The sequence below is a fragment of the Anabaena sp. FACHB-83 genome, from assembly GCF_014697485.1.
Taxonomy (GTDB): domain Bacteria; phylum Cyanobacteriota; class Cyanobacteriia; order Cyanobacteriales; family Nostocaceae; genus Nostoc_B.
This window is the reverse complement of sequence record NZ_JACJRY010000002.1, coordinates 1-57671: the sequence shown is the minus strand read 5'-3', so window position 1 is coordinate 57671 and position 57671 is coordinate 1. Positions and strand designations below refer to the sequence as shown.

52 protein-coding genes, 1 tRNA gene and 1 pseudogene are annotated in these 57671 nt (G+C 41.1%); 31 read left to right on the top strand and 23 right to left on the bottom strand.

Features of this window, described 5'->3' with window-relative positions:
* The first annotated feature begins 109 nt into the window (after nucleotides 1–109).
* Nucleotides 110–565, top strand: coding sequence for an MgtC/SapB family protein (locus H6G79_RS02450; RefSeq protein WP_190591831.1), 456 nt, complete (start codon nucleotides 110–112; stop codon nucleotides 563–565).
* A 59-nt stretch (nucleotides 566–624) separates the two neighbouring features.
* Here H6G79_RS02450 and H6G79_RS02445 read toward each other — a convergent pair whose 3' ends face one another.
* The 3 genes from H6G79_RS02445 to H6G79_RS02435 all read right to left on the bottom strand — a co-directional run bounded on the left by H6G79_RS02445 (nucleotide 625) and on the right by H6G79_RS02435 (nucleotide 5255).
* Nucleotides 625–1041 carry a hypothetical protein gene (locus tag H6G79_RS02445; RefSeq protein WP_190591882.1) on the bottom strand — a complete coding sequence of 139 codons (417 nt, stop codon included), beginning with the start codon at nucleotides 1039–1041 and terminating at the stop codon, nucleotides 625–627.
* A 61-nt stretch (nucleotides 1042–1102) separates the two neighbouring features.
* Complete coding sequence (gene recF, locus H6G79_RS02440) at nucleotides 1103–2215, bottom strand: DNA replication/repair protein RecF (RefSeq protein ID WP_190591830.1); 1113 nt, start codon at nucleotides 2213–2215, stop codon at nucleotides 1103–1105.
* Nucleotides 2216–2393: 178 nt separating this feature from the next.
* On the bottom strand, nucleotides 2394–5255 hold the full coding sequence (locus tag H6G79_RS02435; RefSeq protein ID WP_190591829.1) for a cation-translocating P-type ATPase: 2862 nt from the start codon (nucleotides 5253–5255) through the stop codon (nucleotides 2394–2396).
* A gap of 419 nt (nucleotides 5256–5674) precedes the next feature.
* On the opposite strand from H6G79_RS02435, the gene H6G79_RS02430 reads away from it, so the two are divergent.
* Together H6G79_RS02430 and H6G79_RS02425 are read left to right on the top strand one after the other, a co-directional pair.
* Nucleotides 5675–7306 (top strand): transglutaminase domain-containing protein, encoded by a 1632-nt coding sequence (locus H6G79_RS02430; RefSeq protein WP_190591828.1) that lies wholly within the window; start codon nucleotides 5675–5677, stop codon nucleotides 7304–7306.
* Nucleotides 7307–7887: 581 nt separating this feature from the next.
* Nucleotides 7888–9267 carry a hypothetical protein gene (locus H6G79_RS02425; protein WP_313933871.1) on the top strand — a complete coding sequence of 460 codons (1380 nt, stop codon included), beginning with the start codon at nucleotides 7888–7890 and terminating at the stop codon, nucleotides 9265–9267.
* 113 nt (nucleotides 9268–9380) lie between these two features.
* Here the strand turns inward: H6G79_RS02425 and H6G79_RS02420 are convergent, their stop codons facing one another.
* Nucleotides 9381–10220, bottom strand: a complete 840-nt coding sequence (locus H6G79_RS02420) for a PD-(D/E)XK nuclease family protein (RefSeq protein ID WP_190591827.1) — start codon at nucleotides 10218–10220, stop codon at nucleotides 9381–9383.
* A gap of 147 nt (nucleotides 10221–10367) precedes the next feature.
* Here H6G79_RS02420 and H6G79_RS02415 point away from each other — a divergent pair, with 147 nt between their 5' ends.
* The 3 genes from H6G79_RS02415 to H6G79_RS02405 all read left to right on the top strand — a co-directional run bounded on the left by H6G79_RS02415 (nucleotide 10368) and on the right by H6G79_RS02405 (nucleotide 12518).
* Nucleotides 10368–11795: a phosphoglucomutase/phosphomannomutase family protein gene (locus tag H6G79_RS02415; RefSeq protein ID WP_190591826.1), complete on the top strand. Its 1428-nt coding sequence runs from the start codon at nucleotides 10368–10370 to the stop codon at nucleotides 11793–11795.
* A gap of 75 nt (nucleotides 11796–11870) precedes the next feature.
* On the top strand, nucleotides 11871–12143 hold the full coding sequence (locus H6G79_RS02410) for a LapA family protein (protein ID WP_190591825.1): 273 nt from the start codon (nucleotides 11871–11873) through the stop codon (nucleotides 12141–12143).
* A 117-nt stretch (nucleotides 12144–12260) separates the two neighbouring features.
* Complete coding sequence (locus H6G79_RS02405) at nucleotides 12261–12518, top strand: BrnA antitoxin family protein (protein WP_190591824.1); 258 nt, start codon at nucleotides 12261–12263, stop codon at nucleotides 12516–12518.
* Between the two features lie 196 nt (nucleotides 12519–12714).
* Here the strand turns inward: H6G79_RS02405 and H6G79_RS02400 are convergent, their stop codons facing one another.
* The 7 genes from H6G79_RS02400 to H6G79_RS02370 all read right to left on the bottom strand — a co-directional run bounded on the left by H6G79_RS02400 (nucleotide 12715) and on the right by H6G79_RS02370 (nucleotide 21647).
* On the bottom strand, nucleotides 12715–13836 hold the full coding sequence (locus H6G79_RS02400) for a hypothetical protein (RefSeq protein ID WP_190591823.1): 1122 nt from the start codon (nucleotides 13834–13836) through the stop codon (nucleotides 12715–12717).
* A gap of 396 nt (nucleotides 13837–14232) precedes the next feature.
* The gene (locus H6G79_RS02395; protein WP_190591822.1) at nucleotides 14233–15087 is read right to left on the bottom strand and encodes a dienelactone hydrolase family protein; all 855 of its coding nucleotides are present in this window, start codon (nucleotides 15085–15087) and stop codon (nucleotides 14233–14235) included.
* Nucleotides 15088–15244: 157 nt separating this feature from the next.
* On the bottom strand, nucleotides 15245–15808 hold the full coding sequence (locus tag H6G79_RS02390; protein WP_190591821.1) for a Uma2 family endonuclease: 564 nt from the start codon (nucleotides 15806–15808) through the stop codon (nucleotides 15245–15247).
* 81 nt (nucleotides 15809–15889) lie between these two features.
* Entirely contained in the window at nucleotides 15890–17500 is a 1611-nt protein-coding gene (locus H6G79_RS02385; protein WP_190591820.1) for an alkaline phosphatase, read from the bottom strand.
* Nucleotides 17501–17696: 196 nt separating this feature from the next.
* Nucleotides 17697–18812, bottom strand: coding sequence for an AI-2E family transporter (locus H6G79_RS02380; protein WP_190591819.1), 1116 nt, complete (start codon nucleotides 18810–18812; stop codon nucleotides 17697–17699).
* A gap of 302 nt (nucleotides 18813–19114) precedes the next feature.
* Nucleotides 19115–19510: a rhodanese-like domain-containing protein gene (locus H6G79_RS02375; protein ID WP_190591818.1), complete on the bottom strand. Its 396-nt coding sequence runs from the start codon at nucleotides 19508–19510 to the stop codon at nucleotides 19115–19117.
* A 13-nt stretch (nucleotides 19511–19523) separates the two neighbouring features.
* The gene (locus H6G79_RS02370; protein WP_190591817.1) at nucleotides 19524–21647 is read right to left on the bottom strand and encodes a serine protease; all 2124 of its coding nucleotides are present in this window, start codon (nucleotides 21645–21647) and stop codon (nucleotides 19524–19526) included.
* Nucleotides 21648–22001: 354 nt separating this feature from the next.
* Here H6G79_RS02370 and H6G79_RS02365 point away from each other — a divergent pair.
* Nucleotides 22002–22196: pseudogene (locus H6G79_RS02365) on the top strand (Uma2 family endonuclease); the annotation flags it as partial.
* Nucleotides 22197–22443: 247 nt separating this feature from the next.
* On the opposite strand, the gene hemB reads toward H6G79_RS02365, so the two are convergent.
* Both hemB and H6G79_RS02355 read right to left on the bottom strand, forming a co-directional pair.
* Nucleotides 22444–23424: a porphobilinogen synthase gene (gene hemB / locus H6G79_RS02360; RefSeq protein ID WP_190591816.1), complete on the bottom strand. Its 981-nt coding sequence runs from the start codon at nucleotides 23422–23424 to the stop codon at nucleotides 22444–22446.
* A gap of 298 nt (nucleotides 23425–23722) precedes the next feature.
* Nucleotides 23723–24064, bottom strand: coding sequence for a DUF4870 domain-containing protein (locus H6G79_RS02355; RefSeq protein ID WP_190591815.1), 342 nt, complete (start codon nucleotides 24062–24064; stop codon nucleotides 23723–23725).
* 239 nt (nucleotides 24065–24303) lie between these two features.
* On the opposite strand from H6G79_RS02355, the gene prfC reads away from it, so the two are divergent.
* The 6 genes from prfC (at nucleotide 24304) to H6G79_RS02325 (ending at nucleotide 32142) form a co-directional block, all read left to right on the top strand.
* Nucleotides 24304–25932 (top strand): peptide chain release factor 3, encoded by a 1629-nt coding sequence (gene prfC, locus H6G79_RS02350; protein ID WP_190591814.1) that lies wholly within the window; start codon nucleotides 24304–24306, stop codon nucleotides 25930–25932.
* A gap of 315 nt (nucleotides 25933–26247) precedes the next feature.
* Complete coding sequence (locus tag H6G79_RS02345) at nucleotides 26248–28458, top strand: M48 family metallopeptidase (protein ID WP_190591813.1); 2211 nt, start codon at nucleotides 26248–26250, stop codon at nucleotides 28456–28458.
* Nucleotides 28459–29083: 625 nt separating this feature from the next.
* Nucleotides 29084–29563: an RNA-binding protein gene (locus H6G79_RS02340; protein WP_190591812.1), complete on the top strand. Its 480-nt coding sequence runs from the start codon at nucleotides 29084–29086 to the stop codon at nucleotides 29561–29563.
* Between the two features lie 584 nt (nucleotides 29564–30147).
* Nucleotides 30148–30768, top strand: a complete 621-nt coding sequence (locus tag H6G79_RS02335; RefSeq protein ID WP_190591811.1) for a TenA family protein — start codon at nucleotides 30148–30150, stop codon at nucleotides 30766–30768.
* 150 nt (nucleotides 30769–30918) lie between these two features.
* Entirely contained in the window at nucleotides 30919–31752 is an 834-nt protein-coding gene (locus tag H6G79_RS02330; protein ID WP_190591810.1) for a sterol desaturase family protein, read from the top strand.
* Nucleotides 31753–31782: 30 nt separating this feature from the next.
* Nucleotides 31783–32142: a helix-turn-helix domain-containing protein gene (locus H6G79_RS02325; RefSeq protein ID WP_190591809.1), complete on the top strand. Its 360-nt coding sequence runs from the start codon at nucleotides 31783–31785 to the stop codon at nucleotides 32140–32142.
* A gap of 530 nt (nucleotides 32143–32672) precedes the next feature.
* On the opposite strand, the gene H6G79_RS02320 is transcribed toward H6G79_RS02325, so the two are convergent.
* Nucleotides 32673–32745 (bottom strand) — tRNA-Arg (locus tag H6G79_RS02320).
* A 46-nt stretch (nucleotides 32746–32791) separates the two neighbouring features.
* On the bottom strand, nucleotides 32792–33970 hold the full coding sequence (locus H6G79_RS02315; protein ID WP_190591808.1) for a murein hydrolase activator EnvC: 1179 nt from the start codon (nucleotides 33968–33970) through the stop codon (nucleotides 32792–32794).
* 152 nt (nucleotides 33971–34122) lie between these two features.
* On the opposite strand from H6G79_RS02315, the gene H6G79_RS02310 reads away from it, so the two are divergent.
* The 11 genes from H6G79_RS02310 to H6G79_RS02260 all read left to right on the top strand — a co-directional run bounded on the left by H6G79_RS02310 (nucleotide 34123) and on the right by H6G79_RS02260 (nucleotide 42642).
* Complete coding sequence (locus H6G79_RS02310) at nucleotides 34123–34416, top strand: hypothetical protein (RefSeq protein WP_190591807.1); 294 nt, start codon at nucleotides 34123–34125, stop codon at nucleotides 34414–34416.
* 81 nt (nucleotides 34417–34497) lie between these two features.
* Nucleotides 34498–35694 (top strand): class I SAM-dependent methyltransferase, encoded by a 1197-nt coding sequence (locus H6G79_RS02305; protein WP_190591806.1) that lies wholly within the window; start codon nucleotides 34498–34500, stop codon nucleotides 35692–35694.
* Between the two features lie 409 nt (nucleotides 35695–36103).
* Nucleotides 36104–36982: an NAD(P)-dependent oxidoreductase gene (locus H6G79_RS02300; protein WP_190591805.1), complete on the top strand. Its 879-nt coding sequence runs from the start codon at nucleotides 36104–36106 to the stop codon at nucleotides 36980–36982.
* 246 nt (nucleotides 36983–37228) lie between these two features.
* Nucleotides 37229–37993, top strand: coding sequence for a serine O-acetyltransferase (gene cysE, locus H6G79_RS02295; protein WP_190591880.1), 765 nt, complete (start codon nucleotides 37229–37231; stop codon nucleotides 37991–37993).
* Nucleotides 37977–38120 (top strand): hypothetical protein, encoded by a 144-nt coding sequence (locus H6G79_RS02290; protein ID WP_190591804.1) that lies wholly within the window; start codon nucleotides 37977–37979, stop codon nucleotides 38118–38120. Before cysE ends, H6G79_RS02290 begins: the two co-directional genes overlap by 17 nt.
* Nucleotides 38121–38194: 74 nt before the next feature.
* Nucleotides 38195–38635 (top strand): cyanase, encoded by a 441-nt coding sequence (cynS, locus tag H6G79_RS02285; RefSeq protein ID WP_190591803.1) that lies wholly within the window; start codon nucleotides 38195–38197, stop codon nucleotides 38633–38635.
* Between the two features lie 177 nt (nucleotides 38636–38812).
* Nucleotides 38813–39412 (top strand): dephospho-CoA kinase, encoded by a 600-nt coding sequence (coaE, locus tag H6G79_RS02280; protein WP_190591802.1) that lies wholly within the window; start codon nucleotides 38813–38815, stop codon nucleotides 39410–39412.
* Between the two features lie 228 nt (nucleotides 39413–39640).
* The gene (locus H6G79_RS02275) at nucleotides 39641–40372 is read left to right on the top strand and encodes a pyridoxine 5'-phosphate synthase (RefSeq protein ID WP_190591801.1); all 732 of its coding nucleotides are present in this window, start codon (nucleotides 39641–39643) and stop codon (nucleotides 40370–40372) included.
* A gap of 238 nt (nucleotides 40373–40610) precedes the next feature.
* Nucleotides 40611–41330, top strand: coding sequence for an ester cyclase (locus tag H6G79_RS02270; RefSeq protein WP_190591800.1), 720 nt, complete (start codon nucleotides 40611–40613; stop codon nucleotides 41328–41330).
* A gap of 62 nt (nucleotides 41331–41392) precedes the next feature.
* Nucleotides 41393–41722 carry an MgPME-cyclase complex family protein gene (locus tag H6G79_RS02265; RefSeq protein ID WP_190591799.1) on the top strand — a complete coding sequence of 110 codons (330 nt, stop codon included), beginning with the start codon at nucleotides 41393–41395 and terminating at the stop codon, nucleotides 41720–41722.
* Between the two features lie 263 nt (nucleotides 41723–41985).
* Nucleotides 41986–42642 (top strand): hypothetical protein, encoded by a 657-nt coding sequence (locus tag H6G79_RS02260; RefSeq protein ID WP_190591798.1) that lies wholly within the window; start codon nucleotides 41986–41988, stop codon nucleotides 42640–42642.
* Between the two features lie 48 nt (nucleotides 42643–42690).
* Here H6G79_RS02260 and H6G79_RS02255 read toward each other — a convergent pair whose 3' ends face one another.
* The 3 genes from H6G79_RS02255 to folD form a co-directional block, all read right to left on the bottom strand.
* Nucleotides 42691–43146 (bottom strand): divergent PAP2 family protein, encoded by a 456-nt coding sequence (locus tag H6G79_RS02255; protein WP_190591797.1) that lies wholly within the window; start codon nucleotides 43144–43146, stop codon nucleotides 42691–42693.
* 337 nt (nucleotides 43147–43483) lie between these two features.
* Nucleotides 43484–44413 carry a geranylgeranyl diphosphate synthase CrtE gene (crtE, locus tag H6G79_RS02250; RefSeq protein ID WP_190591796.1) on the bottom strand — a complete coding sequence of 310 codons (930 nt, stop codon included), beginning with the start codon at nucleotides 44411–44413 and terminating at the stop codon, nucleotides 43484–43486.
* 128 nt (nucleotides 44414–44541) lie between these two features.
* Nucleotides 44542–45417: a bifunctional methylenetetrahydrofolate dehydrogenase/methenyltetrahydrofolate cyclohydrolase FolD gene (folD, locus tag H6G79_RS02245; RefSeq protein WP_190591795.1), complete on the bottom strand. Its 876-nt coding sequence runs from the start codon at nucleotides 45415–45417 to the stop codon at nucleotides 44542–44544.
* 375 nt (nucleotides 45418–45792) lie between these two features.
* Between folD and H6G79_RS02240 the strand changes: the two genes are divergently transcribed.
* Together H6G79_RS02240 and H6G79_RS02235 are read left to right on the top strand one after the other, a co-directional pair.
* Nucleotides 45793–46173, top strand: a complete 381-nt coding sequence (locus tag H6G79_RS02240; RefSeq protein ID WP_190591794.1) for a hypothetical protein — start codon at nucleotides 45793–45795, stop codon at nucleotides 46171–46173.
* A 17-nt stretch (nucleotides 46174–46190) separates the two neighbouring features.
* Nucleotides 46191–46631, top strand: a complete 441-nt coding sequence (locus H6G79_RS02235; RefSeq protein ID WP_190591793.1) for an NUDIX hydrolase — start codon at nucleotides 46191–46193, stop codon at nucleotides 46629–46631.
* 80 nt (nucleotides 46632–46711) lie between these two features.
* Here the strand turns inward: H6G79_RS02235 and H6G79_RS02230 are convergent, their stop codons facing one another.
* The 5 genes from H6G79_RS02230 to H6G79_RS02210 form a co-directional block, all read right to left on the bottom strand.
* On the bottom strand, nucleotides 46712–48445 hold the full coding sequence (locus H6G79_RS02230) for a hypothetical protein (protein WP_190591792.1): 1734 nt from the start codon (nucleotides 48443–48445) through the stop codon (nucleotides 46712–46714).
* A gap of 243 nt (nucleotides 48446–48688) precedes the next feature.
* Nucleotides 48689–50599 carry an ABC transporter permease subunit gene (locus H6G79_RS02225; RefSeq protein ID WP_190591791.1) on the bottom strand — a complete coding sequence of 637 codons (1911 nt, stop codon included), beginning with the start codon at nucleotides 50597–50599 and terminating at the stop codon, nucleotides 48689–48691.
* Between the two features lie 34 nt (nucleotides 50600–50633).
* Nucleotides 50634–51584, bottom strand: coding sequence for an ABC transporter ATP-binding protein (locus H6G79_RS02220; RefSeq protein WP_190591790.1), 951 nt, complete (start codon nucleotides 51582–51584; stop codon nucleotides 50634–50636).
* Nucleotides 51585–51975: 391 nt separating this feature from the next.
* Nucleotides 51976–52842, bottom strand: coding sequence for a mechanosensitive ion channel family protein (locus H6G79_RS02215; protein ID WP_190591789.1), 867 nt, complete (start codon nucleotides 52840–52842; stop codon nucleotides 51976–51978).
* A gap of 150 nt (nucleotides 52843–52992) precedes the next feature.
* Nucleotides 52993–53205: a hypothetical protein gene (locus H6G79_RS02210; RefSeq protein ID WP_190591788.1), complete on the bottom strand. Its 213-nt coding sequence runs from the start codon at nucleotides 53203–53205 to the stop codon at nucleotides 52993–52995.
* A 101-nt stretch (nucleotides 53206–53306) separates the two neighbouring features.
* Between H6G79_RS02210 and leuB the strand changes: the two genes are divergently transcribed.
* From leuB to H6G79_RS02185, 5 genes are all read left to right on the top strand, one after another.
* Complete coding sequence (gene leuB, locus H6G79_RS02205; RefSeq protein WP_190591787.1) at nucleotides 53307–54392, top strand: 3-isopropylmalate dehydrogenase; 1086 nt, start codon at nucleotides 53307–53309, stop codon at nucleotides 54390–54392.
* 93 nt (nucleotides 54393–54485) lie between these two features.
* Nucleotides 54486–54746 carry a hypothetical protein gene (locus tag H6G79_RS02200; protein ID WP_190591786.1) on the top strand — a complete coding sequence of 87 codons (261 nt, stop codon included), beginning with the start codon at nucleotides 54486–54488 and terminating at the stop codon, nucleotides 54744–54746.
* A gap of 89 nt (nucleotides 54747–54835) precedes the next feature.
* Entirely contained in the window at nucleotides 54836–55657 is an 822-nt protein-coding gene (locus tag H6G79_RS02195) for an A24 family peptidase (RefSeq protein WP_190591879.1), read from the top strand.
* Between the two features lie 396 nt (nucleotides 55658–56053).
* Nucleotides 56054–57085 (top strand): hypothetical protein, encoded by a 1032-nt coding sequence (locus H6G79_RS02190; protein WP_190591785.1) that lies wholly within the window; start codon nucleotides 56054–56056, stop codon nucleotides 57083–57085.
* A 90-nt stretch (nucleotides 57086–57175) separates the two neighbouring features.
* Nucleotides 57176–57466 (top strand): hypothetical protein, encoded by a 291-nt coding sequence (locus H6G79_RS02185; RefSeq protein WP_190591784.1) that lies wholly within the window; start codon nucleotides 57176–57178, stop codon nucleotides 57464–57466.
* Nucleotides 57467–57671: the final 205 nt, after the last annotated feature.

The window sequence follows — 57671 nt, the reverse complement described above, 5'->3', positions numbered from 1 at the left end:
AAAAAAATCTCATTAAAATATATTTAACTTAGTTATCTTGAGTAAACTCAATGGATATATTTTTAAGTTAAAGTAGCATATATTACTTTTTATATATTTTAAAACAAAATTGTTAAATACTTACTACTTGTTACCCAATGATTGGTTGAATATTCTGTTTAGACTGTGCCTAGCTTTGTTATTTGGTGCAATTATTGGCATTGAACGTCAAATTAGACGTAAACCAGCAGGCTTAAGAACTCATATACTTGTAAGTTTGGGTTCTGCCTTGTTTACTCTTATTCCTTTGCAAACAGGGATATCAGAACCTAGCGCCGATGCTTTAAGTCGTGTCATTCAAGGTATTGCCGCAGGTGTTGGATTTTTGGGTGCGGGAGAAATTATCCGCGAATCTTCGCAACAATCGCAGCATCTGGAAGTTCACGGACTGACATCAGCCGCAGCGATTTGGGTTTCGGCTGCGCTAGGAATTGCGGCTGGTTGTGGCTTATGGCAATTAGGATTAATAGCAGCTACATTGACAATTTTAGTACTGAATCTATTTAAGAAAATAGAAAAGAATTAATACAGATTATAGCAGGGGACAGATAACAGGATTAAAAGCTTTGTACTGTCTAAATTTTATTATTTATGAAATAATGCCAAGGCTTGAGCAAAAATCTCTTCTTCGGCTCTAGTTTCTAAAATTAATTTAGCTAAATATATAAATTCCCAATCTGTGTGATTGTCATTTTCAATAGTTTTACTAGCGGCGTAAAAACTCACATCATCAGCACATAATTCATTGGTATTACCCGTTTGCAGTTCTGGTTTGCGGATATCCCAAGAAACTGTTTTACCCCGCAAGGTAAATTGGAACCAGATGATTTTGTCATACTCTAATTCAAAAAAAACATCAAAATAAGGTTCTTCACCTTGAAACCAAATTTTTTTATAACCCTCTTGCCGTCTTTGTTTGATGAATTTTTGCTCAATTGCTCTTAATGATGCACCTAAATAGGCAATTTCTTGAGGGTCTAATTTATAATTAGTTTGCTGCATAATTGAAATGTCATGGTTCATTGGTCATTGGTCATTTGTCATGTTGAGCATTGACTATTGACTAATTAATTGATATTTCTCCAGCCTTGACAAACAGAATTTGAGAAGAGTTTAGCCACTGAGCATCAAAAGAACTTAAGTGAGTTGTTGTGATTAAAGTTTGAAAACGGTCTTGAATCGCATCAAGCAATTGATTTTGACGGTATGGATCTAATTCCGCTAAAACATCATCAAGCAACAACAATGGTGGCTCTTTTACGACTTCTTCAATTAACTCTAATTCTGCTAGTTTTAAGGCTAAGACTAAGGTGCGTTGCTGACCCTGAGAACCATATTGCCGAGCAGGCGTTTGATTAATAGTCAATTCTACTTCGTCACGATGAGGGCCGACAAGGGTAGTACCTCGGTAGAGTTCGGCGACAGCGCGTTGTTGAATTTTGTTCAGGAAAGCTTGCTGGACTTGTTCTGGTTGGTGCTGCACCAAAGGAATGTTAGGTGAATATTTAATTTCTAAGATTTCGGTACTACCGCTAATACTAGCGTGCCAAGCCGCAGCAATGGGAGCTAATCTTTGAATCGCCCGATCGCGTCTTCTAATAACTCTTGTACCTGTGGTTGCTAATTGTGCATCCCAGAGGGCAAGTTGTGAGTTGGGGAGTGGGGAGTCTTGGTGTTTTTTTAGAAAGGCATTGCGTTGGCGTAATACTTGGTTATATTGTTGCAAAATATGAGCATAAACTGGTTCAAGTTGAATTAATAAAGTATCCAACCAGTTGCGGCGGACTTCCGGACTACCTCGGACTAATTCTAAATCTAAACTGGAAAACTGTACGGCGTTGAGGACACCTAAAAAATCCATTTGTCGCCGCACAATCTCACCATTAATTGCCACACTGCGGCGACCGTTACGGCGGAGAGTTAAAGTTAAATCACTAATCCCTGTGTCTCGTTCTAAGCTGGCATTGATTTGGGCAAATTCTGTGCCATCTTGAATTAAATCCCGATCGCGTGCCATTCGGTGCGATCGCAATGTGGCTAATAACTCTACCGCCTCTAACAAATTCGACTTACCCTGAGCATTGTTACCCACTAAAATTGTTTTAGCAGCATTAAACTCAACTTTTTGGTCTTGGTAATTGCGAAATTGTCTGAGGTGTAAAGTTTTCAGATACATAATTTAAGTAAAAGGGCAAAAAGTAAAAGGCAAAAGTAAATATAGCAGGAGGCAGAAGGCAGAAGGCAGGAGGTAGCAGTTTTATTATTCCTGACATTCAAACTTTCAAAATGTCCTAACCTATATGACTACCGCTATAGTTTTTCCTTTTTACTTTTACCTTTTACCTTTTACCTTGTTAAACAGTTTTCTTGCCCATAAAACGGAAGAAGATTTTTTCGCCTTCAATCCAGACAAACATTAAGGCACTAAAACCAATACAAATTGCTAACTCAGCCGGAGGTAGCCAATGAGTACCGAAGAAAGCCCGCAGGGGTGGTACGTAAATTAGCATCAGTTGTAATATCGTTGTCACCACAACCGCACCCAGCACATAGGGATTAGACCAAGGATTCACCTCAATAGTTAGCTGGTTGTTGGAACGAATAGCGATCGCATGACCCATCTGGGCAATACACAATGAAGTAAATACCATTGTCTTCCAACGTTCTGGGTCGAGTCCCTCGCCAGTGGCGGTTTGCACATGGAAGTATGACCATTCCATGAGGATGATTGTAATAATCGCAAACACAATCCCAATACGAATCATGTAAGAACCCAATCCTCTAGCAAAAATGCTTTCGCGGGGGCTGAAGGGCGGACGCTGCATCACATCCGGTTCTGGTGGTTCAACTGCCAAGGCTAAGGCTGGTAAACCATCTGTGACCAAGTTCATCCAGAGAATCTGCAAGGGTGTGAGAGGAACACCACCTAAACCTAAAATTGGTGCAGCCGCAATTGTCAGAACTTCACCGATGTTACTGCCCAAAATATATTTAATAAAGCGGCGAATGTTGGTGTAAACTACTCGACCTTCTTTAGTAGCCGCCACAATGGTGGCAAAGTTGTCATCCAGCAGTACCATATCGCTGGCTTCTTTACTCACATCAGTACCAGTGATGCCCATTGCGATGCCGATGTCTGCTTGTTTGAGGGCTGGGGCATCATTGACACCATCGCCAGTCATCGCCACAAATCGACCACGGCGTTGTAATGCTTGGACAATCCGTAGTTTGTGTTCTGGGGCAACTCTGGCATAGATGCTGACTAAATCAACTTGTTGTTCTAGTTCTTGGTCAGTCATCCGTTGCAATTCTTGACCAGTCAGCACACGGTCGTCTTCTTGGGCAATGCCTAAATCAATAGCGATCGCACGGGCTGTTAATTGATGGTCGCCTGTAATCATGACTGGGCGAATACCAGCTTGACGACATTCCGCCACAGCTGCCCTAACTTCCGGTCTGGGTGCATCCAGCATTCCGACTAATCCCAACCACACCAAGCTTGTCTCAGATTCCTCATCTGTGCCTTCTGGGGGAACTTCGGTGAGGGGTTTATAGGAAAAGCCTAATACCCGCAAACCTTTACTGGCCATTTGGTCATTAGCTGCCAAAATTTTGCTGCGTTGTTCTTCTGTTAGTGGTGCGGTACTTGTACCCAAACGAATTTCTGTACAACGTGCCAAAATTAACTCTGGTGAACCTTTGGTAAACATTAGGTATGGTTCAGAGTTGACCAAACCTGCGATCGCTGGGTCTACACTGGTAAAGGATGTTTCCCCAGTTGCAACTTCCTCCACCTGGGTAATCACACTCATCCGTTTGCGTTCGGAAGAGAAGGGAAATTCACTGACACGGGGTAACTTACTATTCCATTGGTCTTTTTCAATCCCAGCTTTACCTGCTAATGTCACCAATGCGCCTTCGGTGGGGTCGCCTAAAATTGCCCATTCACCTTTTTCTTTTTGTAATACTGAGTCATTACAAACGGCGCAGGCGACGGATAAAGCCGGAATTTCCCGAAAATCGCCTACGGAAATTTTTTGACCATCTAATTGAAAGTCGCCTACAGGTGCGTAACCTTCCCCTGTGACCCTAAAAGTATTGTTGTTGGTGAATACTGATTGCACCACCATTTTGTTTTGGGTGAGTGTACCGGTTTTATCCGAACAAATGGTAGTCACAGAACCCAAGGTTTCCACGGCTGGCAGTTTGCGAATCAAGGCATTGCGGCGTACCATGCGCTGGGTTCCTAATGCCAAGGTCACGGTAATTACGGCGGGTAAACCTTCGGGGACTACCGCCACCGCCATACTCAAGGAAACTTCTAGTAGGTCTTGTAAATTGCTAAAACCTCTGGCCTGAATGACACCACCAATGACAACGATCGCTACTAAAATCAAGGAACCAGAAACTAAGACGTTGCCCAGTTGCGTCATACGCTGTTGCAAAGGTGTGGGTTCACTTTCCACCGACTGCAACATGGTGGCAATTTTACCGAGTTCGGTTTTCATCCCGGTGTTTGTTACCAGAACTTTCGCGCGTCCTTGAACAACTTCCGTACCTTGAAAAACTAAGTTGATGCGATCGCCTAAAGATGTATCTTCAGGTAGTTGAAGAGTGGCCTGTTTGTTGACAGCTTCTGCTTCACCTGTGAGTGCAGATTCTCGCACTTGTAAATTAGACTGTTCAACTAAGCGTCCATCTGCGGCTATCTGCACTCCCGCTTCCAGCAGCATGATATCTCCTGGGACGATTTCTTTAGCTGCCACATCTAATAGTTTTTTGTTACGAAGGACGCGCACTAAAGGCGAAGACATCTTTTTAAGTGCAGCTAAAGCTTGTTCGGCGCGACTTTCTTGGACATAACCCAAAATACCATTCAAAATCACAATGGCCATAATTGCCACGGTATCTTTAAACGGTACTTCTCCTGGCTTGAGTTGACCAGCTTGCCAAGCCGTAAAATCCAAAAACCCAGAGATCAAAGCCACAGCAATCAGCATCAACAACATAATGTTCTTGAACTGATCTAGCAGTATGTCCCAAGCACTACGACCACCATGTTCTTCTAACTCGTTGGTGCCGTATTTTTGCAACCGTTGTTCAACTTCTTGGGGTGTTAAGCCACTGTCTGCCTTGCTATCCAGCAGGTCTAGAGCTTTATCAACTTCTAAAGTATGCCAAATCGGGGTACTTTCAGGCAGAGAATTAGCAGACATTGTTTAGGTTACAGAAAAGGTTACAAAATTCGATCATAATTTAGTGATGGCGATAAAACCATCCACCAAAGTCATATTCAAGTTCTTGTTCACACCAATTGGAAAAATGATCACCATAGATGGACTAACCTCAAGGCAGGCTGAGACAGTAATTTCCATCCAAAATCTCAAATTCCTCATGGTATGACTTGTACAAGTTTAAATGTGTTTCTCGACATTTGCTAACTTGGTTTAAGTGATAATTCTATGTATTTTTATGTAGTTTATAGTATTTTAAAAAACATTTTATAAAAACTATTACCCTAAAAAATTTGTTGTTATGTCTGGAGGTTATGGCAAAATTAATGCTCGGCGTGCTAAACCGTGGAATATATATGCTTAATATAAATTTTGCACTCCCTAATTAGACTGCTAGCCAGATGTTTGGGCAAAGGACAATTCGACCGCTTACGGCTGCCTCCCTATGTGGCATTGCTTTCATCAAAGATACACTCATTGCGATTGACAGTACAAAAGGGCATCTACTGGAGATTGATCCTGAGTCTGACAACAGCAAAATCATCAATCCGCACCAGGTTAAGGAATTTAATGATGTCACTGGTTTAGCAGTTTGGGAAGATACCCTCTGGGTAACTCGTGGTAACAGTATTTATTTATCAAAGCTGGGTTCTTGGGGGTTAGAACATTTTGCCACATTGCCATATACGGCTAATGGTGTGGCTGTGTGGGAATCAACGGTGTATGTTAGCTGTCAAAAGCTGGGTTACATTGTGATTTTTGACCGCAGTACACGCAAAGAAATTACGAAATTTTATGCGCCTGGGGTGGGCGTGGAAAATTTGGCAGTCACCCAAGAAACGCTGTGGATTTGCGATCGCACTGAACAAACAGTTTACTCGATGGATCGAGCCACAGGGGAAGTTAATTTTAGTGTACTAACACCTTTTGATTCACCCACAGGCATAGCAGTACACCGAGATGATGAAGGTAAGGAAACTCTGTATGTCGCCTATGCTTCTGAGGAACCTTATATTCGGGATAATCCCAATGCTGACCCGAATCATGAATTAACTTACCGCGATCGGACTTTCATTCACCCACTTTATTACCACTACAACCCAGATAAGCGTTACGCCCTATCAAATGGCTATCTGATTGAAATGTCCTACGCTGAGGAAATTGCACCTTTAGAAGAAGTGTATCTCCCGGATGTAGAATGGCGCATCGCCTTACCCTCCGAAACCGAACGCCAAACAGTTAAACAGGTTGAACCAATTGGTATCCCTTTTACCGAAGAAGTCATTGATGGGCAACGGGTAGCAGTATTTAAATTTGATGCCCTCGCCCCCGGCGAACGCCATGTATTTGGCTGGAAGGCTTTGTTAGAAGTACGAGGAATCAAGTATCGCATTACCCCTAAAGATACCGAAGACTTACCAGAACTCTCCCCAGAGTTTCAAAATCGCTACTTGGTGGATGACGATGATTTGGCAATGGATACTTCCATAGTCCGCAATGCTGCCCGTGATGCCGTTGGTTCCGAAACCAACTTGCTACGGAAAATGTATAGTATCCGTAACTACGTATACGATGAGTTGTCTTACGGCATTAAACCCTACATTGATACCCCAGATATAGTTTTAGAACGGGGCGTTGGTTCTTGCGGTGAGTACGTCGGTGTTTTACTGGCTTTGTGCCGTTTAAATGGTATCCCTTGCCGCACAGTTGGCAGATATAAATGCCCTCCCTATGGCGAACATCAAAAAGTACCATTACAACCCGATTTTAATCACGTCTGGTTAGAATTTTATATCCCCAACTTTGGCTGGTTGCCAATGGAATCTAACCCCGATGATGTCGGATATGGAGGCCCTTACCCCACCCGCTTTTTTATGGGCTTGTGCTGGTATCACATTGAAATTGGCAAAGGTATCTCTTTTGAAACCTTAAGCAGTCAAGGTACTAGATTGACAAAAGAAGATATTCCCATCGGTGATTTAGCCATTAATCATATTCGCTTTACAATTCTTCAAGAATTACCACCTTTTTGATCTGGAAGTACATGCAAAGGGTGAAGGGGTTTAAGGGTGCAGGGTGTAGGGGAGAAATGACAATAATTTCCCCTTGTCTCCCTTGTCCCCCTTCCCTCCCTTGTCCCCCACACCCTCATACCCCCACACCCATTCCTAACAGCCCAATTCATCAATTCTTAAATAAACCAATATTTCCCAGTAACAGTAAGGATATGGTTCTGTAGTCAAACCACATAGCAGAAACCGTATACACCCTCAAGACAGCTATTAATAATTAGGATAGTCTTCCTGTATATATGTAGTTCAGCCGCCAGTTGTCGGAAGGCGGAAGTCGTAAAGCAATCATAAGATTGAGATTTACTTTCCTGAAGTTCCCTAAAGATATTGGTAAATATAAAAACTAGTACAGGTCGGCTTAAATAAACAGACCATAAGGAATTGCTAAAAGGCTTGTGTTATCACTATTATTTCTTTTTCCTTTTGACTTTTTCCTTTAGCCTTTTTACTTTTACCTTGTCGTACTAGCCTTATTGAGTTTTTTCAAATAAAATCTTTATTCCATAGCATTTATCAACCCAATTTAAAATGGTAATAATCCAGTGAATGATTGGATAAATCGCAAGTCTCAAAAAATTCCCAAACAGCAGGGTGCTGGTAGTAATCTTGTCGCCACCAGTCAACAATCTTATGTACCTTCATATTTGACACATAATTCGCAGTCCAATGCTGAAGAAAAACAAATATACCAACATTTATTGCATTTGGTACAAGTTAAATCGCCAAATGAAATGCTAGAACGTTGTCGTGCCTTATTTGTTGAAGGTGCAGATTATCCTGAACCAGAAATATTATTAATCTTAGATAAAATTACAGCATCTAAAACTGCTGTACATGAGTTTAAATTTTTTATTAATCGTTGCTGCCATATTTTAATTAATCGCTGGCACATGCAGCCGCAACTACACTATGCAATTCCTGAATTAATCAAATTATTAGCTACTGAACCTACGAGGTCAAGAACCACAAGTTTTCGTTATCGCAACATTAGGAAGTTGCGGGAATTAATTCAAATGTTTATCGTCAGCGAACAGTATTTAACTTTGCGGCGATTTGTGGAAGTGATGACGAGAACAATTGAGGAAAATACGCCTCCTGAACCTCAAGCTTTAATCTCTTTAATTGGGCGCTACTCATATTTATATGAACATTGTTTGATTAGTGATGATTCTACCTTTGAACATCAGTGGCGCGTTAAGCAAATCCAAGCGCAGGCACAAAAGCAATTTGAAGTTGATTTATCGAAATATGTCACTTATCAAGTGCGACGCAATCAGATACTCAAAAAAGCTTCGGTAGAGGAAGCAGAGAGAAGTTTACGGACTGTGAATAATCCTACATTATTGAGCGATCGCGATCTGCATACAGCACTGCAACATTGGATTGGTAAGGTCGAAGGTAACTATACATACCAAGAGTTAGCCCAAAAATTTTTACAGTCTAATCAAAAGGTAAATTCTATAAGTGACTTTAAAGATAATTTGTATGAATATCTCATATCTTCCATTACTGGCGGTTCGGGAAAACGCCAATGGCAGCAAAAGTTACATACACAATTAAAAAATACATTGCCACAAGCTAATGCTCAAAAACCTGATGAGTTCTTAATTATGAGAATTTGTAGTCAGCTATTGAATTTTTTAATTGTAGACAGTCATTTATCAATTCAACATTTTAATTTTATTGACTTGATTACTAATCAAGGTACGTTAATTACCACGGAATTACTATTGAAAATAGTCTTGATTTGTCCTAAAGTCAAACCTTATTTAGAAAAGCGATTAACAATTTTATTTCAACACTATGAGTCTGCAAATACTACTGATATTAAGTGGCTTGTCAAGATTTTAGAACAAGTTAATATTGCTATGGTTATTTATTTTGGCAATATTGATATATCTTATTTTAAAGAGATTGGTTGATCTCGACAAGGGAGACAAGGTAGACAAGGTAGACAAGGTAGACAAGGTAGGCAAGGTAGAGATATGTTTGTTAACTATTTAATTCTCTAGCCCCTAGCCCCTAGCCCCTAGCCTCAAATCGGCACTACTACATCAGAATAAGCACTGACGGCGGCAAATTCACAAATTGAATTAAAGGGACAAAATCGGCAGTGTTGTCCAGGATTTGGAGGGAATATTTTACTGAAGTTACTGTTTTTTTCGTGATATTTATGTAAATCAGCTTGATGTTGATGAGCAATTATCGCTAACTCAGATTTTAAATTTTCAAACTCATGGTTTGTGATTTTAATTAAATCAGATTTTTTACCGAGTTCTAAATTATAAAATGATGCCACTGCTTGTCTACCAGGATAAAGATAACGCACCGCTAATAAATAAACTAATGCTTGTCGTTGGTCAAAAGCGGATTTACCTGTTTTGAAATCTAAAATATGTAAAGTGCGATCGCCATCAATAAAAATGCAGTCCATAGCTGCATATAAGCGAAAACAATAGTCGCCTTGTTCAATCAAAATCGGCTTGGGAAAACCTTCATCACCTGAAGTTAATTGCAGAATATTTTTGCCTCTCAATAGAGGCGCATTTTGATACTTTTTCAAAATTTGTAGAACGCGCTGCTGCACTTGCGAGCTAGTATTGTTGAGTTTTAACAACTGTGCAACTTTTTCTACACCGTCTGCTTTATTTAACAAATGTCGATTATGATGAAACTCATAAACGCCTTTTTGGGCGAGTATACCAATCCGCTGCGGTGCCGTAGCCTTTGTTAACAGTGCTTTAACTTGGGGTTCATGTTGACGTGCTTTAATAAACCCACGTCGCATCTGACAATGCCAGCGTTCTTGTCCTATTGCTGGGGCAATTAAAGACCAAAGGTGATAACTGACAAAAGGTCGGTCGGGGGTTGACATCGCTAACAAGCAGTGAGAAAAAATACAATGGGCAGAAATTTGAGCATAATTGGCTGCTCATAACTTCTTTTGATACTTGCGGCTAGGCACGCTTTGCGGGAAGCTTCGTAATAGACTACTGAAGATGGACGGGAGAAATTGGCAACAATGAGCGTTACTAGCAATTCCAGCAAAATCAAGTTTGGTACTGATGGTTGGCGAGGGATTATTGCTGATGATTTTACTTTCCCCAATGTGCGGAAAGTCACTAGAGCGATCGCAAGTTACCTCGAAACAGCCTACACAAAAGATAGACCAGTTCTCATTGCTTACGATACGCGGTTTTTAGCTGATCAGTTTGCCCGCACAGCCGCCCAAGTCCTAGCAGATTTGGGTTGGACTGTGAAAATTACTGATCGAGATTGCCCCACACCAGTAATTGCTTATAACGCCCGTCACTTAAATTCGGCGGGGGCGTTAATGTTTACAGCAAGCCATAACCCTGCACCATATTGTGGAATTAAATATATCCCCGATTATGCCGGGCCTGCCACTCCAGAAATCACTGATACTATTGTGGCAAATATTGAAAGTGCTGCGGATGATCTGCCTAGTAACAACCCTAGCGGGTCAATTTCTATTTTTGACCCCAAACCCGATTATTTGCAATTTATCTACACATTGTTGGATGTAGAACGCATCAAAAGCGCCCATTTAAAAGTTAAATATGATGCGCTTTATTCGACATCTCGCGGTTATTTAGATGAAGTTTTGCAACAAAGTGGCGTGGAATTAGAAAGTTTCCACACTTGGCGAGATGTATTATTTGGCGGTGGAATGCCAGAACCCAAAGGCGAACAACTAGAAGAGTTAGTAGAAGCTGTACGCCGCGACCACGCTGATTTAGGTTTGGCAACAGATGGCGATAGCGATCGCTTTGGTATCGTTGATGAACAAGGTAATGTTCTCACCCCTAACACTGTGTTGTTGGTGTTAGCAAGGCATTTAATTAAAAATAAAGGCAAAAGCGGCGCAATTGTTCGCACCGTCGCCACAACTCACCTATTAGATAATTTGGCGGCTAAATATGGTTTGCCAATTTATGAGACAGCCGTAGGCTTTAAATACATCGGTGAAAAAATGCGGGAAACCACCGTTTTGATTGGCGGTGAAGAATCAGGTGGTTTAAGCGTAATTGGTCATATTCCCGAAAAAGATGGTGTTTTGGCAGATATGCTAGTTGCCGAAGCGATCGCCTACGAAGGTAAACCCCTGAGTCAACTTGTCAAAGAAGCGATCGCGGAAGCTGACGGCCCCTTGTATAACAATCGTTTGGACTTACACCTCACCGAAGCCCACAAAACCGCCGTTATCGACTCCTACACCCACAATCCCCCTTCAGACGTGGCGGGAATTAAAGTCAAAGAAGTCGGGCGGAAAGATGGCATTAAACTTTACCTAGAAGAAGGTAGCTGGGTGTTACTGCGTCCTTCGGGAACAGAACCACTGGTGCGCGTTTATATGGAAACCAACAGCCCCGAAAAACTCTCTCACATCGCCCAAGAAATGGAGAGTGCGATTGCTAAATTAGGATAAGAGTTTCCACCGCAGATGAACACAGATAAAGATTTATCAATGTCTGTGTTCATTTGTTTTGATTTGTAATTTTTTATGAAGACAATTTCTAATTTGTTAATATCTGTTGTTGTAGCTGTTTGGATAGTGGCGATCGCAATTCTTTCAGTTCAAAATGCCACACCAGTATCGTTAAAGTTTTTAAGTTTTCAATCAATTCAAATACCAGTCGGTTTAGTTCTGGCTTTTAGTGCTGCGATCGGCGTAATTGGGGTAGCAGTGCTGCAACCTCTGTGGGGGTTGGCTGGTTCCGGCGAAAATCGCTTGGAAGAGGATGCAGAGTTTTTTGTTGATGATGAGGATTTTTGAGGGATAAATTAACCGCCGATGCACGCGGATGCACGCAGATGAATTAGTTTATAGAAATACAAAATTTTCAGCCTCCTGTTAGTATGTACAAATGTGCATACGGAGGAAGGTTAAAAGATGGAATCAGAATATGATTTTAGCCAAGGTAAACGGGGAGCAATTGAGCCGACACCAGCAGGCAAAACTCGAATTACAATTCGTTTAGATGATGAAACATTGGCTTGGTTTCGTGAACAAGTTCACCTAGCAGGTGGTGGAAATTATCAAAGTTTAATCAACGATGCTTTGCGTGAATATATTCAGCAGCGCCGTGAACCTTTAGAAGAAACATTACGGCGAGTTTTGCGCGAAGAACTTGAGCGAATCAAAAAATAAGCATAAAAATATAGAGATACGATGAGTCGCATCTCTACAAAAGCTATGGTATGTAAGCTCTAACTACTTTAGCTGCAAAATTAAAATGTCCATTCGTGGTTAGGGTCATTAAGTGCAGCACGGACGGAAGCTAAATTTGCTAAGTCTTTAAATGGACTAGATTTAGCTATCTCTGTGATTGAATTTAAAGCAAGGGCTAACTGTTCATTGTTACCTGATGCGATCGCGCCATCAACGACAGCAAATAATGAAGTAAATTTTTATTTACTGTAATTTGAGGCTTGGATAAATCTAAATTACACGCTTCTCGTTCTAACTTAATGTTAGTAATTTCTTCTATCCCTATCAGGAAGAAACGCTCACATTCCTCTTGATTTAATGAACTAATACCATTAATACTTAAGTCTGTATTTTTCTTGAAAATCCCCAATGCTCCCCTTTTTAATAAGGGAATTACGCTGTTAATATTACCGGACAATCCTGTTCTATCAATCAATTGTACGCCCGTAACGACCAATGTAGCTAAGTTAGCTATATTTTCGATTGTCTCTTGGATATTATAGTTAGTAATTTGCTGATTGTACTTTTCATTTTCTGCTTGCAAATTTCTCATCGAATCATCAATTTTTTGTTGTACTTCTCTTATTTGCTGCTTTAGAGTATTAATTTGAGTAATCGCAGTATTGACTTCAGTTTCATATTCACTAACCTTTACAAAAGATTTACCTAGCTCACGACTAAGTAATATTCCGCCAATTAATACTGCTGGGCTTACAGTGATATTACCCAACGCAAGAAGAGACCCAATAATTATGCCTCCAGCACGAATGCCTAATGAACGCTGACTTAACCAATTCATTGTGGTTATGGTAGCTTTTTGGATAAATAGGTCTTGACTTATAAGATTTTTTACTGGTGATTTTAGAGGATTGACTAATTGATTTACAGCATAACAAACATCAGAAATATTATTCTTATTTAAGTAAGAACTTATTTCAATTAATATATTTTTTGTTTCTTCAACTTGCAGAATTGGTATATCAATATCCTGCTGATATTTTGTGCTTATTTCCTCAAAAACATGAATGAGTTGATCTATTTTAGCTTTAGTTTCAGTACGCATATCAGCATATATGTTAGCCAGTTTAGATACATAAGCTAAATCATTCTGACATTCGTTAAAAGCATCTTCATAGCTACTTCTAATATTTTTAAGTTTTGCTTCTGGATTCTCTGTATTACCAATTGCCCAAGCAGAGATAAAAGCTCCTGTAGATGCACCACCTAAAGCAATAATACTCAAGATAAGTGAAAGCATGAAATACTCCTAAATACTGATCAGTGGTAGAGGCCTATTCGTATAAACTCCAAGCTTAAAAGAAGACATGGATTTATTTATATATATGCTTCCCTGATTCACAAACTAATCAACATTCAAAGCGTCAAAATCTGAAATTGTTATAAAAATCTATAAAATGTGATGTAACTACTCATTTTTATATTTTAGTAGTAGATGCGTGATGCGGTCGTTAACACATCCTAAATGTCAATATGAGTTCTATTGTTTTTTGTCAGTATTTAGCAGATGCTAAACAGCGAATTTACTGAGGAGTGTAAACTGAAAATAGTTAGCGCGATCGCATCTATAATAAAATGCAGAAAATGAGCGATCGCACTCTGCTAGGCTGATGAATGCGATCGCCTAGCATAAAACTCAGTTTAAATGATTTTGAAACAGTTCTAAAACACGTTGCCAAGCATGAGGAGCCGCTTCGGGATTGTAACTGGGGTGCTGTTCGATTAATGGGTACTTATCTTTAAAGAATCCGTGGAAAAATCCATGTCCTGCATCGTATCGAAATACACGATGATTTATTTGATGTTTCTTTAATTCTGCCTCAATTTGCTCGTTTTCTGTTTGGGAAATGAGGGTATCTCTGTTACCAAAAAATGTATAAATAGTACCTTTAATTGAGGAAGTGCGATTAATAGTGGGAGTTTCTTCACCATAACTAGAAGTGGTAATCCCGCCACCATAAAATGAAGCCGTAGCTTTGATATCAGGTAAAGTTGCAGCCATATAAGCAACATGGCCGCCAAAGCAAAAACCAATAGCGCCAATTTTGCTCCCGCTAACATTGGGTAAAGTTTTAAGATAGGCGATCGTGGCTTGAATATCGCTGAAAATTTCTTGATACTTTACTTGTTGATAGTATTGTAAACCAAGCTGATAAGCTTCTGGGCTATATCCAATATCATTAGGGCTATAGTCAACCTCAAAACCCGGAGCAATTCTTTGATACATTGCAGGTGCTACTGCTACATATCCTTGCGTTGCTATGAGTTCGGTAATATCCCGAATATTACCATTAACTCCAAAAATTTCGGGAAAAACTATAACAGCACCAAAGACTCCTGCTTGTGCTGGTTCAGCTAAATAAGCATCAATTTTTAACTCACCATTAGATATTTTGATTTTTGAAGTTTTAATTTCGATGTTTGTTATTTTTACCATGTTTGTTTCGGCTAAATTTATATTAATTTGTGTATTATGGTTGTTTTTTAACACAGATAGAAGACTGACGCAAAAACCTCTAAAACTCTCATTTCTCTGTGTCTCTGTGGTAGCCTGCGGCAAGCCGCTATCGCGTCTACGTATTTTCGTGGACTGTGCGTAAGTCCTGAGATAATAAAGAGGATTTTCACTCAAAACATCACAATACTCGTTATTCTAATAACCAGTCAAACAAAGTTCCTAGATGCAGGTTTAGCTCATTAGCAAAAGACGGAACTGGAAGTTTTTGTTCTGCTAGGTCAAAAACCTCTGGTTGTTGCTTGGGTAGATAAACAAAGACAGTTTGCTCACCGGGGTCAATTAACCAACCCATTTGAGTGCCAAAGTTGAGGCAATGTAAAATATTTTTGGTGACTTTTGTTTGGTTTTGATCAGGTGACAAAATCTCAATTGTCCAGTCAGGAACTATTAAAAAGGTATTTGCAATTTCGCCTTTTTCGTCGCGGGGAATTCTCTCCCAAGTAAACACAGAAACATCTGGTACTATTGAGCGCCCACCAAATGTACAACGCAATTCTGAAAAGGCTCGTGCAATCTTTCGAGGTTTAAGAACTACGTTGACATTAGTAGAGAACTCGGTTTGAATTGTACTGTGCTTACCTTGTGGCATTGGTTTTTGAATAATTTGCCCATCAATATATTCACTAGCAGGTTCAGTTTCTGGTAGCTTGAGAAACTCCGCCAAAGTCATGGGTTTAGATGGGGTCTGTACCATTGAGACTTTTTGGTAAAAGAAAGTTTGATTGGCTTGATGTCAATTTTAAAATATGGGTGGGCAAGTTTGCCCACCCTAAAGTTAATATTGCTCTGGTGGTAAATCTACACTGTAAACAACTTCGCCAGCCAAATTCCGCAAAGATACTGTCATCACTTTGGTAGAGGCATTAATTTTGACTGCGCCGAAGAATTGCAACCCTTCGCTTGGGGGTCGATTTGCTCTTGTACCCGCAGGTAAGCTTTGAAATACTAACTGTGGGCCGAAGGTATTTTCTAATTGATTAGGCCCAAATGTACCTGCATTCAGTGGCCCGGCGACAAACTCCCAGAAAGGTTTAAAGTCTTGAAACTGGGCTTTATTGGGGTCGTAGTAGTGGGCGGCGGCGTAATGAACATCCGCCGTAAACCACACCACATTCTGAATATTTCTGTTTTTGATAAACCGCAGTAAATCTGCTAGTTCTAATTCTCTGCCTAAAGCGGGGCCGTCGCCATTCGCCCAAGCTTCAAAATCAGTCGCACCATCTCTCACTATCAGCCCTAAAGGCATATCACTGGCAATAACTTTCCAAGTGGCTTTGGATGAAAGTAATTGTCGTTTTAGCCACTGCACTTGTCTTCTGCTTAAAAAATCTGTTGCTGGACTTTGTTCTGGCTGATTATTAGGAGAATTTGGCCCTCGATAGGTGCGTTCATCCAGCATAAAAATATCGAGCAATGACCCATACTCAAAGGAACGGTAAATCCTGGTTCTTTCTGGATTATCGTAATACTCAATCGGCATATATTCCAAAAATGCTTGTCTTGCCCGTTGAGCCAACAAGTTAACATCTTTGACTGTGTAGCGAGCATCACTGCCTACATTACTGAGGATTTCGCCAGGATACCAGTTATTCGTTACTTCGTGGTCGTCCCACTGTGCTAAAAGTGGCACTTCGGCATTGAATCGCTTGATATTTTCATCCATCAAGTTGTATTGATAGTTACCACGAAACTCTGTTAAAGTTTCAGCAACTTTCGATTTTTCTGGTGTGGTGATGTTGCGCCAAATTGTGCCATCATCCAGGGTTACTTGAGATTGAATTGGGCCATCAGCATAGATGTTATCGCCAGAATGAATGAAAAAGTCTGGCTGGAGTTGGCGCATGGTTTCATAAATTCTCATCCCACCAAAGTCAGGATTTATCCCCCATCCTTGACCTGCGGTGTCGCCTCCCCAAACAAAGCAGATATCTCGCCCAGATTTAGGAGGTGTGCGGAAAGAACCGCTAACTGGGGCGCTGAAAACATTGCGATAGTTTAAATCTTGAAAAATTACCCGATAAAATATCTGTTGATTTTGGGGTAAGTTTCTTAAGTTAAGTCGGGCGGTAAAGTCGCTAGTTTCTAAAGCCACAGGCCCAGGGATGCGCCGGACATTGCGAAATGATTCGCTAGTGGAATATTCTACTATCATTCTGGCGGGGCGATCGCTCCGACTCCAAATCACCACATTATTTTCGCTAATATCGCCACTCGCTACACCAAAAGGTATGCCAGGACGCATTTTTTCCGCAGTAATAATAGCAGGTGCTTGACCAAAAACAGGTGATTTAGCAACAATATTCGTCCCAATAATTCCGCCTGCTGTTACTGCTGAACGGACTAAAAATTGGCGACGATTTATCTTTAATGGTTGATTAGATTCCATAAAATTCAGTTTTTTTGCCGAGGTTTGTAGAAAAATCAATTAAACTAGTACATATCGGCAGAAATTTAGCATATTCCCTCTAGCCTATAAGTAAATATTGAGTTATCTAAAAGTTAAGAAACTATTATGGTATAAATTCAAAAATACCCGACTTTTTGAATAAATCGGGTATCTGAACTATCAAGGTAAGTTTTAATTAAATCTTGCTGATGTAATTTTCTTGATTTACTTCCATTGCTGAAGTTTTTACACCATCTTCATTAGTAACAATTTGTTGACTCAATTCTCCGGCTCGCCAACTATCGGCAATATCTTTAATAAAACTAGCAAGCGGAATCGCAATTAACAAACCTAAAACGCCGCCTAATTTTGCACCTATAAGTAAGGAAATCACTACCCACACAGGATTTAAACCAGTTAAATTACCTAAAATTCTGGGTGCGACAATATTAGAATTAATTTGGTCAAGGGCGACGGCGACACCTAACACTTCCACACCTAACCAAAAGTTTTCTAAAGCTACTAATAAGCTAACTAATCCAATTCCTATCCCTGTACCAAAGGGAAATAGTGAGAAAAAGCCGATAGCAATCCCAAACAACAAAGCCAGGGGAATGCGGAGGAGGACAAATGCTAATGTCACCAATACAGCCAACACTGCCCCTAATGTTGCCTGACCGATAAAATAATTTTGAAAATCTTCTCGCAGCAATTGTCTAACTTTAGTGCCGATATGTTCAGGAAACCATTGATAAATTCCATCCCAGAGTTTTTGACCATTTAAGATTAAATAAATAGTCAAAACTGCGGCAATTAAGATATTAAGTACAACTCCGATAGTATCAAAGGCAAAACCCAGGATTTTCCCGGTGAATGATTGAAATTGATTGGATAATCTTTCTAACAGTTGTAAGGCTAAACCCCGCAAATTAATGGGAATTTGTTGGGTAGCTGCCCAACTTTGAAAAGCGTCTAATTGTTCTAAACTAGAATCTATCCATGAGGGCAGAATATTCGCTAGTTCGTTAAGCTGTTGCAGAATTACTGGTACTAAGGTGATACCAACACCTCCCAGAATCACTACGGCTGACAGCAAAACTCCGACAATTGCCAAGTAACGGGGTACACCGCGTTTTTGAAAGAACTGGATGGGGTAGTTTAAGACAAATGCTAACAAGATAGCGATCGCAACTACACTCACCAAGGGTTGAAAATACTTGACAACCTGGATTAATAACCAACCGTTGAGAATGACTAGCGGAAACGCCAAGCCATAACTTAACCATCGTGGTAGTTTGTTTGCTGATTGCATGAGAGTGACTTCACCACAATTCTTTAGTTTATTCTGGCATCAGATGGCTGTTTGTGAAGGGGATAGGGTGCAAGGGTGCAGAGTGAAGAGGAGAAATTACAATCATTTCCTCCTTGTTCCCTTCCCCACTTCCTACTCCTGACAGATGTAGCTCACAGTAATCAAAGATTCCCATTCCTCTAGCCCCTATCAACTTGCGACTAACTTATACAAATTTAAGAAAAGAATGCGACAGATAGAAATCAGGAAAGTCTGACTGGAGCTAGATTTCTTAATTGCGAATTGCGAATTACGAATTGGTATTAGCAGCCACAATTTATCGTCGTACCAAGCTGGGCTTTCTTACCTTCAGTAGCGTAGCCATCACGTTTCCACCAATCAAGGCCACCAATCAGTTCCCGGACTTCAAAACCCAAAGTCAATAATTTAAGTGCTGTTTTAGTCGAGGCGTTACAGCCAATACCGTCGCAATAGCAAACATAAAGTCTTGACTTATCCAGCATCTCAGTTGAATTGAAACAGATTTCTTTGTGTGGTAGGTTCAACGCGCCTGGAATATGTTCTTCAGCAAAAGCATCTGCTGAACGGCCATCAACAACGGTTATCGTCTGTCCTTTGTTGAGGGCAACGTATAGATCCCATGAATCCATCTCATACGCAAGTTTACGCTGATAGTGCGCCATTTGATCTATGCTCATTGTTATTTCCTTGCTAACGCTGATTTTTTCTAATTAGTTCTAATACTTGCTGATAAGCGGCTGTGTTTCCTTGCATTTTATACAAATTCGCTGCCGTTTCCAAATCAGTGATACTTGCTGGTATTTCGCCTAAATCATACCGAGCCAAACCCCGGTTATGGTAAGCTTGGGCATAGTTAGCATCAATATTAATCGCTCTACTATAATCAGCGATCGCACCTTCTAAGTCTCCCAAGTTTCTGTAAACGTTGCCGCGATTGTAGTAAGCAAAGGTATAATTCGGGATAATTTTCAAGGCTTGATTGTAATCGGTCAAAGCTCCCTGCAAATCATTAATATCATACTTAGCATTACCACGATTATTGTAGGCGTAAGCATAATTGGGATTAATTTTAATCGCTTGGGTATAGTCTGCGATCGCGCCTTGCTTATTGCCTAAATCAAAATAAACATTGCCGCGATTATAATAAGCTTCGGAATTATTGGTATCGATTTTGATGGCTTGGCTATAATCTGCAAGTGCCTTTTGCTTTTCACCTAAATAATAAAAGGCGTTACCTCTGCCGTTGTAAGCAGACGAATAATTAGCATTGAGTTTAATTGCTTGGTTATAATCTGCGATCGCTGCTGGTAAATCTTTCAAATCAGAGCGAGCATTTCCCCGATTATAATAAGCTTCAGCATTATTCGGACTAGCTTTTAAAGCTAAAGTGTAATCAGTAATTGCCCCTTGCTTATCACCTAAATAATAACGAGAATTGCCCCTACCGTTGTAAGCTGAGGAATGATTTGGGTTGATTTTCACAGCTTGGGAATAATCTGCGATCGCGCCTTGATAATCACCTAAATCATAGCGAGTATTACCACGGTTATTATAGGCAAAAACATAGTTAGGGTTAATTTTAATCGCTTGATTGTAATCAGTTATTGCCCCTTGCTTATCACCTAAACTCGCGCGAGTATTCCCACGATTGTAATAAGCTTCCGCATTCCCTGGGTCAACTTTAATGGCTTGATTATAATCAGCCAAAGCCTTTTGCTTATCTCCCAAAGCATAGTGGGCATTACCACGATTATTATAAGCAGAAGAATAATTAGGGTTCAGTTTCAACGCTTGGTTATAATCAGCCAGCGCCCCCGGCTTATCATCAAAATCATACAGAATATTGCCACGATTGTAATAAGCAAAAGCATATTCAGGATTAATTTTTAAAGCTTGGTTGTAATCTTTCAGAGCGCCTTGTTTATCACCCAAATAATAACGCGCATTTCCCCGATCATTGTAAGCATAAGAATACTGAGGATTCAGGCGAATAGCTTGATTGTAAGCTTCTATCGCTCCTGGATAATCACCTTTTTTATACTTATCTCCGCCCTGAATATAAAAATCATCTGCCTTTGGTGCGGTGGGCGTAGGCTGACTGACAGCACCCACCTCAGCTTTTGGTAAAGTTCGCAAAAAAGTATTAATTGGAATCCCCAAATTAAACCCAGTTTTGATAATTACATCGGGATTTTTATCAGAAATTTGATAATTTTCGGCGGTGTCACCTCTACCGTGAATCCCCACTAATTCACCTTTGTCATTCAGCACCGGGCCGCCACTCATTCCCGGTAGCGTGTCGTTATTGTAAACTAAAGCATAACCATCCCGCAGGGCTTTGGAAGCATTAGCCGTGATCCGCCCTTCCACAAAATTGTAAATTGAGACAGAAATTGCCGCGCTGGGCTGAGGAAACCCCGCCACATAAGATGTTGCACCTTCACTAATGTCATCAGAGTTGCCTAACTTTGCCACAGGATAAGTTTTACTACTGGTAAACTGCCCAATAGCTAAATCTATTCCTGGTAACTTTTTCACCGTGTCGTACTTTAACTCATAACGGCTATCATCAGGCGTGATAACTGCATATTTATCTGGATTTTCGACGACGTGTTTAGCAGTTAATACCGTGTAAGTATCACCCTCACGGCGAACAATTACCCCAGAACCAGAACCATTTTGATTTTCAATCAGCACCGTCATTGCTTTCGCAATTTTGCTAACTTCCGTTGAAGAAAGGGCTACAGCCTGCGGTTGCACAATAGCAACTGAAACGCCAATCAGTGCGGGTGTTAATAGATAATTAAATTTCATAACGATTTTGCTATGGTTGCGATTAGTAATTGCTTAAAAGTATATTGATAATTTTTTTATACCACCTGGATGATATGGAAATGAGTGATTGTTGATTTCTTCTAATAGAGTTTAATGTTTTTTAATTAGTCATTGCTTTTGAGTCGTATGTGTAGGGTGTGTTAGGCGTAAGCCGTAACGCATCCAAAACTTGGTGCTAGATGCCGTACTCTCGCCGATAACACATCCTATGTACATTTCAAAAATCAAATATTAGTCCTAATATCTATGACTAGCTGCATTTACGCATCACCATTGAGAGTATATTGACAATCATGATGCTCAAATACTCCTGAGACTTTTGAGTTAAGGCTTGATGCTGCAAGTTATTGTAAGAATGATGTTTCTTGGATAGAAAAATCTCGTTGGGATGCACTGACTCAAGAACAAAAAGAAAGATTCATTCCTTTATATCCTGATTTTGTGATTGAGATATTATCCCCCAATGACAGTTTAAAGAAAAGTCAAAATAAAATGCAAGAATATATAGATAATGGCTGTCGTTTAGGTTAGTTAATTAATCGTAAACAACAAGATAGCGGTTCTCGAATCAGTGAAGTACAAGAAAAATAATTAACCGCAGATAGACGCAGATAAACGCGGATGAATTTGTATTCTGCTCAAGTGAAAGTCGCTATATTGAGAATGGAGATTAAATACCCAAAAAATAATCCCACGCCCAAACACCAAAACACAAAGAAATACTTTGCGCCTTTGCATTTTGGCGTGAGATTTCTACATAACTCAGAAAAGACACTTACCGCAACCATCTAGCTGCATCTTTGGCATGGTAAGTTAAAATCAAGTCTGCACCAGCACGCTTAAAGCCAGTTAAAGTTTCCATAACTACACGCTCTTCATCTATCCAGCCATTCAAAGCGGCAGCTTTAATCATGGAATATTCACCGGAAACGTTGTAAGCTGCAACAGGTAAGTTACTTGCTTCCTTCACCCGCCAGATAATATCCATGTAAGCCAATGCAGGCTTAACCATGAGCATATCCGCACCTTCAGCAATATCTAATTCAATTTCTTTAATGGCTTCCCGACTATTTCCAGGGTCCATTTGATAAGTTCTTCTGTCGCCAAATTGGGGTGTGGACTCAGCCGCATCGCGGAAAGGCCCATAATAAGCCGAAGCATACTTAGCAGCATAAGACAAAATGGGTGTATCTTGGAAACCAGCTTCGTCTAATGCAGTCCGAATTGCGTGGACAAAACCATCCATCATCCCTGAAGGCGCGATGATATCTGCACCAGCTTTGGCTTGAGAAACGGCGGTTTTCTTGAGCAATTCCAAGGTGGGGTCGTTGAGGACTCGTCCGGTTAAATCACCCACTTGTAAGTAACCGCAATGACCATGACTGGTGTATTCACACAAGCAGGTATCAACAATGACAATCAGGTCGGGAACTGCCGTTTTTACCGCAGTGGCAGCTTTTTGGACAATTCCGCAATCATGCCAAGCACCAGTAGCATCAACGTCTTTATCTTCGGGAATGCCAAATAAAATAATGGCGGGAATGCCTAAGTCGTAAACTTCTTTGGCTTCTTCCACAATTTTGTCTACCGATAATTGGTAGACTCCCGGCATAGATTTAACTTCCTTGGCAATTCCTTCACCTGGTACAGCAAAGAGGGGGTAAATTAAATCGTTGGTTGTCAGGATGGTTTCACGTACCATCCGACGCAGTTGGGGGTGGCTACGCAAACGACGGGGACGTTGTATGGGAAACATAGTTTTTGTCAAGGAAACGATGTAATGGACACAAGTCAAAGCGGCACAAAAGTAGAGAAAAACTCTACTACTGTCAGACAGACTACAAACAGTGCTTAACTGTCCTTTGCCCTACTCTTGATGAAGCTGTAGGGCAATTTTGTATTCTACAACTTGGTTGCTACTTCATCTAGCTAACAGTTTGGGCAGAAAGATTATTAATTTTTAATTCTGATCTAAAAACATTAAACCGCAGAAAGTTTTGCGAATTTCTTTGTTAACAATGTTCAAGTTTTTATTAGCAATTACCCTGACTGTGTTATAGAACACGGAAAATGAAGGGATAGCGGAAGGGTTTATCTGGCTTGGTAAGCACACTGGCGATCGCCCAAATTGTTAATCCCCAATGCAGCGCATATCCGAGGAATACTAGAGGGAATAACAAACCAAAAGTTAACCAGAGCAATGCTGTAATAATAATTCCATAAATCCAAACATTCAGGTGAAAATTAATAGATTCTTTGGCATTTTCTAGGACTACCGGATCATTAGCAATGAATAGCATAGCGATCGGTATCCCCACAGACATAAAAAGCGTACTGAAGAAAATCGCTGCGTGACACAAGGCAGAAAAAATCTTGCGTTTATCTGGGTCGTACATACTTGTTTCCTTTGAGGGGTTAGAGGTTAGGGGGGCGGGGAGACAAGGGAGACAAGGGGGACAAGGGACGGGAGCAATCTTTCTACCTTGTCTACTCTCACTCAGCACTCAGCACTCAGCACTCAGCACTTTTTGACCCTATCACGAGCCTCGTTGTTTTAAGATTAAAAGACTTACTAAAGTAGAGAAAAATTAAGTTAAGTAAAGTAACAAGGGTAAGTAATACATTTAGGTCAATTATGTCAACTGAAATTCAGTCAGAACTTCATCAAGCCGTAGAACAGCGACGCAATTTTGCGATTATTTCGCACCCTGACGCGGGGAAAACGACGCTGACAGAAAAGCTACTGTTGTACGGAGGTGCAATTCACGAAGCTGGTGCGGTGAAAGCACGACGGGCGCAGCGCAAGGCTACTTCCGACTGGATGGCGATGGAACAGCAACGGGGTATTTCGATTACTTCGACGGTTTTACAGTTTGAGTACCAAAACTGTCAGATTAATTTATTAGATACCCCTGGACACCAAGATTTTAGCGAAGATACTTACCGGACTCTGGCTGCTGCTGATAATGCGGTGATGTTAATTGATGCGGCGAAAGGTTTGGAACCGCAAACCCGTAAATTATTTGAAGTGTGTAAATTGCGGGGTTTGCCGATTTTCACCTTTGTAAATAAACTCGACCGTCCGGGTAGAGAACCTTTAGAACTGTTAGATGAAATTGAACAGGAACTAGGGTTGCAGACTTATGCTGTGAATTGGCCGATTGGAATGGGCGATCGCTTTAAGGGTGTTTTTGATCGTCAGCAACAACAAATTCACTTGTTTGAACGCAGCGCCCACGGTAGCAAAGAAGCCCGTGATACTGTTGTTGATTTGGGTGATGCCAAAATTGAACAGCTGCTAGAAGAAGACTTGTACCACCAACTGAAAAATGATTTGGAACTGTTAGAGGGAGTCGGCCCGGAATTAGATTTGGAATTAGTGCATCAAGGCCAAATGACCCCAGTGTTCTTTGGTAGCGCCATGACCAACTTTGGCGTAGAGTTATTCCTCAAGTCTTTTCTCGACTATGCCTTAAAACCAGGTGTTCACAATAGCAGCGTCGGGGAAGTTCCGCCCACATATCCTGAGTTTTCGGGTTTTGTGTTCAAATTGCAAGCCAACATGGACCCGAAACACCGCGATCGCATCGCATTTGTCCGGGTCTGCACTGGCAGATTTGAAAAAGATATGACAGTCAATCACGCCCGCACAGGCAAAGCCGTACGTTTATCGCGTCCGCAAAAACTCTTTGCCCAAGAACGGGAATCGATTGATGTCGCATATCCAGGTGATGTCATCGGCTTAAACAATCCCGGCGTGTTTGCGATCGGCGATACCATTTACACAGGGCAGAAATTGGAATACGAGGGAATTCCATATTTTTCACCAGAACTGTTTGCCACCCTCAGAAACCCCAACCCCTCAAAGTTTAAGCAATTTCAAAAAGGGATTTCGGAATTGCGCGAAGAAGGTGCTGTGCAGATTATGTACTCAACTGATGAAGCTAAACGCGAACCAATTTTGGCGGCGGTGGGTCAGTTGCAATTTGAAGTGGTGCAGTTTCGCCTACAGAACGAGTATGGCGTAGAAACAATTCTCGATTTATTACCCTACAGCGTCGCCCGTTGGGTAGAAGGTGGTTGGGAAGCTTTGAACAAGGTGGGACGTTTATTTAACACCACCACAGTCAAAGACAGTATGGATCGGCCAGTGTTACTATTCCGCAATGAATGGAATTGCCATCAGTTACTAGAAGACCATCCAGATTTAAAATTAAGCGCGATCGCCCCGGTATTTTATGGTCAATCATCAGTGGAATCTTGAAACAGAATGCAGAAGTCAGAATCCAGAATTCAGAATAAATTCATTCTGACTCCTGACTTCTGACTCCTGAGTTCTAGATTCTGACTCCTGATTCCTATTTATCGGGTATAGTTGATGTCCACGGCATCGCGGGGTCGCGTTGTCATATCACCGTGGATTCAAAGTCAAAAGTGAAAAGTAAAAAGATAATTCACATATCTCAAGCGCAGCAGTCTAGTGACTAGCGAGCAATTTTGTTCTTCTTTCTTTTGCCTTTTGCCTTTTTCCTTTTACCTTATTCTGTCAGTTAGCAGAGATTGGAGTGCCAGAAATTCTATGCCTTCACGCGCTGAATCATCTTTGGAGGCTGGTTTAACTGCCCTCAAGCAGGGAGATTACCAAACAGCGATCGCTCAACTCGAACCTGTGGCTAGTAGTAAAGGCAATAGCACTACTAGCTTACAAGCTCGTGTGGGGTTAGTTATGGCTTATGCCCGGACTGGTGAAGCCCGCAAGGCGATCGCTTTGTGTCAAACTCTCAGAGATAGCCAAAATCCCCAAGTTCAAGAGTGGGCTGAACGCGCTCTGACACATTTAACAAAACGTAAAAAAACAAAAAAAGTATCTTCACAAACATCAAAACAACCAACAAACTCCGGCAATTCATCGGCGGTGTCATCCAGACGAGTCCAACAGCCTGTGCTGGAAAAAACCGCACAATCAGGGAATTATCAAAATACTTTTATCGAAACACCTGTCGGATCACAAAATCAATTTATAGAATCGGCTGAATATACACCAACTCAGCGATTAAATATTTATTGGCGACAAGCAAAACGCGCCAAAGTCTGGCAACCTCTACGTAAACCGAAATTACTGCCCTTACGCTTAAAAGCCCTGGGAAGTCTTGTGGCTTTGTTTTGGGTGATAGACTTCTTTTTCAAGTCAGCAATGGTCTCGGTAAATTTAATTTTAGACAAGTTGCCGTATTTGGAACCATTGCAGTTTTTCTACCGCGACCCCAAGCTAGTAGTAATTGGCATTTTGATGATCGCCAGTGCGGTTTCCCCTTGGTTACTTGATTGGTTACTAGGGCGATTTTGTAGTCAGCAACCCCTATCCAAAGATATCTTACACAGCCGCAGCCGAGAAACAGCCAGAGTCCTGCAACGTTACTGTCAGCAAAAACGTTGGCAATTACCCCATCTGCGAATTATCCCCATCAATACACCCATTGCTTTCACTTATGGCAATCTGCCCCGTAATGCCCGAATTGTCGTCAGTCAAGGGCTGTTAAATCAACTGGCAGATGATGAAATTGCCGTGATTTATGCTACTCAATTGGGACACATTGCCCACGGTGATTATTTAGTGATGTCATTGGTATTGCTGGTGACTTTGCCGATTTATCGTTTATATCAGCAAATATCTCAGTGGGGAAACAATGTTCCTCCTGGTTTTTGGCAGTGGCCGTTTAATATATTTTCCAGTCTGACTTATGGAATCTGGTGTTTATTGACTGGGACAGCTTTATGGTTGTCGCGCTCACGTCATTATTATAGCGATCGCCTCGCAGCCGAAATCACTGGTAATCCTAATGCCTTAATTCGAGCTTTCTTAAAAATTGCGATCGGTACTGCACATGACATTCAACAAGTACAACACACCAATTGTCAGCTCGAAAGTTTGAATCTGCTCATGCCTGTTAGCTATCAACAAAGTTTAACTTTGGGTAGCATTGCTGGCCATATCCCCTTTGAATCAGCCTTGTTCTGGGATTATCTCAATCCCTATCGTCACTGGTTAGCCATTAATAATAGCCATCCACCCATCGGTCAGCGCATTCAATGGCTGTGTCAAATTGCCCGTCACTGGCACATAGAAACCGAACTACATCTCAGCACCGAACAATTTATTAAAACTACACGCCAATCATTCTTACTGCAAATCTCTCCCTTTTTAGGCATTCCCGTAGGTTTTGGCTTTGCGGGTTTGATTTGGATGAGTTGGCAAACAGCTTTTAGCCTCAAATTTTTAAACTTGAAATGGATTTATGAAGATTGGAACTTTGTCAGTGGTTGCTTACTGATTGGTTTTAGCATTGGCTTGGTTATTCGGATGAATAGTTTTTTCCCGAATCTCAAAACTGCAATAGGGCAAACTGATCAAAGTTTACCGAACTTATTAGCTAATCCATCTGCCATCCCCATTGATAGCACTAGTGTCTGTCTGGCTGGCAAATTACTAGGTCGTCCAGGTACAGCCAACGCTCTTGCCCAAGACTTAATCTTACAATCCAGCACAGGTTTAGTGAAGTTACACCACGTTCCTTGGCTATGCTTGGGGCAGAAAACCCAACTGCAAGATTTGATTGGTAGACAAATTACCGTCACAGGCTGGTTCAGACGCGGCGCAACACCTTGGCTGGATATCCACACCGTCCAAACTCAAACAGGAACCACTATTCATAGCCCTCATCCCATTTGGTCTACCATCTTAGCCGTAGCCGCCCAAGCTTGGGGTGCTTATATTTTTCTCATGGGCTAGTCAAAATTGAGGGAGTTGGGAGTCGGGAAAAATCACAAATGACTAATGACAAAACTTGCAACATTTCTTTACAAGTGTTACATTTATTAACAATATATTTAACAACCAACATAACTTAGCATTCCGCCTAAGTAATTGTTGTTAGATGCTTGCGCCAATGCCTCTTTTATCCTCCCAACACAGCAGCAGCTAGACCAGCCATTGGCTGGTTTTTGTTTCTGATATTCGCCCTTGAGAAAAAAATGTATTTTATGTTACTATCGATTCGCAATATAATCGGAAATGTGTGTTCTGAACTAGCTACGTAGAAGATACCGTGATAATGTAAGGAATGGTGTTGAATTCTGCGGGCAAGGACATCAAAAAAAATGTTTACTGTGGCAGACAGTAAGCTAATAAATTTACAAATTTTAGAATTAAGGTGGTATTAACTGAGCGTTGTATGCGCTTTCGTAATATACAAGCTTTATCCAAACGAAAAACTGTATTGTATAAGTTGACAGTTTGGAGTAAAAAAAATTGGTTGATGGCAAATTTAATCAAAAGCATCTATTTAATTAACAGCCAAAACCAAGTGATTGTTCTCTTGCCTTGCTTCGTTCATTAAACTCTGGAGGTATAGTTCATGTCCGTTCGCCTATACATAGGCAATTTGCCAAAAGAAGAAATAGATCGCCAAGACTTGCAAGCGGTTTTTGCCGCCGAGGGTGATGCTGTCACCACGAAATTAATCAAAGACCGGAAAACTGGTAAATGTCGTGGTTTTGGTTTCTTAACCGTCAACAATGACGAACAAGCTGATCAAATTATTGAAAAATATAATGGTCAGTTGTTCAAAGATACCCCCATTAAGCTAGAAAAAGCATTGCCCCGTACCAAGGGTGATGAAGGCGAAGAACCAGCGCCAAAAGCTGCCAGCAACCCCACTCCTAGCAGCAACAAAGAAAGCAATCGTCGTGACAAAGGTTCTAAGAAGTCTAAACGCGGCGGTGGTGGACGTGAAACTACTAGCACAACAGACTCAGATGCAATTCGTCCAGATCCCCGTTGGGCATCTGAACTAGAAAAGCTGAAGCAGATGTTAGCAGCGCAAACCACAAATTAAGACTAGCAATGGAGAAATTAAAAATTAAAAATCCAATTTGTGGTTTTTAATTTTTAATTGTCCACAAGTCCTGACTTTGTGAATCAAATATTATTGGCAACTGTAAATTACAGAGCGTCAAAGCACAACAGCTTGTCCAGAGACACAGCTAGTGCTGGTTGGTAGTAGAGCGACTAAAAAACAAGCTACACAGAGTTCGGTTTGACTAAAGTTTGTCCAAATCTTCCAGAGTTCCGAACCGCTAGTGTGAGGGACATCAATACTCTGAAACTAGGAGAGGCATAGTATTAATTATGTCTCTCCTAGGTTTGTTTACAAAGCAAATCTTTTGGTAAAAGTGTTGTAATTTAGGTCATCCACAGATCATCCATCACCTGTAACCTGTGATGAAATTTAACTCAGTGTTGCATAAGCATTGCAAATTACATACATACGTGTCAAAATCAGTTTTGGAAATATTACTGAACTGCTTAAAGCAGTCTAACCGGAGGCAAAAGATATATCTGCCTCTTTTACTATATGGACTTACTCACAAAGATTTTCTGTGGTAACTGGGTGTAAGGGTGTAGGCTGGAAAATGACCAATGACTTTATCTTATGAATTATGGGTGGCAAATCAAGATTTAGAGCAAGCTTGTCTAGAGCATCCTTTTGTACAAGGTATCGCTGATGGTACACTTGAAGCGTCTAAATTTGCTTACTATGTGGGACAAGATGCTTTTTTCTTAGAAGCTTTCGCCCGTGCTTACAGCATCGCCGCAGCTAAAGCACCAGACTGGAAAGGTTTTAATATATTTCACAATTTAGTCGGTGGAGTTTTAGCCGAGTTAAAACTACATCAAAACTATGCAGCCAAGTGGGGAGTTAATTTACACTCTGTAGAACCAGGCGCTGCTACCCGCCGTTACACAGATTTTTTGTTGGCTACAGCTTGGAGTAGTGACGTTGGGATAACGGCGGCGGCGATGTCACCTTGTATGCGTTTATATGCTTTTTTGGGGGAACAGTTAGCTTGTCATGGTATTCCCCATCATCAATATGCAGATTGGATTCGGACTTACAGTAGTGCAGATTTTCAACCACTAACTCAGCAATTAGAAAGTTTGGTGGATAACTACGCCACAAATCACGCTTTGGTTCATTCAACTTACCGTTACGCTATGCTGTGCGAACGTGATTTTTTTGCAGCTGCGTGGATAATTTAGCAAGTTTATGATGCCAATTGACGAAATGTAAAATTATTTCAAAGAATCCCTGTATAAATCGTTGCTTTGAGCATATAATCCCTAAATTATAGAGGCGAACATATCATAGCTTGTATACAAAATTTGTATCACATTCAATAGGATACAGGGATGAAAAAATTTTTTGATTTCTGTTTTGAGGTCGAATTCTACCTAAAAATTGCTATTAGCTGCACAATTATTCAGCAAATGTTTTATTGGTTATTACACAATATTGAACTTAACTTTATCACCCAGGTACTGTTATACTGGATGACTGCTTCTGTCTCGTTTTATAGTATTGGTTTTTTTATCGAAAAAGTCATTAAACAGAATGGTAGTTTGAGAGATCATTTGACTGTCAGAGCGAAGAAAGTCAAAAAACAATCATTTCCTGTCTTTACAGCAAAAGGTATAATTATTGGAGAACTTAGGAGTTTTATAGCAGCATTAATTATCCTTTATCTAGCGCCAGAGGTGACTAGAGGGAATAGCTGGCTCTTAAACTTTGGATGGTTTTTGATGAGAATAATTGCAGCTGATTTCTGCTTTTACGTTTCTCATTGGCTACTTCACAGAAAATTTTTCCAGAAAATCCATCTTAAACACCATGAGTTTGCTGATTCCTCAAGTTTTGTAGCTGGGCATAAAAGTTTGACTGAATATATAATTGTTACTATTACAGACCTTTTACCTATCTTTATTTTTGGGTATGATATTACTCAACTACTTGCCTGGACTATTATCGGCAATGCTTATAATTTAGAGGGACATAGTTCTTTATCCATATTTTTCGTACCATCAGATTTTCATGATCTTCACCATACTTGTTTCAAGAGGAACTATGGAATTCAAGGATTTTGGGATAGGGTATTCAAAACGTTGAATCCTCCGACAAAAAAAACCGGATTGATTTTTCCTGTCGCTTCTTTAGAACAGATCACGATGAAATATTATAGTGATTGAGTATTCTTCACCTCCACTAATAAAGTTACTATGAAAGCAGAAGCAGAAAGCGATCGCAGGTTAACTTGTGAGGTGGAAGCTACCCTCAAAGTAATTGGTGGACGCTGGAAGGTTTTAATTATTCGAGAATTAATAACTGGTGTCAAACGGTTTGGTGAATTGCAACGCAGTTTACCGGGAATCACACAAAAAATGTTGACTCAGCAACTCAGAGAAATGGAAGAAGATGGGATAGTACATCGACAAGTTTATGCTGAAATCCCTCCCAAAGTAGAATATTCACTCACAACTTTGGGGGAAAGTCTGAAACCGATCCTTTATGCAATGCACGACTGGGCTGTTGAACATTTACAACAGAATTCAGGAGTTAGAATTCAGAATTTGCAATAACTTTCTTGAATCACTCTCGATAGATAAAAGCTAGATTCCGCAGATATTAAGGCGGATTTATAGCGTTTCTTATTCTAGTGAAGTACAAGCAAAAATAATTAACCGCAGATGGACGCAGATAAATTTGTACCTCAGCAAACTAGGAAAGGCTATAATATCTGCGGAATCTGAGTTTAGAAAAATTCTACCAATTCGCAATTCACAATTCGCAATGACGCGACGCTCGTTCCTCGCTAACGCTTCGCTATCGCAGGCTCGCTAACGCTGCGCTAACGCAATTAAGAAATATAGCTCCAGTAAGACTTTCCTAATTTCTATCTGTCGCATTCTTTTCTGAAATTGGTATTATTTGCTTGATTACAAAAGTGAATATGTCTGACTTTGTACCATTTGACTGGAAAAATGATACAGATATGTAAGTAGCGCCTCGACTTTGATCGGTACAAGTCGTTCAGCGAACAGAAGCAGAGGTGTAGTTATGATCTACAATTCTTCAACGCGGACAAATAATTAGTTAATGTACAACACAACGAGCGCGGAGGGATTTGAACCCCCGACCCACAGAACCGGAATCTGTTGCTCTATCCACTGAGCCACGCGCCCTTAGTCTTCTGGATTATAGCATAGTTGTGATTAAGTTGGCAGACCATTAAAGAAAATCAGCCGGATTGATGGGTGTACCACGGCGACGCACTTCAAAATGCAGGTGTGGCCCGGTAGAAAAGCCTGTGGAACCAACAGCCGCGATCGCTTGTCCGCGCTGTACTCCCTGTCCTTCCGAAACAAACAATTCGCTACTATGTCCGTAGAGTGTAGTCAATCCGTTACCGTGGTCAATAATTACGGCTCTACCATAGCCACCATACCATCCGGCAAAAATGACAGTTCCAGAATCGGCGGCGCGAATTGTACTACCATAACTAGCCGCAAAATCCAAACCTGCATGAAAGCGACGATAGCCGAGAATTGGGTGTATCCGCCAGCCAAAGGGACTGCTAGTAGGTGCATTGCTGGGATAGGCAAACACACCTGTACCGCGAATGATCACACTATTGCGGCTGTTGGTTTTGCTGCGTCCTTCTAAGGCGGCGACTTTTTCTTGAATTAAGTTTTCTAAATTTTGGGAGTCTTTTGCTAATTGATTTTCGGCTGCTTCTAGGGCGAGGCGATCGCTATTTAACCGTTGAAGTAATTCTGCTTGTGACTGCGCTTGAGCTTGATAATCGGCTTTTTGTAAGAGTAATTGCTGACGAATTAAGGCAATTTCATTTTTTTGTTGTTCTACATCAGTTTTTTGCTGATTAATTTGTAGTGCTTGGACATTGAGTTTAGCTAAAATTTTCTGATCTGCTTGATAGACTAACTTTAGTTGGTGACGACGGCTGATAAAGTCACTGATATTTTGGCTTTGCATTAAAACTGCCCAGCCTTGACTAGCGTGCGATCGCTGGAGATAACGCAACCTAGCGACTGTGGCGATTTGTCGTTCTTCGTAGTTACGTTGCGCCACGGCTAAATCAGCTTCTAGCTTTTGCAGGCGTTGAGTTGCTTGGGCTAACCGCGATTCACTATCTTGAATTTGATTATTTGTGGTATTGATATTTTGATTGATACCTGTTAATCGGTTTTTTGCAGCATTATGTAAATTTGTCAAGCGATCGCGTTCCTGAATCACATTCTGGCGTTCTTGATTAATTTGTTCTTGCTGTTGTCGCAAGGTATCCACGGAGTCTGATGTTGCTGCATATCCCGCCGATAGGGAAATTAATACCAACCCAACACATAAAACATAAGCAAATCCCAGAAAAATGATTTTTAATGCTCTCATAGCGTGAGCCTAACCAAGCCAATGCTGCGAAACACTATGAGTATTCCCAAAATTCTGGTGTTTTGCTCAAGATAAGATGACTAATTTTGTCCCACAGTGGCGATCGCACTAAAGTTAAAGGTGGTGATCATAGTTAGTTTTCCGAAAGTTTTATGAAATCACGTATAGCAATTTTGTTAATTACCTTGGTTTTTCCAGGCTTGGCGGTAGTAGGAATATCACTTTATTGGTTTAACTTAGACTATGCTGCACTAGGCAAAGCTGAAAATTATGTGCAGAAACTAGTAGAAGAAAATAAAGTCAATGATAGACAATTAGAATACGCTTACCATCGGGCTTTTATTCATCGCATCAACGTATTCGCCGATGGTACATGGGGACTGTTGGGAGGTGTGATCACAGCACTAGGGATACATGGATTAGTAACAATTAAGGAAAAGCCATAAGGAAAATATCTATTGTAAATAAGAAGATACCAGACTTATTAATGAAGTCGGGGATCTGAAACCCACTGATCTAACTTGTTTATGAATTCTAACCCAGCGTTGTGTGCGGCCATCAGCGATCGCATTGCTAATAATCCGCAAAAGCGAATTACCTTTGCCGAATACATGGATATGGTGTTATATCACCCTGAACATGGCTACTATGCCAGTAAAGCCGTCAACATTGGGTTTAAAGGCGGTGATTTTTTCACATCTGTTAGTCTTGGCGCTGATTTTGGCGAGTTACTAGCAGAACAATTTTTGCAAATGTGGGAAATTTTAGGACAACCTAGACCTTATTCTTTGGTAGAAATGGGAGCAGGTCAAGGACTGTTGGCGTTACATATCCTCAACTATTATCAACGGCATTATCCTGATTTTTTACCAGCATTAGATTATGTGATTGTCGAAAAATCTCCCGAATTGCAGCAGGAACAACAGCAACGTTTACAAAATTATCCTGTGCGGTGGTGTAATTTAGCAGATATACCTAGCAACTCTATAACTGGCTGCTTTTTTTCTAACGAACTCGTCGATGCTTTTTCAGTGCATCAATTCATTTTACAAACTGGGGAATTGCGAGAAATTTATGTCACCTTACCCTCTGATGTAGAGCAAAATGAAAATTATCTGCTGTTAGAAGGGGAGTTTCAAGAAATCATTGGGGAAACTTCTACACCGCAGTTGACAAAATATTTTGAGTTGATAGGTATTGATTTAACTGCAAAAGTCTACCCCGATGGCTACCGCAGTGAAATTAATTTAGCGGCTTTAGACTGGTTGAGTATAGTAGCAGACCGCTTGCAACGCGGTTATGTGGTAACAGTTGATTATGGCTATCCTGCCCATCGCTACTATAACCCCAGGCGATCGCAAGGAACCCTCCAGTGCTACTACCAGCATCGCTACCATAACAACCCCTATATTAATCTTGGGCGACAAGATATCACCGCTCACGTTGACTTTACCGCCTTAGAACTGTGGGGTGAGCAATGTGGTTTAACCAAAATTGGCTTTACCCAACAAGGTTTATTTTTAATGGCGTTGGGTTTGGGAGACTCAATAGCCTCACTTTCCCATCAAGATATAGCGATCGCTCAGTTATTACAACGACGCGAGTCACTCCACAAACTTATTGATCCCACCGGGTTAGGAGGCTTTGGAGTCCTCATCCAAAGTAAAGGACTTCAAAATTTGGAAATTTCTCAACCCCTGAAAGGATTAATTGTGCCAAAGTAAAAGTAAGGGAAAAAATTAAAACTCTCTGTAAGTCGGCAGCATCACTGTTATATGGACTAGCATTACTATTGATTACTGCGAAATCCTGTATTTAAAAAAGCAACAAAAACCTATGAATACTCACGACTTGTTGATGCTAGTAATGCTACTTACACCCGGTATCTTACTATCTGTTGTCATTATGGCGACTTTTGCTGCTGGCGGTTGAATTTAAAGTGCTGAGTGCTGAGTTATCATTTTCTACTCCCCACTCCCTACTCCCTATTGACTCAGCCGCATCGGGTGAATTTGAGATTTAGGATGGCATCTTAAGTCTCAAATTACAAATCGCCAGCCAATTACAATCAAAAGATGAAAACGCGATTTCTGTCATAGACATCGCCTCAGCTTTATCAAAGGAACGTGAACAATGAAGGTGGCATTTCTGGGAACTGGACTGATGGGACAACCAATGGCTCAAAGGTTGTTAGCAGCCAATATACACGTAGTTGCCTACAATCGCACCCCAGAAAAATTAGCACCATTACAAGCAGCCGGCGCAGAAATCGTCACACAACCCCGTCAGGCCATTCGTGCTGCTGATTGCATTATTTTAATGCTGACTAACGCCGCAGCTATTTATCAAGTCTTACTTTCAGATACAGCTTGGCGTACCCTAGAAGGACGCACAATTATTCAAATGGGGACAATTACACCCACCGAAAGCCAAGAAATTCGAGATACCATAATTGGCGGTGGTGGTGAATATATAGAAGCACCCGTATTAGGCAGCATTCCCGAAGCCAAAAGCGGGCAATTAATTGTCATGGTAGGCGCAACTTCCGACCAATACCAAAGGCATTTACAGTTACTGCAAAACTTTGGCCCAGAACCTTTACTAATTGGCCCTGTGGGGACAGCCGCCGCCTTAAAATTATCTCTCAATCAATTAATCGCTTCTTTAACAACCAGCTTTGCTCTCAGTCTGGCTTTTTTACAGCGTCAAGGTGTCAATATTGAATCTTTTATGCAGATTTTACGCCAAAGTTCTTTGTATGCACCGACTTTTGATAAAAAGCTGCAAAGAATGTTAGAGGAAGACTACACAAACCCCAATTTTCCGACCAAACATTTGCTCAAAGATACAGACTTATTTATCTCAGAAGCCAAAGCTTTGGGTTTAGACCTCAGTAGCATTGAGTCTGTGCGCCACATTTTAGCTACAGCCATGAAAATGTCATTTGCTAATGATGATTATTCATCAATCTTTTCCGCTATTAAAGAATGGGGAGATTCTGGGGCGGAGTGAGTGGGAGTGGACTAGGGGCAGGGAGAAGGGAGACAAGGGAGACAAGGGAGACAAGGGAGACAAGGGAGACAAGGGAGACAAGGGAGACAAGGGAGACAAGGGGGACAAGGGAGCAATCTTTCTACCGTGTCTACCCCTTCTCCCGTGTCTACCCCCTCAGCACTCAGCACTCAGCACTTTATCAACCAAGCACTCAAAAAGATAATATGGTATGGTAGCTCGTTTGCTTTTCGAGGGTACTATTGCGTGCTATCTACTCTACGTGCCGATTTCCGCATCATTTTTGAACGTGACCCAGCCGCCCGTAACTGGTTAGAGGTTTTGGTTTGTTACCCTGGCTTGCAAGCCCTAATTTTTCACCGACTGGCTCACTGGCTACATCACTTTGGTCTTCCCTTTATTCCCCGCTTCATTTCTCACCTCTCTCGGTTTTTGACTGGGATCGAAATTCACCCAGGTGCAACTATTGGGCAAGGTGTATTTATTGACCACGGTATGGGTGTGGTGATTGGTGAGACGGCAATTATAGGTGATTATGCTCTGATTTATCAAGGTGTCACTTTGGGCGGAACTGGTAAACAAAGTGGTAAACGCCATCCTACAGTCGGTGAAAACGTTGTAGTTGGTGCTGGCGCAAAGGTATTAGGCAATATTCACATTGGTAATAACGTCCGCATTGGTGCTGGGTCAGTTGTGCTGAGAGATGTGCCTTCTGATTGTACAGTCGTCGGTATTCCTGGACGGATTGTCTATCGTTCTGGAGTCCGCGTTGCACCTTTGGAACACAACAACTTACCAGACTCAGAAGCGGAAGTGATTCGCGCTTTAGTCGATCGCATTGAAACTTTAGAACAACAAATCCAAAATCTCCAGCAACTACAAATTGCTGCTAAAACTCCTGTATTAGTTGGTGCGGTAGCTGTCCAAGAACCTGAACCAAAATCAGAGGCTCCTTTGTGTAGTCTCAGAGACAAAGCAATTCAAGAATTTCTTGATGGTGCGGGGATTTAACTCTGCTGGGGTGAATGTAGACGCTCACACCAATCAGCTGGTAGGAGTAAGTAGTTCATCAAATCAAGATGTCGATAAACTGGATCAATGGGTAGAAAAAGGTACAGTAGTTGAAATTTTACCTTAAGCTCAACATCCAGACTGTCTTGGCAAAGTATACTATCCCTGGTTCAAAATCCAAAATTAGTATCAGAGTGTACTATGTCCATTCCCCCATTAACTCAAAAGCTGCTGGCTGCTAAAAAACTCAAAGGATTAACCTTTACAGATTTAGAACAAGTTTTAGGACGTGATGAAGTCTGGATTGCGGCGTTGTTTTATCGTCAAGCAACAGCTTCTCTAGAAGAAGCACAAAAACTAGCTGATGTGTTAGGGCTTGATTCTGAAGATATTGCGGAACTAATTAGCTATCCCACCAAAGGTTTAGGCCCTGTTGTCCCAACCGATCCCTTAATTTATCGGTTCTATGAAATTATGCAAGTTTATGGTTTCCCAATCAAAGAAGTTATTCAAGAAAAATTCGGTGATGGGATTATGAGTGCAATTGATTTTACCTTAGACATCGAAAAAGTCGAAGACCCCAAAGGCGATCGCGTGAAAGTCACCATGAATGGTAAATTCTTACCTTACAAGAAGTGGTGAAAAAGTGCTGAGTGCTGAGTGCTGAGTAAAGAGTAAGGAGTAAAGAGTAATGAGTGATGAGTGCTAAACTCTTCCTTGTCTCCCTTGTCCCCCATATCTCCATATCTCCCATATCTCCCTCATCCCCCAACCCAGAGAATAGGGAGAAAATCACAAATGACCAATGACAATTGACTAATGACCAAACGCATCATCGCTTTAACTGGAGGAATTGCTACAGGTAAAAGCACTGTTGCTAATTATTTAGCCAGTGCTTACAACTTGCCGATTTTTGATGCTGATATTTATGCTAGGGATGCAGTCTCTATTGGTTCACCTATTTTAAAGGCGATCGCACAACGTTACGGTGAACAAATCTTACTTTCTGATGGTAATCTCAACCGTCAAAAATTAGGCGAAATTATTTTTCAAAATCAACAAGAACGCCAATGGATAGAAGATTTGATTCACCCTTATGTGGCTAACTGTTTTCTGCAAGCAATTGCAACATCTACCGCCGAAACTTTGGTGTTTGTTATTCCACTGCTGTTTGAAGCAAAAATGACATATTTGGTTACAGAAATTTGGGTGGTCAGTTGTTCAGAAACACAACAGTTGCAAAGATTAATTCAGCGCAATCATCTTCATCCAGAACAAGCACAAGCAAGAATTCAAAGCCAACTACCTTTAGCCGAAAAAATATCCCGTGCAGATGTTGTTTTAAATAATTCTTCTACCCCAGAATCATTGCTGAATCAGGTGGATGTGGCTTTCCAAAAAAATACAAATTTATCATAAACCCAAGAGACTTAGGACTTAAGCAAAAACCCTCTCAAATCCTCTTAACTTCGTGTCCTTTGCGCTCTTTGCGGTTCGTTTTTTCATGATTTTGCGTAAGTCCTGAGACTGAAAGTCTGAGGAGATCAGAACAAAGCCTGTTAACTGTCGGGGAAGCCACTACCTCACTTTACAACTCCGATTTCCGCTAAAATCAAGTTCGGAGGACTGTTAATCGGGAGACTAGGGTTGCCTACACTTGGAGTTAACATTGACCATATCGCTACCATCCGACAAGCGCGGCGGACGGTGGAACCAGACCCTGTGGCGGCGGCTGTGCTGGCAGAGTTAGGGGGTGCAGATGGAATTACAGTACATTTGCGGGAAGACAGGCGGCATATTCAAGACCGAGATGTGCGGTTACTGCGGCAAACAGTGAGAACACATCTTAATTTGGAGATGGCTGCTACTGAAGAAATGCTGGCGATCGCGCTTGACATTAAACCAGATTATGTCACTCTAGTTCCAGAAAAGCGCGAAGAAGTCACCACCGAAGGCGGACTCGATATTGTTGGGCAAATTGCTAGAATAGGAGAGATTGTCGATAAATTGCAGAGTGCTGGCATTCCTGTCAGTTTGTTTATCGACGCTGAACCTGCACAAATTGAAGCATCTGTCAAGGTGCAGGCAAAATTTATTGAACTGCACACTGGCCAGTATGCTGAAGCCCATGATGAAACCAGCCGACAAAAGGAACTAGCAATTTTGGCTACAGGGTGTGAACAAGCAATTAAAGCCGGACTGCGGGTCAATGCTGGTCATGGACTCACGTACTGGAACGTTCATCCAGTCGCCGCCCTACCCGGAATGGAAGAACTCAACATCGGTCATACTATCATCAGTCGGGCAGCCCTAGTCGGGATAGAAAGAGCAGTCCGGGAGATGAAACAAGCAATTAGAGTGCTGAGTGCTGAGTGCTGAGTGCTGAGTAAAAATTACGTAGTAATTTTTACTTTACTCGGATTCAGTAAATATCTCACCAAGTTAAGTGCAGTCTTTTAACTCAGCACTTTCAACTCAGCACTCAGCACTATTATCAAGAGGGGTTGTAACTGCGAAATCCAGAAAAAAGTATGAAGTGTGAAGTGTGAAATAAGTATTTTCAGCCTTTATCCTTCAACCTTCAGCTTTGTTGGTTAAATTTTCAATTTAGACTTTTATGACCTCAACACAATCTCAAGACTTACCGCTTTGGGTACAGGATAGGGATAAAGTTATCGCCGCCAGCACTGATGCAGAGTGGCGTTATCAAACACCTCCTGATTATTCTCGTTCAAAAGAAAATCTTGCCAAAGAAAGTGTATGTAATCATGTTGAAGGATCGTTAGAGGCGATCGTGCAGAACTTGGTAAGAACCTTCGAGATGGAGGTATCATTCAAATCTAACCCGCAGCAGTGGTTATCGGTTGTGAGTGACAAGTTTCGCGTTAGTACCAATGGCGGCCCTGAATATACCGCCGCAGAATTAGGCAACCAAGGTACTTACAATTTATTCATGGCTGATTCTGAACATTACAAAGCTTCCGAAGAAAGCTTTGAATCATCAGCTAAAATCTTCCACACAACATTTCCCCAAGGTTTCCCTTGGGAAGTGCTGGAAGTGTACTCAGGGCCACCAAATGTAGCATTCAAGTGGCGACACTGGGGACATTTTAGAGGCGAATACAAAGGTTATGCGCCCACTGGAGAGACAGTTGAAATTGTCGGGACGAGTATAGCTCGTGTCACCGATGATTTAAAAATTATTTCCGTAGAACACTATTTTGACAACACCCTGTTTTTAGAAAAACTGACAGCTGGTGGTAAACAAACAAATAGTGAAACTAAAGGAAGTCGTTGTCCCTTCAGTTCTTGGTTCCAAAGATTTCGGAAGAGTTAGTTAAATAGGGTACAGAGTTAATTCTGTACCCTGTTTAAACCGTTAGTAACCCAAGGATGAAAATGCAAACATATTATTACGTTTTAGCCAGCCAACGCTTTCTAGTCCAAGAAGAACCTTTAGAAGAAGTGCTGAAAGAACGCACCCGCCATTATCACGAAAATGAAAAGCAAATTGATTTTTGGTTAGTACAGCAACCAGCCTTTTTAGAAGCGCCAGAAATGGCAGCAGTTAAAGCACAGTGTCCTAAACCCGCAGCTGCGATTATTTCGACAAATCCCCAGTTTATCACTTGGCTGAAACTGCGCTTGGAGTATGTAATTACTGGTGATTTTAATGCACCATCTGTAACAATTCCCGATCCTTTGGCTTCTCTTGCGAGTGTTTCTTAAGCAAGAGTCAATAGTCATTGGTCATTAGTCATTAGTTTTGATATGGCAGTAGCCAAGTTGCTTAGGAAATCAGTAAATATCAAAGACAGCAAAAGACTTTTAACTCTGTCACCTGTAGCCTGTAACCTGTCTCCTGCTATACAGTATGTTAGATTGTCTGACTGTAAGACAACATTAATTTACAAATGACCAAGGACAAATGACAAATGACCATTGACTATTGACGAACTACTAAAATAGAATTTTTTTAAAAAATCCAGCTTATGCGTCCCAACTTTGTGCAGAGAGTTCAGGTTATATCTGGTGGATTGGTAATTGCGATCGCAGGTTTAATCAATACTACAATTTCTGTTAACGCGCAACAAAAACTGCCTGTCTGCCAACCGCCAAATCCTGGAGAATATTTATTACTAGTAATAACGCCCACACCTGAGTATCAAAAGCAATTGCGGAGTGCTTTACCAAACGAAATTGCCACTACTAACTGTCAATACCTCACCGATACAGTCACGCGAATAGGTGGTTTTAACAAAATTGACGATGCAAATCGTTGGGCTAGGTATATCAATAATATTGTTGGTTTATCTGCCATCATCACAACCAAGCCTGCTGAAGTTGCTCAACAAGCAGCCGCAACAACACCAACCGTTAGCTATAACCCCCAACCATTAGGGCAAGGCTACGCCGTACTGGTAGATTACTACAACCGTCCAGAACTAGCGAATAGCGTCCAGCAAGTTGTCGGTGGTAATGTTGGTTTTGCCTCTTACGGACAACGCCCTTATTTGTTAGCTACTCACACTACCAACCAACAACAAGCATACAACACCCTACAAAAACTCAACGAACGCGGCTTTTTTGCCATCCTCGTTGATAGTCGCAAAGTTGTGTTACTGCGTTCCGCCGTCAAAGTGCAGTAGTGTTAGGAGAGAAGGGGGACAAGCTGAGTATTGACTTTTGATCCTTGACTAATAAGCCGTCCTAGCTAACCAGTAAATTGTGACTCCCAAAGCTGAACCAGCGATGACTTGTACTGGTGTGTGTCCCAGTAACTCTTTGAGTCGGTCTTGGCTAAACTCGTGCTTTTCATCAAATAATTCCGCAATCATTTGATTGAGTATTCGTGCTTGTTTACCCGCAGCTTGGCGGACTCCAGCCGCATCGTACATCACGATGATGGCAAACACGGTAGCTAAGGCAAACTCCGGGGATGACCAACCGACAGTTTGTCCAATACCTGCGGCTAAGGCTGTTACTAAAGCTGAATGGGCGCTAGGCATACCGCCAGTCGTGACTAAAACACGGACATTCAGTTTTTGATTTTTGACGACATCGATAACCAGTTTCAAAGCTTGAGCAATGAAACAGGCTACCAGGGCTACCAGCAGCACCCGGTTGTTTAATATATCGGCTATGTCCTGCATGGTGTTTTAGTTCAGTTAGTTAAAATTAGCGTAATTATTTTGTAAGTAAAAATTTAGACGCAACCCAAAATTCTAAATCTCAAAAGGAACCATAGCAAAGTGCTGAGTGCTGAGTATAAACTCAGTATTCTCAGTATGTTCAGACAGCAACATAGTTTTAATCTATGCTTTGACTGCTCTAATTCCAAATATTGTGTGAGGTTTTTGGAGTAGCCTATTAGTATAAGACTATGAATCCAACTTTTGTAAAATATTTACTAGGAAGTGGTTTAACTTCCAGTAATGCTGATTCACCACAAGGTAGCGGCTCCAAAATTTAAAATCCAATTGGTTTGTCCTAGTTATTGCGATTCACAATAAAGTGGGCTATGGCTTTGAGTGGTTGTGCCAGACTACCATAAGGTTCTAATTCTGCACAAGCTGACTCAATTAGCTGTTGAGCTTTAGCGCGTGATTCCTCAATTCCCCACAGGCTAGGATAGGTAACTTTCTTGGCTACGAGGTCTTTACCCGCCGTTTTGCCCAATTGTTCTTGAGTGGCTGTGACATCCAAAATATCATCAATAATTTGGAATGCTAGACCGATGTTTTGTGAGTAGCGAGTTAATCTTTGTATGTCGTCTGCGGCGGCTCCAGCTAAGATACCACCACAAACAACGCAAGCTTCCAAAAGGGCCGCAGTTTTATGGTTGTGAATAAAGTTGAGGGTTTCGAGGGAAATATCAGATTTACCTTCTGATTCCAAATCTACCACTTGCCCACCCACTAAGCCTGCTGCGCCCAAGGCTCTGCCTAAGCGAGCAATTACCTGCAAAACTTTATCTCTAGGAACATTCTCTGGTGTTTTAGTGGCAACTAGTTCAAAAGCAAAGGCGAGTAAGCCATCGCCTGCCAAAATTGCAATATCTTCGCCATAGACTTTGTGATTGGTCAACATTCCACGACGATAATCATCATTGTCCATTGCTGGCAGGTCATCGTGAATTAATGACATTGTGTGAATCATTTCGACGGCACAAGCTGTAGGCATAGCCATTTCGATAGTACCGCCCATCATTTCACAGGTAGCAAGACAGAGAATGGGACGTACCCGCTTACCTCCAGCTAGGAGAGAGTAGCGCATTGATTCATAAATTGTTTCTGGATATATGACGGGCATTGATTTATCCAGAGCAGTATCACAAAGCTTTTGGCGCTCTTTGAGATAGGCGACAAGGTTAAAGGTTGCTGTTTCTGGCATCTTCTGAAGGTTATCAGCTGCTACCATTCTTATAATTCCTTCAATTTTTGGCTTTTGGCTGTTTGTCTTATACGTCACAATTTTACGGGGCTTTGGTGCTGAAAAGTTATGCAGGATGAATCGGGAGTTAAAAATTCATAACTGATATCTTTTGACTAGCTTGTAGTCCGCAAATAGCTGGTAAATGTATTTTGCAATAATATGGCAACGGTCATAGGGCCGACACCGCCAGGAACTGGGGTGAAATATTCTGCCACACCTGCAATTGATTCCAAATCGACATCGCCGACTAAGCGACTATTGCCATTGGCATCAGTGACGCGGTTCATCCCCACATCTACCACGATCGCACCCTGTTTTACCATGTCGGCGGTAATGAGTCCTGGACGACCAACGGCGGCGATGATAATATCGGCATTCTTGGTGATGCTGGCAAGATTTTGCGATCGCGAGTGGGCAATGGTAACAGTAGCATCCGCTTCTAGTAGCATCAAAGCCATTGGCTTTCCTACTAAAATACTGCGCCCTATCACCACTGCATTTTTTCCCCGCAAAGGAATATTATATTCTGCCAGCAAGTGCATGACTCCCGCAGGAGTGCAACTACGTAAACCACTTTCACCGCGTACTAGTCGCCCTAAATTAACTGGGTGCAGTCCATCCGCATCTTTATCGGGATGTATTTGATGTAACAAAGAGACTGCATCCAAATGGTCAGGTAAGGGGAGTTGCACCAAAATTCCATCAACTCGATTATCTTCATTGAGTTCGGCAATAACCGCCTCTAATTCTTTTTGGCTAGTTTCTTGAGGAAAATGCTTACCAAAAGAAGCAATACCCACCTTAGCGCAGGCTTTTTCTTTATTGCGGACATAAGCTGCTGATGCGGGGTTGTCACCAACCATCAACACGGCTAAACCAGGAGGACGGCCTACTTTGGCTTGTAATTGGTGAATTTGGGTTTTAAGTTGCTGGTGAATTTTTGCTGCTAAGGCTTTACCATCAAGAAGTTTGGCAGTTGTTGTTTCCATGAGAATCCTCAGAAGATTCGCCTCTAAAATCCAAAATGTAAATTGTCTGTAGCGAAGTCAACGGTTTGAAAGGTTTTTGGCTGTTAATTGTTGTTGCGCCTCTCCTACCACAAGACCATACTTGTTCATCTTCTCAGATCCCTTGTCGAATCTGACGGATAAAACTATGAAATCTTAGAGGGAGGGAGTGGGGAATGGGGTGTAGAGAAGGGTGTCAGGGTGTAGGGGGTTGAAGAGGAGAAATTACAATCATTTCTCCCTTGTCGCCCTTGTCTACCTTGTCTCTCACCAAACCCATCAACCGGGGAACAGAGAACGGCTAAAACTCAACAGGTAATAGTACAACAGAAGAACTACCCATTCCCTATGAGACTGATGCACAAATCGCCAAATTATTACCGTATACTTTGCTATTTTGTCCTAGTGGCGGGACTTTCTGGCTGTGCGGCTTGGAGGCTTCCAGAAATCAAAGGTAGCAATTTCATTTTTGGTAGCAATGTGACTCAAATTGCCGAAATTCAAGCCAAACCCAACACACAGGCGACTGTGTATATTCAAGGTAAGGTAGAAAAGCAAGTCCCACTGATGAAGCAGTGGGCATACCAAATTGATGATTCGACTGGCAAAATTTGGGTAATTACCAATCAAAGCAATTTGCAAAAAGGTACTCAAGTAGTATTAAAAGGTAAAGTTAGCTACAAAAGTATCCCCATCGCTGGGCAAGATTTTGGCGAAGTATATATAACAGAAGAGTGATTTTAAGTGTAAATTTTATGACTAATCAATTACCAGAAGTAGCGATCGCCATTCTCTACCAAGACAATAAGTATCTCATGCAACTGCGCGACAATATCCCCACGATTGCGGCGGCTGGTTGCTGGGCTTTTTTTGGCGGACATATCGAACCCGGTGAAACACCAGCCGTCGCCGTCCAACGGGAAATTCTCGAAGAAATTGGTTATGTTTTACCAACATTCGCTGAATTTGGCTGCTATCCCGATGAAAAAGTCATCCGCCATGTTTTTCAAGCACCTTTGTTGGTAGACATCAATCAACTAATGCTGAATGAAGGCTGGGACATGGGACTGTTAACAGCCGAAGACATCCGCCGTGGTAATTGTTACTCAGCCGTAGCCGAGGAAGTTAGACCATTGGGGACAATGCACCAAAAAATTATGCTGGATTTTATTAGTAAGCGAGAGAGTGGGGAGTAGCTGACAGGTGTAGGTTTTTTACATTTCACCCCTACACCCAATCCCCACAGACAATTTTTGTGCGTAAGTCCTGAGCTATTTTAGCTAATAGCAGATTCAGTTCCTGCTAACAATGCTTTAGTTGCAGACTCTCCTGCTTTTTTCAACTTGCGCGTTAGTTGAGATATTAAAAATGTTGCGATCGCAAAATGTCCTAAGATTGCCAGAAAATAAGCCAATGGTAATCCATCTCCGCTTCTTGATGAGGATAAAGCAATGAGTGGTGCAGCAATGGAAAATAGCCAAACTACAGGGTAGTTGTCAGGTCTATTCAAGAATATCCCTAAGAAAATTGGGTGGATGATAATAACAGACATTAACACCCCTGCTGCCCATAATTGGCGCTGTTCATTTTTCATAAAGAGAATTAACTGAGTTAAGGCTGCATAGATCACAGCTAAACTCCCTGCAAACAGCAGCGCCATCCAAGTATTCATTTTATCTTCGATACTGACTTGGGAAATCAAAGCAAAGCAGCTTAAGCAAGTCACAGACATGATAGCATTAATAGCGATCGCTAAAATTCCTGGGCTTTTCTCACCCCAAATTAAATCATCAGTTAAACTAGTTTTACCTAATTCTTTGGGTTGCGTAATATGTCTGTATCTAGCCCAATCTTGCAGTGTTTGACGACCAGGAATAATCGCAGCAATTAAATATAAAAATAGCCCCAAATTCAAAATCATTAAAAGTCCGATGTTTTCTTGAAGTACATAACTATAACTTCTAGATGGGCCATCAAATATTAACTCTCGCCAATCAGCGCATCCTAAAATGATGAGATTAAAAACAGCAGTTAGTAAATAACTCTGCTTTTTGCTCAACATAGTTACATTAGGATCACGAAAGCAACGCTGTAAAGATTGCCAAAAAAAGTATGCACCGATAAAATAAACTGCTACTGCAAAGACAGCCGTAGTAATAAAACTTTCTCCTATGGAGAAAATGAACCAAGAAAAAGATTTGAAATTGGGAATAGCAAAACTAAATTTTCTGTCTATTTCAATGTCAAAATATGGCATTAAAAAATATGGGTTAAGTAGCCCAAAAAAATTAACTGGATTATTAGTAGGGAAATTAGACGTGAAAGTTTGTTTGGTAAATATGAGGTATCCTAATAATGCGCCACTGCCTAACCAAGGCTGAAAACCCCCTAACCAAGAACCCACCAAACCAAATATTAATGCAGCACTGTAGTATAAAAAACTAGCCCCAATGACTACTGCATCAAAACTGATAATTTCCATCACATGAATTTTGGCATTCAAACCCATCCAGAAATGCAAAGGTAATGCTAATACTACAGCCACATAAAGTAAAGCGGGAACACCAAGCATTTTTCCCAATAAAATACTCTGTGGTGATTGGGGACTCAGGCGGATAAAATTTAGGGTATCGCGTCTTTGTTCGGTAGCTAAGTCATTAATTAGTAGATAACTACCTGCTGCTAATAAACCAAAGCTCACAATAATATTTAACCAAGTAAAGACATCCCAAGACCACAATTGCCAATTGATAATCGCATTACCAAAACCATCAGCAAGACATCCAGGTAAGTCATATTTTGTTGTACCAGTGCAGTATCTATTAGTCAGATTTTGTACTGCATCATAGCGTGTAGGTAACTGGGCTTGAAAGGATATAAATAAGATAAATTGACCCAGCAATGATAATGCAGATGTTAATAAAATATTTCGGGGTTTTAGCCGTCCTTTAAGTTCCCGAAATAACTGCGGATTCCCGTTTCCTAAGTAATTTATTAAGGCTTCTATCATGAATATTTCTCCTCAGTAACTAGTTAATTATCTATCTGAATCTGGTTTGATTTCTGAATGTACTTATGTAGGAAAAGAGTAGGAAATAGGGAGTAGGAAAGAAGCTTTGTATAAGTCCAGTTATTTTTTACCTAATCAAAGATTAGCCCTACATAGCAATCATAAATGCTATACAAATATTCCTCTACCTTGTCTCCCCTGTCTCCCTTGTCTACTTTTTCAAATAAGTTCCTTGCTGATTAATTACCGTCCGGCTAATAATGCTTTCGTTGCAGATTCCCCAACTAACTTCACCTGATTGGCCAAATTTACATTTAACAAAGCTAAAACAGTGAACTCAGCTAAAAGCGACATAAAAGTTGTTGTTGTAGCTGAGTATTCCAAAGCAGCCCAAGGAAAATTAGAAAATAACCAAAACATAGTATTAGTTTCAGGTCTGATTTCTAATAGAGCCAAAATTATTGGTGGCACAAACATTAATATCCCTAGAATAATGCTAGACAAAAACACCCGCTTGGAAGTTTTTAACAATAGGATGCTTTGTAATATGGTGGCATAAATCATCGTTATAGCAATGAACATCGCCACTCCTAAAATAGCTTTCAGCCTGCCAATTCGGTTCACCCAATCAATAGCATTGTAATGATGGATATTCAAAGCTGGAGCGAGTAAAATCCATACTATTAAGGGGATAGTTATGATTATTAAACTCAACCCAACTGAAACTATTACAGGACTTTTATCCTGCCAAATTAAATCACGCCATACAGATTTATTACTAAAAGCATCGCTACTAGATGTTTGTTGATGACGATATCTTGCCCAATCTTGTACTTGTTGTCTACAAGGAGACAAAATCATAAACAAACAAGTTAGTAAAACGAAGTTAAGAAATATAAGCCAGAAGAAGTTTTGACCTATTTGATAATTCAAGTCATAGTAGCAATTTATTGGTTCATTATTTCGGTAAGCAAGGCAGTAATTTTTGGTATATTGCAGTGTAAATCCCCAAAAAATTACTTGATAGCCAGCTACCAATAAGTAACTTTGTCCTTTACTAAGTAAGGTAGCATTAGGATTACGAAACCGCCTTCCAAGTGCTTGCCAAATCCAATAGCAGCCAACACCATAATTGAGTAGGTGTAACCCTGTAAATGTGAAAACATTTTTTCCTAATGGTAGGTAAAAAAATTGAGTTTCTGCTAACAATGATGGGTTGCTGTTCTTCAAAAGATTTGGGAACATATATTTCAGCATATCGAACGGGGTTAGTAGCCTCAGCCAAGCTGCTGTGGTGTGTAAATCTTCGCTACTAAATGCAAATTGCATTGCATTTAGCAAAAATATGAAAACTGCACCACTAGCCAACCAAGGCTGAAAACCACTCAATCGATTACTCATTAAACTGAATAATAATGTGGCGCTGTAGAAGAAGAAGCAACTAGCAGCTAAGACGATATAAAAGCTAACAATATAACTGATGTTAACTTGGGCAGAAATTCCTGACCAAATATGCAAAGGAACCGCCAGCAAAATTACTAAGTAAATAACAATTGGCACTCCTAGCATTTTGCCAGTTAAAATGCTAGTTTCTGGCTGGGGACTGAGGCGGATGAAATTCAGCGTACCGCGCTTTTCTTCTTGAGCAAGATTGTTGACTAGTAAATATGTCCCAGCAACTAATAGTGTGTAGATAAAAACTATGCAGAGTGTGATAAATATATATTCCCAGTGGTCACGCCACCACATTTGAAAGTTAATTTCGGAAATGGGACATGGCTGCTGATATAGGGTATATTCTAACTGTTTTTGCTGTGCTTTGAGGGATTGTAATTTATCTTGGGATTCCAGTAGTTTTGAGAGATCATAGTTTTGCTTAGTGCTGTAAAAATTGACTTGCTTTTGAGTCTGATCTATGAGTTTATAACCTGAGTCAATTTGCTTTTGATAAACCTTGCCCAGATTACAATAAAAGTTATTCATGGGATATTTATTATTAGGATATTCTCTAAGATGATAGATAAACAATCCTAACTGAGCGATTAGTGAGATAGCGAAGGCAAATATTACGTTAAAAACTTTAAGACGACCTTTAAGTTCTCGTAAAAGCTGAGGATTCCAATCGCCAATTTTATCCAAAAAGTTGAGATACATAGGAAGAATTATTCTAAGTTAAAAATTTGATATTTTAGGATGCTTGTTTATGACCAAGCTTGAGGAAAATGCTTTCTAGGTCTTCTTGGGTGCAATGAAAGTCAGTGATGGGGATATTAGCTTGAATTAGCGATCGCAATAATTCTGCACAAGCATTCTGATCACCAGAAAAATTCACGCGCAGATTATTCCTCCCAGGTAAAACTTCCCATGCTTCTACCAAAGGATGATTTTTTAATTCACTAATTACAGGATCAATTTTTCCCAAGGTTGACAACATAATTTGTTGTCGAGCCAAACGCTGATAAAGTTGTTTGAGTGAAGCACTTTCTACTAAAAAACCTAACTCCATAATTCCAATTGAAGTACACAGTTCCGCTAAATCGCTGAGAACATGGGACGAAATTAAAATTGTCATCCCAGCTTCTTGCAATGCTTTGATAATTTCGCGGAATTGCATTCTGGCGATGGGGTCTAGTCCCGATACAGGTTCATCTAGGAGTAATAAAATTGGCTCATGGATGATAGTGCGTGCTAAACTGAGGCGCTGTTTCATCCCCCGCGACAGTGTAGAAATTAAGCTGTTGCGTTTATTACCTAATTGAATGAGTTCTAAAACTTCGTGTAGACGCTGAGTACGACGTGGTTCGCGCAAACGATACAACCGCGCAAAGTAATCAAGGTAATCCCAAACAGTTAAATCTTCATACAGGGGATAGTCATCGGGTAAGTAGCCAAGACGACGCTTGATAGTCGGGTTACTCTTGTCCCGTACCATGCGATCGCCGTTAATATATATCTCACCCGTAGTTGGTTCTTCAGCCGTTGCTAACATCCGAATGAGAGTTGTTTTACCCGCACCATTCGGCCCTATCAGTCCGTATACTTCACCCGTTTCGATTTCTAAATGAACATCATTTACGGCTATGTACCGTTCAAATTGCTTAGTAAGTCCACAGGTGCGAATTGCTAATTCTTTTACCATATCTAAAAGAGTACGGTGGTTAATTACACACTAACCTAGCCTCTCTTTAGCCCTGTTGTCAGTCTCGTTTCCAAAATTGAAACTGAGTTATGATCAAATTTGTCTTCAGTGTTTAAATATACAGCTAATAACATTTCAGGCTGATAAAAAAGTAGGTAAAGTATATAACTTACCTACTTGTTCGCAAATATTCTATTTTTTGAGAGATTTTGACAAATTAACAAGACTTACGCACAAAGATTATCTGTGGAGATTGGGTGAAAGGGTGAAAGGGTTTGGGGTGTAAGGATTTTGAATAAGTACACTCTATACCCCTAAACCCTCGCCAAAGCCCTTGATTTTTCGTTTTTATGCGGAAGTCCTGATTAAATTGGATTTGATATGTGCAAACTTAACTCATCATCGAGGCAGATGACATCACAGATTCACCATCATTGACTGTTCCATTAGAAGATTGACTACTAAAGGCGTAGCGTTGTTCAGGAATGGGATAACCAGCTTCACCAAATGCTTCACGTATGGCTTTGTTGGTGTCAAAATAAACTTGCCAGTAGTGGTCATTATTGCAGTAGGGACGTACGGCTAATACTGGCCCTGCTAAATTAAAGGTGATAATTTCTACATCTGGCACAGGATTATTGACTACGTTGGGAATTTGGCTGATTCTGGCTTTGAGACGAGCGATCGCATCATTATGATCAACATCGTGATGTAGTTGTGCCAGCAAATCAACTCGACGGTAAGGATTAGCTGAGAAATTTTGAATATTATCAGAAAAAATCTTATTATTAGCGACAATGGTTAACACATTATCGGGTGTGGTGATATTGGTCGTGAACAGTCCAATTTCTGTAACTGTACCTGTGATACCTGCGGCTGTGATAAAGTCTCCAACTTTAAATGGGCTAAAGACAATCAAAAACGCCCCAGCTGCAAAGTTAGCTAACAATCCACCCCAAGCTGCACCAATCGCCACACCAGCAGCCGCTAATAATGCAGCAAACGAAGTGGTTTCAATACCGAAAAAGCCGAGAATGGCGACAACTAAAACAATTCTTAAAGTTACGCCGATGATATTCAGCAAGTAGTTAACTAGAGTTGGATCAACGTGTTGACTGCGGAAACCACGTCTGACTAATTTGAGTGCAAAATCAATCAACTTCTGTGCCACAATCCACAGAGCGATCGCACCCAGGATTTTCAAGCCAAATGTCGTTAACAGTGCAACTGCTACTTGACCAATTTGATTAAAATTCATAAACTTTTTTATTTCTTGCTAGTTTTATCAAAAACATTACAAGAAACTGAGCAAAAAGTTTTCAGGAACAGTTTTTTTTTAATGTTTGAGTAAATACCAAAAACTGTTACTCTATTAAAGTTAGTCAGAATTAGTTTATTATCCGCACTTTTATTGTGTTTTTCGATGCTCTTCAATTCTGCTAAAGATGTCATCGATTGTTGAATTTCCTAAAATTTGATCTCTATCTTTTGTGTAATCTCCACTACCTTTTTCAAATTGCTGCATAAATCTTGCCATTCCAGCAGGGCCAAGAGCTTTTGTCAAGGCTTCTATTCCCAACCTTCTAATTTCAGCTTGAGTGAGTTTAGTCACGTCTAGCATTGATTACCTCCAATACCCACTGCAAAAATTAAAGCTTCCAGATGTGCATCTTGCTCGGTATGATATTTAATCTGCAAGCATTTACCTAATAGAAACTAGCTATGACTCAAAACTACCGCATTACCTTACTTCCCGGCGATGGCATTGGCCCTGAAATTATGGCAGTGGCGGTAGATGTGCTGAAAGTCGTAGGGAAAAAATTTGATATTGAGTTTGCCTTCCAAGAAGCTTTAATTGGTGGTGCAGCCATTGACGCGACGGGCGAACCGCTACCAGCCGCTACCTTAGATACTTGTCGCAATAGTGATTCTGTATTACTCGCCGCTATTGGTGGTTATAAGTGGGATACTCTACCATCTCACCAACGCCCGGAAGCAGGTTTGTTAGGACTCCGCGCAGGTTTGGGGTTATTTGCTAATTTACGCCCCGCCCAAATTCTGCCGCAGTTAATTGACGCTTCCACTTTGAAACGGGAAGTTGTCGAAGGCGTAGATATTATGGTGGTGCGGGAACTCACTGGGGGAATTTACTTTGGTAAACCTAAAGGCATTTTTGAAACTGAGACTGGTGAGAAACGCGGTTTGAATACAATGGTTTACAGCGAGTCAGAAATTGAACGTATCGGGAGAGTTGCCTTTGAAGCTGCGAGAAAAAGAAGCGGTAGACTCTGTTCTGTGGATAAAGCTAACGTATTAGAAGTATCGCAGTTATGGCGCGATCGCATCACCAAACTGTCCGCCGAATATCCCGATGTCGAACTGTCTCACCTTTATGTTGATAATGCCGCAATGCAATTAGTCCGCGCTCCCAAACAATTCGATACGATTGTTACAGGGAACTTGTTTGGTGATATTCTCTCCGATGCTGCTGCTATGTTAACTGGCAGTATTGGGATGTTACCCTCTGCGAGTTTGGGTGCTTCTGGCCCTGGTGTATATGAACCAGTCCACGGTTCTGCACCGGATATTGCAGGACTTGATAAAGCTAATCCTCTGGCGCAGGTTTTGAGTGCCGCCATGATGTTACGCTACGGGTTAAATCAGCCACAAGCAGCAGATACCATCGAAAAAGCTGTGTTACAAGTTTTAGAGCAAGGCGATCGCACAGGCGATATCATGTCACCAGGAATGAACCTTTTGGGTTGTCAGGCAATGGGAAATTCCCTCATTCAAGCACTAGAGAAATAATTCTTTTTGCATAAACTCGCCAAATTGGCAATCTTTACAGAAAGTTTCGGGTACACTATAGACAAAATCTAGTAAGTAGATAGCAGTAACATAGTGTACGCTTTACGACAAGAGACAACTAATTTCACCGCCTCTAGAATCCAGCCACCTCTGATTGATCCCGCAATCATCAGGGCGGCTGGCAAGATTTACTACACTTATTGTGAAGTACATCCTGAAATTGCGGGGCAACCTTCTGGGGTAGCAATTAATCGTGTTACCCATCGAGGTAAAGTCATTTTTACTAACCAACCCGTTCTCTTACCGCAAGAATGTTTTGTGCCTCTAAATCAAATTGAGTCCCACATGTATTAGTTATGAGTCATTGGTCATTGGTCATTGGTCATTTGACAAAGAACAAATGACAAACGACAAATGACACAGAACAATTGACAAATGACTATATGGACTTTTTAATAGCCGTTCCGGCGATTATTGTTGTTTTCGCCTTGGGTGCATCTATAGGTAGCTTCATTAACGTTGTAGTTTATCGAATCCCTGCGGGGTTATCGATTCTTTGGCCGCCTTCCCGTTGCCCCCATTGCTTAAACCAGCTAAAAGCTTATGACAATGTACCCGTGCTGGGATGGTTGTGGTTACGCGGAAAATGCCGTTATTGCAAAAATAAAATAGCTGTTCGTTATCCCGTAGTAGAAGCAATAACGGGAATAATTTTTGTTGTGATTTTTTTAGTATTTCAAGTTTCCATCGCTACGTTAGGATATTGGGCTTTTTGTAGTTGGCTGTTAGCATTAGCCTTAATTGATTTAGATACCATGACTCTCCCCAATGACCTAACACAATCAGGTTTAGTGTTAGGCTTGGGATTTCAAATAATTAGCGGTTTTACCCAAGAAGCCAGCAGTGTGAGTATAGTTAGACACCTGATGATGGGGATAGTTGGTGCTGTTATTGGTTTATGGCTATTTGATGGCATCGCCTTTGGTGGTTCAATAGTTCTCGGTAAAACGGCGATGGGTGCGGGAGATGCCAAACTTGCAGCCATGATGGGAGCTTGGCTGGGTTGGCGATATTTGCTGTTAGCTAGTTTAATTGCCTGTACTGTGGGAGTATTAATAGGTGGATTAGTATTGGTGCGATCGCCTAAAAAAACCGGAGTAAAAATCCCCTTCGGCCCTTTTTTAGCAATAGGCGCAATCATCACTGTCTTTACTGGCCCAGTCATCTTATCGGCTTATTTGCAACTATTCAATTTATCTCAATAACATTATCCATCTTGTGGGGTGGGCATCTTGCCCACCCCACAAACTACTACTCTGACACCCTCAAACCCTTTCACCCACTCTCCATAGAAAATCTTTGTGCGTAAGTCCTGACTTCTAGATTTAACGAAATTAGATTTGCGTCGCTGAATATATGCAGCAATCAGCATCCATCACAAAGATTTTGTTAGTTGATGCTCAATCATATCCAATCTCGACGATCACTCTTTTGTTTCATCAAAGATGTCATGTAGCGATCGCAACCTCAGCACAAATTAGCTAAGTAACATTTTCGAGTTTCGCCAAACCAGGTTTGCACTAGCCAATCTGTATCTTATTCCCCACTCCCTAAAGATTGTGTCATAATAAGCCGACGCATATTTTAGTCAGTTATCCACCGTGCAAGATACCGACGCTATTAATGACCTTGCTGCTGCCCTACAACAGCCCACTGATCTTAGTTTTGAACTACCCGACCCAGAAGATGAGCAAATTCCTGAGTCTGATTTTTTACAGCAGTTAGATATAGCTTGGCAAGTATGCGATCGCTTTGACCTGCAAACAGAAATTTGGCGGGGACGAATTTTAAGGGCTGTACGCGACAGAGAAAAAAAAGGTGGCGATGGGCGGGGTACTGGCTTTCTCAAATGGCTCAAAGAAAGAGAAATTAGCAAGAGTCAAGCTTATTCTTGGATTCAACTAGCCAACAGTGCCGATACACTTTTAGAAGAAGGTCGCCTAGAACCAGCCGCAGTCAATAACTTTAGCAAACGAGCCTTTGTCGAAACGGCGAAATCGTCCCCAGAAGTCCAACAGATGGTGAGTGAAGCCGCCCAAAAAGGCGATCGCATCACCCGCCGCGAAGTCCGCCAACTCACCGATGAATGGATGGCGATGTCTTCAGATTTAATCCCGGAACCAGTCAAGGTAAAAGCCGCAGATAATTCCTTACCACCACGCTACATCGCGCCACTAGTCAAGGAAATGGAAAAACTGCCAGAACAGCACCAAAAATTTATTCAAAAAGAAATTATTGCCAACCCTGACGTAGACACTATCAAGCAAGTCACCACAGAAGCCCGTCAATTAGCCAAATATCTCAAATCTGCGGCACAAGTCCAAGCACTAGCTAAAGAAGACGTAGACATAGAAACTGCCTTAGAAGAAGCCCACAGAGTTGGCTGTTTAAGCGTTGCGGCTGATTTAGTCAATCAAGCTTCCCAAATGGAACAGCTGATTGGCAAGTTATACATGACATGGAAACGCATCAGCAGTTTAGCCGATAGATTGTATGTAGACACAGGTGCAAGTACACCAAACCTGCGATCGCTTTTGAGTTGCATTGAACCTCTTGGTACAGAAATCATGGAACTGCAACTAAGTGGCACAACCGATCATACAGTCCGTTTGCAAATTCAAGAAACAAATTGAAAATAACCAGTATTGTCGCCTTTAGTGGCGCGGAATGCTGTGTCAGTTAGGGTTTGGGCAAATTCCTTGTTATCAAACGGGGTTGTGTCCATGAACCAGCTGATACCGTTAGCGTCATCGTTGATGAGGATGGTTCCACCATTGGGGCGACCTTGTGCGTTGAATCCGGTGATTTTGGCTTCTGTCTGTCGTTCCCAAGAGCAAGGTAAAACTGAAAAAAGGCATAGTAATTTTTGGATAGGTTTATATGGTTTCAATTGGATAGTTGCTTGGCATGAGTGTCAAGCATGGGTCGAGGAACTGGTCGGTTCGATTCGCCATAAGCAGGCATATTATCAGCGAGATTTAAAGGCTATGAAGCTTATACAGCAAGCACTTTAACTAGTTTGTCGCCCCCTGAAGATATAAAGAGAAGAGAGAATAAAAACTAAAAAGCTCCTTAGTTGTAGAATTGTACTAAGGAGCTTTGAGTGTAAAAAGAGACCTGGCGCCGAGCAATTGTGGCAGGAGGCGACCCTCCAACTATCGTAGCCGCAGCAGCGTTTCACCTCTGAGTTCGGGATGTATCAGTGTGGTTCCACCGCGC

What these genes read in the sequence shown, in the direction of transcription:
- H6G79_RS02265 (WP_190591799.1), top strand. Translation starts at nt 41,393, where the DNA reads ATGCAAACATATTATTACGTTTTAGCCAGCCAACGCTTTCTAGTCCAA.
- H6G79_RS02330 (WP_190591810.1), top strand. Translation starts at nt 30,919, where the DNA reads ATGAAAAAATTTTTTGATTTCTGTTTTGAGGTCGAATTCTACCTAAAA.
- H6G79_RS02390 (WP_190591821.1), bottom strand. Translation starts at nt 15,808, where the DNA reads ATGGTACAGACCCCATCTAAACCCATGACTTTGGCGGAGTTTCTCAAG.
- H6G79_RS02445 (WP_190591882.1), bottom strand. Translation starts at nt 1,041, where the DNA reads ATGCAGCAAACTAATTATAAATTAGACCCTCAAGAAATTGCCTATTTA.
- H6G79_RS02225 (WP_190591791.1), bottom strand. Translation starts at nt 50,599, where the DNA reads ATGTATCTCAACTTTTTGGATAAAATTGGCGATTGGAATCCTCAGCTT.
- cynS (WP_190591803.1), top strand. Translation starts at nt 38,195, where the DNA reads ATGTCCATTCCCCCATTAACTCAAAAGCTGCTGGCTGCTAAAAAACTC.
- H6G79_RS02270 (WP_190591800.1), top strand. Translation starts at nt 40,611, where the DNA reads ATGACCTCAACACAATCTCAAGACTTACCGCTTTGGGTACAGGATAGG.
- H6G79_RS02375 (WP_190591818.1), bottom strand. Translation starts at nt 19,510, where the DNA reads ATGAGCATAGATCAAATGGCGCACTATCAGCGTAAACTTGCGTATGAG.
- H6G79_RS02240 (WP_190591794.1), top strand. Translation starts at nt 45,793, where the DNA reads ATGCACAAATCGCCAAATTATTACCGTATACTTTGCTATTTTGTCCTA.
- H6G79_RS02400 (WP_190591823.1), bottom strand. Translation starts at nt 13,836, where the DNA reads ATGCTTTCACTTATCTTGAGTATTATTGCTTTAGGTGGTGCATCTACA.
- H6G79_RS02410 (WP_190591825.1), top strand. Translation starts at nt 11,871, where the DNA reads ATGAAGACAATTTCTAATTTGTTAATATCTGTTGTTGTAGCTGTTTGG.
- H6G79_RS02405 (WP_190591824.1), top strand. Translation starts at nt 12,261, where the DNA reads ATGGAATCAGAATATGATTTTAGCCAAGGTAAACGGGGAGCAATTGAG.
- H6G79_RS02380 (WP_190591819.1), bottom strand. Translation starts at nt 18,812, where the DNA reads ATGCAATCAGCAAACAAACTACCACGATGGTTAAGTTATGGCTTGGCG.
- H6G79_RS02420 (WP_190591827.1), bottom strand. Translation starts at nt 10,220, where the DNA reads ATGTCAACCCCCGACCGACCTTTTGTCAGTTATCACCTTTGGTCTTTA.
- H6G79_RS02300 (WP_190591805.1), top strand. Translation starts at nt 36,104, where the DNA reads ATGAAGGTGGCATTTCTGGGAACTGGACTGATGGGACAACCAATGGCT.
- H6G79_RS02370 (WP_190591817.1), bottom strand. Translation starts at nt 21,647, where the DNA reads ATGAAATTTAATTATCTATTAACACCCGCACTGATTGGCGTTTCAGTT.
- H6G79_RS02315 (WP_190591808.1), bottom strand. Translation starts at nt 33,970, where the DNA reads ATGAGAGCATTAAAAATCATTTTTCTGGGATTTGCTTATGTTTTATGT.
- H6G79_RS02235 (WP_190591793.1), top strand. Translation starts at nt 46,191, where the DNA reads ATGACTAATCAATTACCAGAAGTAGCGATCGCCATTCTCTACCAAGAC.
- coaE (WP_190591802.1), top strand. Translation starts at nt 38,813, where the DNA reads ATGACCAAACGCATCATCGCTTTAACTGGAGGAATTGCTACAGGTAAA.
- H6G79_RS02415 (WP_190591826.1), top strand. Translation starts at nt 10,368, where the DNA reads ATGAGCGTTACTAGCAATTCCAGCAAAATCAAGTTTGGTACTGATGGT.
- H6G79_RS02255 (WP_190591797.1), bottom strand. Translation starts at nt 43,146, where the DNA reads ATGCAGGACATAGCCGATATATTAAACAACCGGGTGCTGCTGGTAGCC.
- H6G79_RS02435 (WP_190591829.1), bottom strand. Translation starts at nt 5,255, where the DNA reads ATGTCTGCTAATTCTCTGCCTGAAAGTACCCCGATTTGGCATACTTTA.
- recF (WP_190591830.1), bottom strand. Translation starts at nt 2,215, where the DNA reads ATGTATCTGAAAACTTTACACCTCAGACAATTTCGCAATTACCAAGAC.
- crtE (WP_190591796.1), bottom strand. Translation starts at nt 44,413, where the DNA reads ATGGTAGCAGCTGATAACCTTCAGAAGATGCCAGAAACAGCAACCTTT.
- H6G79_RS02355 (WP_190591815.1), bottom strand. Translation starts at nt 24,064, where the DNA reads ATGTACGACCCAGATAAACGCAAGATTTTTTCTGCCTTGTGTCACGCA.
- H6G79_RS02335 (WP_190591811.1), top strand. Translation starts at nt 30,148, where the DNA reads ATGACTTTATCTTATGAATTATGGGTGGCAAATCAAGATTTAGAGCAA.
- H6G79_RS02260 (WP_190591798.1), top strand. Translation starts at nt 41,986, where the DNA reads ATGCGTCCCAACTTTGTGCAGAGAGTTCAGGTTATATCTGGTGGATTG.
- H6G79_RS02185 (WP_190591784.1), top strand. Translation starts at nt 57,176, where the DNA reads ATGAACCAGCTGATACCGTTAGCGTCATCGTTGATGAGGATGGTTCCA.
- H6G79_RS02215 (WP_190591789.1), bottom strand. Translation starts at nt 52,842, where the DNA reads ATGAATTTTAATCAAATTGGTCAAGTAGCAGTTGCACTGTTAACGACA.
- H6G79_RS02210 (WP_190591788.1), bottom strand. Translation starts at nt 53,205, where the DNA reads ATGCTAGACGTGACTAAACTCACTCAAGCTGAAATTAGAAGGTTGGGA.
- H6G79_RS02345 (WP_190591813.1), top strand. Translation starts at nt 26,248, where the DNA reads ATGCCTTCACGCGCTGAATCATCTTTGGAGGCTGGTTTAACTGCCCTC.
- H6G79_RS02325 (WP_190591809.1), top strand. Translation starts at nt 31,783, where the DNA reads ATGAAAGCAGAAGCAGAAAGCGATCGCAGGTTAACTTGTGAGGTGGAA.
- H6G79_RS02195 (WP_190591879.1), top strand. Translation starts at nt 54,836, where the DNA reads ATGGACTTTTTAATAGCCGTTCCGGCGATTATTGTTGTTTTCGCCTTG.
- H6G79_RS02430 (WP_190591828.1), top strand. Translation starts at nt 5,675, where the DNA reads ATGTTTGGGCAAAGGACAATTCGACCGCTTACGGCTGCCTCCCTATGT.
- H6G79_RS02305 (WP_190591806.1), top strand. Translation starts at nt 34,498, where the DNA reads ATGAATTCTAACCCAGCGTTGTGTGCGGCCATCAGCGATCGCATTGCT.
- H6G79_RS02310 (WP_190591807.1), top strand. Translation starts at nt 34,123, where the DNA reads ATGAAATCACGTATAGCAATTTTGTTAATTACCTTGGTTTTTCCAGGC.
- prfC (WP_190591814.1), top strand. Translation starts at nt 24,304, where the DNA reads ATGTCAACTGAAATTCAGTCAGAACTTCATCAAGCCGTAGAACAGCGA.
- H6G79_RS02340 (WP_190591812.1), top strand. Translation starts at nt 29,084, where the DNA reads ATGTCCGTTCGCCTATACATAGGCAATTTGCCAAAAGAAGAAATAGAT.
- folD (WP_190591795.1), bottom strand. Translation starts at nt 45,417, where the DNA reads ATGGAAACAACAACTGCCAAACTTCTTGATGGTAAAGCCTTAGCAGCA.
- hemB (WP_190591816.1), bottom strand. Translation starts at nt 23,424, where the DNA reads ATGTTTCCCATACAACGTCCCCGTCGTTTGCGTAGCCACCCCCAACTG.
- H6G79_RS02385 (WP_190591820.1), bottom strand. Translation starts at nt 17,500, where the DNA reads ATGGAATCTAATCAACCATTAAAGATAAATCGTCGCCAATTTTTAGTC.
- H6G79_RS02220 (WP_190591790.1), bottom strand. Translation starts at nt 51,584, where the DNA reads ATGGTAAAAGAATTAGCAATTCGCACCTGTGGACTTACTAAGCAATTT.
- H6G79_RS02290 (WP_190591804.1), top strand. Translation starts at nt 37,977, where the DNA reads ATGGTGCGGGGATTTAACTCTGCTGGGGTGAATGTAGACGCTCACACC.
- leuB (WP_190591787.1), top strand. Translation starts at nt 53,307, where the DNA reads ATGACTCAAAACTACCGCATTACCTTACTTCCCGGCGATGGCATTGGC.
- H6G79_RS02230 (WP_190591792.1), bottom strand. Translation starts at nt 48,445, where the DNA reads ATGATAGAAGCCTTAATAAATTACTTAGGAAACGGGAATCCGCAGTTA.